Source organism: Roseateles sp. P5_E8 (assembly GCF_054177665.1).
The window spans coordinates 1-51,909 of the sequence record NZ_JBGCUM010000042.1; the positions used below are offsets into that span (position 1 = coordinate 1).

At 67.8% G+C, this 51,909-nt stretch carries 31 protein-coding genes; 16 read left to right on the forward strand and 15 right to left on the reverse strand.

Annotated features, from left to right (window positions below):
- Positions 1–46: 46 nt before the first annotated feature.
- Positions 47–3,610, reverse strand: a complete 3,564-nt coding sequence (locus ACXRVZ_RS20360) for an alpha-1,6-glucosidase domain-containing protein (RefSeq protein ID WP_458232761.1) — start codon at positions 3,608–3,610, stop codon at positions 47–49.
- Between the two features lie 123 nt (positions 3,611–3,733).
- On the opposite strand from ACXRVZ_RS20360, the gene pulA reads away from it, so the two are divergent.
- Entirely contained in the window at positions 3,734–7,318 is a 3,585-nt protein-coding gene (pulA, locus tag ACXRVZ_RS20365) for a pullulanase-type alpha-1,6-glucosidase (RefSeq protein WP_458232762.1), read from the forward strand.
- An 11-nt stretch (positions 7,319–7,329) separates the two neighbouring features.
- Complete coding sequence (locus ACXRVZ_RS20370) at positions 7,330–7,884, forward strand: PEP-CTERM sorting domain-containing protein (protein ID WP_457427437.1); 555 nt, start codon at positions 7,330–7,332, stop codon at positions 7,882–7,884.
- Between the two features lie 71 nt (positions 7,885–7,955).
- Here the strand turns inward: ACXRVZ_RS20370 and ACXRVZ_RS20375 are convergent, their stop codons facing one another.
- Positions 7,956–9,281: a type II toxin-antitoxin system HipA family toxin gene (locus tag ACXRVZ_RS20375; RefSeq protein ID WP_458232763.1), complete on the reverse strand. Its 1,326-nt coding sequence runs from the start codon at positions 9,279–9,281 to the stop codon at positions 7,956–7,958.
- 2 nt (positions 9,282–9,283) lie between these two features.
- Entirely contained in the window at positions 9,284–9,628 is a 345-nt protein-coding gene (locus ACXRVZ_RS20380; RefSeq protein ID WP_457427441.1) for a helix-turn-helix domain-containing protein, read from the reverse strand.
- A gap of 315 nt (positions 9,629–9,943) precedes the next feature.
- Between ACXRVZ_RS20380 and ACXRVZ_RS20385 the strand changes: the two genes are divergently transcribed.
- The gene (locus ACXRVZ_RS20385) at positions 9,944–10,726 is read left to right on the forward strand and encodes a substrate-binding periplasmic protein (RefSeq protein ID WP_457427443.1); all 783 of its coding nucleotides are present in this window, start codon (positions 9,944–9,946) and stop codon (positions 10,724–10,726) included.
- Here the strand turns inward: ACXRVZ_RS20385 and ACXRVZ_RS20390 are convergent, their stop codons facing one another.
- Positions 10,727–13,417 carry an alpha-1,6-glucosidase domain-containing protein gene (locus ACXRVZ_RS20390; protein WP_458232764.1) on the reverse strand — a complete coding sequence of 897 codons (2,691 nt, stop codon included), beginning with the start codon at positions 13,415–13,417 and terminating at the stop codon, positions 10,727–10,729.
- A 209-nt stretch (positions 13,418–13,626) separates the two neighbouring features.
- Here ACXRVZ_RS20390 and ACXRVZ_RS20395 point away from each other — a divergent pair, with 209 nt between their 5' ends.
- Genes ACXRVZ_RS20395 through ACXRVZ_RS20405 form a run of 3 tightly spaced genes read left to right on the forward strand, consistent with a single transcriptional unit; the run spans position 13,627 to position 18,927 of the window.
- Positions 13,627–15,210, forward strand: a complete 1,584-nt coding sequence (locus tag ACXRVZ_RS20395) for an alpha-amylase family glycosyl hydrolase (RefSeq protein ID WP_458232765.1) — start codon at positions 13,627–13,629, stop codon at positions 15,208–15,210.
- A 2-nt stretch (positions 15,211–15,212) separates the two neighbouring features.
- Complete coding sequence (locus ACXRVZ_RS20400; protein ID WP_457427449.1) at positions 15,213–17,087, forward strand: glycoside hydrolase family 13 protein; 1,875 nt, start codon at positions 15,213–15,215, stop codon at positions 17,085–17,087.
- Between the two features lie 10 nt (positions 17,088–17,097).
- Positions 17,098–18,927: a glycoside hydrolase family 13 protein gene (locus ACXRVZ_RS20405; protein ID WP_458232766.1), complete on the forward strand. Its 1,830-nt coding sequence runs from the start codon at positions 17,098–17,100 to the stop codon at positions 18,925–18,927.
- A 48-nt stretch (positions 18,928–18,975) separates the two neighbouring features.
- Here ACXRVZ_RS20405 and ACXRVZ_RS20410 read toward each other — a convergent pair whose 3' ends face one another.
- From ACXRVZ_RS20410 to ACXRVZ_RS20430, 5 genes are all read right to left on the reverse strand, one after another.
- Positions 18,976–19,638: a PEP-CTERM sorting domain-containing protein gene (locus tag ACXRVZ_RS20410; RefSeq protein ID WP_457427453.1), complete on the reverse strand. Its 663-nt coding sequence runs from the start codon at positions 19,636–19,638 to the stop codon at positions 18,976–18,978.
- 108 nt (positions 19,639–19,746) lie between these two features.
- Complete coding sequence (malQ, locus tag ACXRVZ_RS20415; RefSeq protein WP_457427455.1) at positions 19,747–21,255, reverse strand: 4-alpha-glucanotransferase; 1,509 nt, start codon at positions 21,253–21,255, stop codon at positions 19,747–19,749.
- Positions 21,252–23,324: a glycogen debranching protein GlgX gene (gene glgX / locus ACXRVZ_RS20420; RefSeq protein ID WP_457427457.1), complete on the reverse strand. Its 2,073-nt coding sequence runs from the start codon at positions 23,322–23,324 to the stop codon at positions 21,252–21,254. The genes malQ and glgX overlap by 4 nt, the downstream gene beginning before the upstream one ends.
- Before the next feature lie 57 nt (positions 23,325–23,381).
- Positions 23,382–25,559, reverse strand: a complete 2,178-nt coding sequence (gene glgB, locus ACXRVZ_RS20425; RefSeq protein WP_457427459.1) for a 1,4-alpha-glucan branching protein GlgB — start codon at positions 25,557–25,559, stop codon at positions 23,382–23,384.
- Between the two features lie 81 nt (positions 25,560–25,640).
- On the reverse strand, positions 25,641–28,175 hold the full coding sequence (locus tag ACXRVZ_RS20430) for a glycogen/starch/alpha-glucan phosphorylase (RefSeq protein WP_458232767.1): 2,535 nt from the start codon (positions 28,173–28,175) through the stop codon (positions 25,641–25,643).
- 288 nt (positions 28,176–28,463) lie between these two features.
- On the opposite strand from ACXRVZ_RS20430, the gene ACXRVZ_RS20435 reads away from it, so the two are divergent.
- The 8 genes from ACXRVZ_RS20435 (at position 28,464) to ACXRVZ_RS20470 (ending at position 38,749) form a co-directional block, all read left to right on the forward strand.
- Positions 28,464–29,585 (forward strand): ABC transporter ATP-binding protein, encoded by a 1,122-nt coding sequence (locus ACXRVZ_RS20435; protein WP_457428111.1) that lies wholly within the window; start codon positions 28,464–28,466, stop codon positions 29,583–29,585.
- Positions 29,582–30,760, forward strand: a complete 1,179-nt coding sequence (gene malE, locus ACXRVZ_RS20440; RefSeq protein WP_457428113.1) for a maltose/maltodextrin ABC transporter substrate-binding protein MalE — start codon at positions 29,582–29,584, stop codon at positions 30,758–30,760. Before ACXRVZ_RS20435 ends, malE begins: the two co-directional genes overlap by 4 nt.
- On the forward strand, positions 30,757–32,337 hold the full coding sequence (gene malF, locus ACXRVZ_RS20445) for a maltose ABC transporter permease MalF (protein ID WP_458232768.1): 1,581 nt from the start codon (positions 30,757–30,759) through the stop codon (positions 32,335–32,337). The genes malE and malF overlap by 4 nt, the downstream gene beginning before the upstream one ends.
- 284 nt (positions 32,338–32,621) lie before the next feature.
- Positions 32,622–33,512, forward strand: coding sequence for a maltose ABC transporter permease MalG (malG, locus tag ACXRVZ_RS20450; RefSeq protein ID WP_457423208.1), 891 nt, complete (start codon positions 32,622–32,624; stop codon positions 33,510–33,512).
- Positions 33,513–33,520: 8 nt separating this feature from the next.
- The gene (locus ACXRVZ_RS20455; protein ID WP_457423210.1) at positions 33,521–35,890 is read left to right on the forward strand and encodes a glycoside hydrolase family 13 protein; all 2,370 of its coding nucleotides are present in this window, start codon (positions 33,521–33,523) and stop codon (positions 35,888–35,890) included.
- Positions 35,887–36,765 (forward strand): aldo/keto reductase, encoded by an 879-nt coding sequence (locus ACXRVZ_RS20460; RefSeq protein WP_457423212.1) that lies wholly within the window; start codon positions 35,887–35,889, stop codon positions 36,763–36,765. Before ACXRVZ_RS20455 ends, ACXRVZ_RS20460 begins: the two co-directional genes overlap by 4 nt.
- Positions 36,747–37,823, forward strand: a complete 1,077-nt coding sequence (locus ACXRVZ_RS20465; RefSeq protein ID WP_457423213.1) for a hypothetical protein — start codon at positions 36,747–36,749, stop codon at positions 37,821–37,823. The genes ACXRVZ_RS20460 and ACXRVZ_RS20465 overlap by 19 nt, the downstream gene beginning before the upstream one ends.
- A 35-nt stretch (positions 37,824–37,858) precedes the next feature.
- The gene (locus ACXRVZ_RS20470; RefSeq protein ID WP_457423215.1) at positions 37,859–38,749 is read left to right on the forward strand and encodes a hypothetical protein; all 891 of its coding nucleotides are present in this window, start codon (positions 37,859–37,861) and stop codon (positions 38,747–38,749) included.
- Here the strand turns inward: ACXRVZ_RS20470 and ACXRVZ_RS20475 are convergent.
- A complete protein-coding gene (locus tag ACXRVZ_RS20475; protein WP_457423217.1) occupies positions 38,746–39,585 on the reverse strand; it encodes a PA4780 family RIO1-like protein kinase in 840 nt (279 codons plus the stop codon). The two genes, ACXRVZ_RS20470 and ACXRVZ_RS20475, sit on opposite strands and share 4 nt — an antisense overlap.
- Positions 39,586–39,807: 222 nt before the next feature.
- Here ACXRVZ_RS20475 and ACXRVZ_RS20480 point away from each other — a divergent pair, with 222 nt between their 5' ends.
- Both ACXRVZ_RS20480 and ACXRVZ_RS20485 read left to right on the forward strand, forming a co-directional pair.
- Positions 39,808–43,137, forward strand: coding sequence for an MHYT domain-containing protein (locus tag ACXRVZ_RS20480; RefSeq protein ID WP_457423219.1), 3,330 nt, complete (start codon positions 39,808–39,810; stop codon positions 43,135–43,137).
- Entirely contained in the window at positions 43,134–44,138 is a 1,005-nt protein-coding gene (locus tag ACXRVZ_RS20485) for an HD-GYP domain-containing protein (protein WP_458232769.1), read from the forward strand. Before ACXRVZ_RS20480 ends, ACXRVZ_RS20485 begins: the two co-directional genes overlap by 4 nt.
- On the opposite strand, the gene ACXRVZ_RS20490 is transcribed toward ACXRVZ_RS20485, so the two are convergent.
- The 5 genes from ACXRVZ_RS20490 to ACXRVZ_RS20510 form a co-directional block, all read right to left on the reverse strand.
- Entirely contained in the window at positions 44,124–44,870 is a 747-nt protein-coding gene (locus ACXRVZ_RS20490; RefSeq protein ID WP_457423223.1) for a sugar nucleotide-binding protein, read from the reverse strand. The two genes, ACXRVZ_RS20485 and ACXRVZ_RS20490, sit on opposite strands and share 15 nt — an antisense overlap.
- Positions 44,867–46,147: an alpha-amylase family glycosyl hydrolase gene (locus ACXRVZ_RS20495; RefSeq protein WP_457423225.1), complete on the reverse strand. Its 1,281-nt coding sequence runs from the start codon at positions 46,145–46,147 to the stop codon at positions 44,867–44,869. Before ACXRVZ_RS20495 ends, ACXRVZ_RS20490 begins: the two co-directional genes overlap by 4 nt.
- Positions 46,148–46,155: 8 nt before the next feature.
- A complete protein-coding gene (locus tag ACXRVZ_RS20500; RefSeq protein ID WP_457423227.1) occupies positions 46,156–47,661 on the reverse strand; it encodes a tryptophan halogenase family protein in 1,506 nt (501 codons plus the stop codon).
- A 10-nt stretch (positions 47,662–47,671) separates the two neighbouring features.
- Positions 47,672–49,186 carry a tryptophan halogenase family protein gene (locus ACXRVZ_RS20505; protein ID WP_457423229.1) on the reverse strand — a complete coding sequence of 505 codons (1,515 nt, stop codon included), beginning with the start codon at positions 49,184–49,186 and terminating at the stop codon, positions 47,672–47,674.
- A 111-nt stretch (positions 49,187–49,297) separates the two neighbouring features.
- Positions 49,298–51,909: TonB-dependent receptor (locus tag ACXRVZ_RS20510; protein WP_458232770.1), on the reverse strand; the 2,612-nt coding region annotated here is incomplete at its 5' end.

The following is a 51,909-nucleotide window of genomic DNA, read 5'->3' on the forward strand; positions in this document are numbered from 1 at the left end:
TGGCAGGCCCGGCGCTCGGCCCGCGAATGCAGGCCGCCTGGGCAAGTCAGGGCAATACAAAGACGACGGCCGAGCGCGCCGGCAGCGTGAAGCGGCCGGTGGCGGGGTCGAAACTGGCGCCGGTGGCCACGCGCTGGTCGGCGGCACCGGCGGCGCGGTGCACCGGGTGCAGCGCCAGCGCCTGGCCGATTTCGCCGGCCGCCGTCAGCGTCTGCGCGGCCTTGTCGACGTTGATCAGGTAGACGACGCGCTTGAAGCCGGCGCCCGCGTACCCATTGCCGTCCAGCGTGGCGGCCAGCACGACGGGGTTCTGGCCCGAGCCGGTGTTGAGGAACTTCAGCCGCGCCTTGATGTCATCGGCCGTGCGCAGCCGGAATAGCGTGGAGCTGGCGCGGATCTTCAGCAGGTCGCGAAAGGCGTCGCGCATCCAGGCGATGTCGCCCGGCGCCGGCTTGATGGTGGTGTTGATGAGGAAGGGCTTGAGCAGCGCCCAGTCCGCGCCGTTGTCGCCCTGACTGGGCAGGCCGGTGCCGAAGTAGTTGTCCTGCGCGCTCCAGTCGATGCGGTTGAACCAGTCGCCGCTGTCGTAGCTGTTCCTGTCGAGCGACTTGCTGCGCAGCAGGTCGGTGCCGGCATGGAAATAGGCCACGCCCTGGCTGAAGGCGTTGATGGCGTTGGCCAGCAGCTGCACGCGGGTGCGGTCCTCGCGGCTGGTGGCGGTGGGCAGGCGCAGGGCCAGCACGTCAAACAGCGTCAGGTTGTCGTGGTTCTCCACGTAATTGACGACCTCGTCGGGCTGGCTGCTCCAGCCAATGTTGTTGCCCAGGCTCTCGGCCGTAACCGTCGCGTCCCAGTGCGTCGTGAAGGTATAGCTGCGCAGGCTGCCGGCGAGCGAGGCCTTGAGCTGGTCGCCCACCCACATCAGGTCGGTCTTGCTGCGCCCGGCGCCCGAGGCATTGGGGTCGTAGAACAGGCCGCTGACAAAGCCCTGGTTGCTGACGAGGGCGGCTCCTGAGTCGCAGCAGCCACCGCCGCGCACGGCGTCGCGAATGATGGGGTTGAAGCTGCCAATGCCCGAGCCGTTGAGGCTGTAGAGCGTGGCCTGCACGAAGCGGGCGCCGTCCTGCACCTCGCCGAAGTTCCAACCTTCGCCGATCAGCTGCACGTCGCGGCCCAGGGCCGTCTTCAGGCGCGCCTTCATCGCCTCCATGACCGCGCGCGGCTGGTGCCCCATGATGTCGAAGCGGAAGGAGTCGAGCTTGTAGTCGCGCGCCCATTGCAGCACCGAGTCGCTCATGAGTTTGCCCATCATGAGGTGCTCGGTGGCGGTGTTGTCGCAGCAGGTCGAGGTGGTGACCTTGCCGGCCGCGTCCAGGCGGTGGTAGTAGCCCGGCACGATGCGGTCCAGGATGGACTTCTCGTTCTGGCCCGATGCCGTCGTGTGGTTGTACACAACGTCCATGCCCACCCGCAGGCCGGCGTTCTTCAGGCCCAGCACCATCTGACGGAACTCGACGATGCGCTTGGCACCGTCGGCCGCTTCACTCGCGTAACTGCCCTCGGGCGCGTTGTAGTGATACGGGTCATAGCCCCAGTTGAAGCAGTCGCTGCTGGCCGTGGCCGAGACGGCGGCCTGCTGGGTTTCGGCATCGGCCGCACCGAACGGCGTCGGCGTTGTGCAGCCGCTTTCGGGCACCGAGGCGAGGTCGAAGACAGGCAGCAGGTGCACGTCGGTCAGGCCGGCATCGGCCAGCGCCTTCAGGTTCATGCCGTTGGAGCCGCTCTCCGTGAACGCCAGGTACTTGCCCCGGTTGGCTGCGCTGACGGTCGCGTCGTTTGCCGAGAAGTCGCGCACATGCAGCTCGTAGATGGCCATGTCGGTCTGCGCCGCGACCTTGGTGGACGTGGGCGCGCCATCCCAGCCGGCAGGCTTGAGGTTGGCCGCGCCCAGGTCGGCGATGTAGCTGCGCCTGGAGTCGGTCGTCAGGCTGACGGAGTACGGGTCGGTGACGAGGTTGCGCACGATGCCGCTGCCGCGCACGAAGACCTCGACGGCGAAGCGGTAGTACTTGCCGGACAGGTCGCCCGCCTTGGCCGCGCTCCACACGCCGGTGGCGGCGTCGAAGGCCAGCGCGTCTATGGTCCTGGCGTCGCCCGTGCTGCTGTCGTAGGTGAAGACGGTGACCTTCTGGGCCGTGGGCGCCCAGAGCTTGAAGGTGGTCTGGCCGCCGGCGATCTTGACGCCCAGGTCGTTGACGTTGGCGGCCGCCGCGTAGAGCTCGTCCAGCGCGGCGGGGGTCTGGGCGCTGGTGGCGTTCTGCACATTGCCCGAGGCGTCTTCCTGCACCAGCAGCAGTTGCTTCTTGTGCAGCTCGCCGAGCTGGGCGGCGTCGGCATCCTTCACCGTCAGCACGACGCCGCTGGCAATGAACTTGAAGCGCGTGGCGACAGCCGAGGGCAGGCTGCCGGTGAAGCGATCCAGCGTGATGGCCCCGTCCGCGCCGGCCACCTTGCCATCCTTGACGGCGGTGATCTGCGCCGTGGCCGAGTGGTAGAGCTTGAACGTGCCGCCGGCGTCCACCTGCGGCCATTGGATGAGCTGCTTCGTCAGCCAATAGGCCTTGGCGTCCGTCGTCGAGACGCTGCGCGTGTCGGGCGCGGCGGGGTAGACCGTGGCGTCACCCTGCACCAGCCACACCTCGGCGAGCTGGCTCTTGATCGTCAGCGAGCCGAAGTCGACGCGGACGTTGTCGGCGCGGCCATCCTTGTTGTCCTGGTTGGGCGAGACGCCGTGGACGATGAACTCCAGCGACTTGCGCGAGGCGTCGTCCTTGGGGTTGAGCACGGGCAGGTCGAAGACGACTTCACCGGCGTTGACGGCCGCGTAACTGGCCAGCTTGCTGAAGGCCACCGGGTTGGGCCAGTCGCCAACGGTGGTGCCCGAAGGCAGGCGCGCCGCGTCCAGCCCGCTGCCGCCCCACAGGTGCAGACCCCAGGCGGCGAAGTTCCCGTCGAAGCGCTTGTAGTGCACGCGCACGGTGGTGATGTCGGGCGCGGTGCTGCTCAGCGGGTTGGCGGTGTAGGTGGCGTTGTCGCCCTGCACGCGCCAGATCTCGTTGGCGCCGGCCTTGAGCACCCAGGTCTGGTCGGTGCCGCCGTGGTCCTTGTCATCGCCCTTGTGGAAGAGGTAGCCCACGCTGCCGGTCTGCGTGGCCAGCGGCACGTTGTAGACGGCGCCGAAGCTGTCGGTCGCGTCGGCATTGCGGCCCGCGCCCCAGTCCACGGCGGCGGCGGCGTTCCAGTGGTGCAGCTGCCAGCCGGTGTAGTCACTTGCCGTGCGGCGGTAATGGATGGTCAGCGTCGTCGTCGCGCCGCCGGGTGCGCTGGCGGCGGGGCTGGCCGGCTGGGCAGACAAGACCTTCTGGAAGCCGGTCTCGTTGCCGACGTCCAGGCCGGCGGGCGGGATGGGTGAGGGGTCGGGCGCGGGGGTGGTTGAACCCCCGCCGCCTCCTCCGCAGGCCGCCAGGGCCAACGCCAGGAACAGGAAAGCCGCGCCGCTCCTCAGCGCCACAACACACGAAGCAAAACTACATTTGTTGGTAGAAATCATGTCAATTCACGGTCAATATGTGGATTGCCTCACGGTGATTTCGCAAAGTCCACCGGGATTCCACCAACTTGGATATGTAGTTTTACTCCAATAGCATGCACGCAAATTCAAGGAGACACGGGCATGAAGGCATGGGCAGACGGTTTCGCGCGGCAGGCGCGGCGGGTGTTGGGGGCGGCGACGCTCGGCATGTGCGGGCTGCTGGCGGCCTGTGGCGGCGGCACCGCGGAGGTCCCACAACAAGGACCGACGAGCAGCATCGGCACGGCAGCAGCGGCGGATGAAATCGGCGTTGAACTGCTGGCCGGCGTGCCTGCGGTCGCCCTGCCCCGCGCCAGGATCGCCGCCGTAGCCTCGCCCGCCGAGCCGGCCACGTCGCTGCGCGTGCACTACCGCCGCAGCGACGGCAACCATGCCGGCTGGCAGATCCACACCTGGAACGCCGCGCAAAGCCCGAACTGGAACGGCGGCTGGAACGCGGCCGGCAGCGACGACTTCGGCGTCTATTACGACGTGCCACTGGCCTCGGGCAGCGGCTCGGTGGGCTTCCTGCTGCACAACGGCGACAACAAGGACAACGGCGGCGCCGACCAGAGCTATGTGCTGCAGGCCGGTGCCAACGAGATCTGGCGGCTGCAAGGCGACGGCGTCAACTACGCCAGCAACCCGCTGCTGCTGGCCGCACCCGACATCAAGACCGTGCGCGTGCACTACAAGCGCTTCGACGGCGGCTACGCCAACTGGGGCCTGCACCTGTGGAACGGCAGCGGGCTGAACGCACCGGCGCTGCCGACAGGCGTACAGATCGAGAACTGGGGCCAGCCCGTGCCGCTGAGCGCGATGGCCGGCTATGCGGCCGTCGACGGCGAGGTCGTGTTCGACATCCCCGTTCTGAACCCGCAAGGCGATGTGAACCGCAAGGCGCTGGAATTCATCATCCACGGCCTGTCGCCCAACGAGAACGACAAGGACGGCCGCAACGACAACATCCGCGTCGACTTCGCCGCGCTGACCATCCAGAACCAGGTCGGCCAGATCTGGCTGGTGGAGCGCGACGCCACCGTCTACTTCGCGCCGCCCGACCTGCGCAGCGTCTCCAGCACCGACGCGCGCGCCGTGTGGCTGAACAAGACGCTGGTGAAGTGGCCACGCGTCACCGCCTCCGGCGTCGTGCGCCTCTACCACTCGGCCACCGGCCAGATCAGCGTCGCCGCGGACGCGCAAGTGCAAGGCGCCGACGGCTTCATCACGCTGGACCCCTTCACCGGCACCGCGCCGGCCGCCGATGCGCTGCGCTTCAAGTACGTCGGCAACGGCGCCGTGTTCGGCGTGCGCAGCGCTGACATGGCCCGCCTGCCCGCGCTGCACCAGCAGCAGCTCGTGCTCGTGCAGCAGGACGCGGCGGGCAAGGTGCAGAACGCCACCACCGCACAGATTGCCGGCGCGCTGGACGATCTCTACGCCGCGGCCAACAACGTGCCCGACCTGGGCGCCGCCGCCAGCAATGGCAACACCAGCTTCAAGCTGTGGGCGCCGACCGCGCAGACCGTGTCCCTGGTGCTGACGACCGCCCTGGGCAATTCGGGGCTGACCCGCACGACCACTGAGCCGATGACGCGCGACGTCGCCACCGGCGTGTGGAGCCTGACCAAGCAAGGCCATCTGCAGGGCGCCATCTACCGCTACCAGGTGCAGGTCTTCGTGAAGGGCACGGGCCTGGTGAAGAACCTCGTCACCGACCCCTACTCGCTGGGCCTGACGATGGGCGGCCAGCAGAGCGTCGTCATGGACCTGCAGGCACAGGCGACCAAGCCCAATGGCTGGGACCAGAGCGCCCCGCCCGCCACCGTGGCCGCGCCGTCGGACCTGAGCATCTATGAGCTGCACGTGCGCGACTTCTCGATCAACGACGCCACCGTGCCCGCCGCCAAACGCGGCAAGTACCTGGCGTTTGCCGAGAGCGGCTCCAACGGCATGAAGCACCTCACGGCCCTGGCCGCCGCCGGCCTGACCGACGTGCACCTGCTGCCGGTCTTCGACATCGCCAGCGTCAACGAGAAGAGTTGCACGACGCCCTCGCCAAGCGGCACGCCCGACAGCGAATCCCAGCAAGCCACAGTGGCCACCACCGCCGGCACCGACTGCTTCAACTGGGGCTACGACCCGCACCACTTCACGACGCCGGACGGCAGCTATGCCAGCAACGCCAACGACCCGCTCGCCCGCGTCGTCGAGTTCCGCCGCATGGTGCAGTCCCTCAACGCCGCCGGCCTGCGCGTGGGCATGGACGTGGTCTACAACCACACGACCTCGTCCGGCCAGAACGCCACCTCGGTGCTCGACAAGGTCGTGCCCGGCTACTACTTCCGCTACAACGCCACGGGCGGCATCGAGCGTTCGACCTGCTGCGAGAACACCGCGTCAGAGAACCTGATGATGGCCAAGCTGATGATGGACTCGGCCGTCACCTGGACGCGTGACTACCGCATCAGCTCGCTGCGCTTCGACATCATGGGCCACCACCCACGCTCGGTCATCGAGGCGCTGAAGGCCCGCGTCAAGCTCGCCACCGGCCGCGAGGTGCAGATCGTCGGCGAGGGCTGGAACTTCGGCGAAGTGGCCAACGGCGCGCGCTTCGTGCAGGCCGAGATGCTGTCGCTGAACGGCTCCGGCATCGGCAGCTTCAACCCGCTGATCCGCGACGCGGTGCGCGGCGGCGGCTGCTGCGACAGCGGCAACGCCGTCGTCGCCAACCAGGGCTATGTCAACGGCTTCTTCTACGACAGCAACGCCAGCGCCTCCGGCCAGAGCCGCGGCGAGCTGATGTGGTTCGCCGACCGCCTGAAGGCGACACTGGCCGGCTCCATCCGCAGCTTCCAGATGCAGACAAGCTGGGACGCAACGCTGCGCCTGGACCAGATCGACGTCGGCGGCATCCCGGCCGGCTGGGTGCTGGAGCCGGGCGAGGTCGTCAACTACGTGGAGAACCACGACAACTTGACCTTGTTCGACAACAACGCCTTCCGCCTGCCGACAACCACGAGCAAAGAAGACCGCGCCCGCGTGCAGATCCTGGCCAATGCCATCAATGCCTTCAGCCAGGGCGTGGCCTACTTCCATGCCGGCACCGACACGCTGCGCAGCAAGTCGCTCGACAGGAACAGCTACGACAGCGGCGACTGGTTCAACCGGCTGGACTGGAGCTACCAGGACAACGGTTTCGGCGCCGGCCTGCCGCCCTCGCGCGACAACGCCGACAACTGGGCGCTGGCCCGGCCGCTGCTGGCCAATGCGCTGATCAAGCCCCACGCCAACGACATCGCCTGGACGCGCGACGCCTTCCGCGACCTGCTGAAGATCCGCAAGAGCACCACGCTGCTGCGCCTGCGCACGGCCGAGGACATCAAGGCGCGGCTGACCTTCCTGAACACCGGCTCGTCGCAAGAGGCCACGGTGCTCGTCGGCCGCCTGAATGGCGTGGGCTACCCGGGCGCCAACTTCGATGAGCTCGTCTACCTGATCAACGTCGACAAGACCGCCAAGCAGTTGACCCTGCCGACGCTGGCCGGCCACGCACTGGAACTGCACCCGGCGCACACCGCCGACCAGCGCGCTCGCGCAGCCACGTTCGACCGCACGACCGGCGCCTTCAACGTGCCGGCCCGCACGGCCGTCGTCTTCGTCGTCCGCCCTGCCGCATCCAACTGAGAACCCAAGCCATGAACAAGTCACTCCAACGCCTGGCCGCTGCGGCCGCCCTCGCCTTCGCCGGACTCACCGCCAACGCTGCCACAGTTGTCGTGGACGTCAGCGGCGCGAACAGCTTCAACCGGCTGGTCGAAGCTGGCAACACGGGCTGGCTCATCGACATCGGTGCCAACGCCGTGCTGAACTCGCTCGATTGGACGGTGACGCTGAACGCCTTCGCGCCCAGCAGCCTGTCGGAAATGCTGGTCAGCTTCGGCAACTCCAGCGGCGCGGACCTCGTCACGTTTTCCCCCGATGCGCTCGCCGGCTTCAGCGGCAGCGGCAGCTACACCGGCTCGCTGGACCTGACCGGGCTCGGGCTCGCCGCAGGTGCCGATGGCAAGCTGTACATCGTGTTCAGCGAGGACTTCAATGACTTTGCTCCCGGAGTGGCAGAAGGCCAGTGGGTCAGCGGCACCCTGACGTTCGACGTGACGGCTGCGGCGGTGCCGGAGCCGGGCAGCGCGGCGCTGGCGGCGCTGGGTCTGGGTCTCGTGGCCGGCGCACGTCGCCTCCGTCGCGACTGACATCCAGGCTGCACGAAAGACCAAGGGCTTGGCGATTCGCCAAGCCCTTTTGCTTTGGCGCCAGCACGCCCCTAGATCCGGATGTGCCTTGACGCGATATCCGCAGTGATGGCCTCCGGCACCCCTGCCTCCTCCGCATGCTCCTGCCACCCGGCGACCGCGCCGGCAACCTGGGCGATGACGTCCCGCGCCGTGCCTATGCCGAAGCGCTCTGCTTCTGCCATCAGATCGCCGACTGAAAAGCCATCCACCTTGCCGTTCACCGACATCAGGTGGTGCCTGGTCCAGATGCTGCTGGGGTTGTGGGCGAAGGTGACGTCGTAGGCCGGCGCCAGGGCCCAGGGCTGGCCGCGGCGCAGGATGAAGGCGAAGTTCTTGGCATGGTCGTCGCAGTTGCGCGCCATCACATTGAAAGCCATGCGCCGGAACGCCTCTTCAAGCTGCGCATAGGGCAGCGCCAACTGCTTCATGGCCTGGAAGAGCTGCGCGTAGGCGTTCACCCCTCGCAGGTTGAAGTCCAGGTGCGACATGGCGCACAGCGACTGGACGTGGTGCTTGCCGTTGCCGTCGTGGCGGTCGAATCGGCGCGTCATGAAGTGGGCGCGGCCGTTCTCTTCCAGCAGGTCGCAGGCCGTCATGGCGATGCCGGCGGCCAGCGCCATGCGGTGGTAGGCGTACTCGATGCGGCCGTAGTGGCCCGGCGTGCCCAGGGCGTCGTCGCCGCCGATGCCGTCGAACTTCAGCAGCCAGTGCTGGAAGCCCTCTGGCGCCTCGAACTGGCCGGACAGCATCTCGCGCGTCGTCGGGTTCAGCGCGATGACGGCCTTGGCGCGGGCGCCGCCGGCCGACGTGCCCACCTCGATGATGTTGCGCAGCGCCAGGCTGGTTTCTTCATCGCCCTCCAGCTCGCCGTGGACGGCCTGGCGGGCCGTGGTGACCAGCTCGGCCAGGTTGATGGCGGTGGGCTTGCGCGTCGCCAGGCCGCGCGCGGGGCGGAACTCCAGGGCGCCCATGGCCCGGTGGCCCAGGTAGGCCAGGCGGTCCAGCGGCGTCACCGCTGCGACGGGGTAGCCGCGCTCGGCCATGTAGCGGTTCACTAGCGCGTTGCCGAACTTGTCGGGCAGCGCGTCGGCCAGCATGGCCGGCAGGCGGTAGTAGGTGTCGCGGCTCAGGTCGGGGAAAGCGAAGGGCGCCGCGCCGCGGCCGATGGGCATCTGCAGCGGCGCCAGCTCGATGCCGGCGCGCAGCCACGCCGGGTAGTACTGGAAGGCGTAGCAGCCCAGGCGCGGGTCCAGCGCGACGGCCCCGACCTCGTCGCCCCAGCAGTAGACGTCGATGGCGTCGACCGGCCTGAACGGTGCCGACCTCTTCTTCGCGGCTTTCCTGGCGGTGACCATGGTCAGTTGTCGCTCGGGCGCAGGGGCTTGCCGGCCACGGGCGGCTGGCGCTCGCCCGTGGCCCGCTGCCGCTGATGTCCCAGCCGCATGACGTCGATGGGGCTGACGGTGACCTTGGGCGCGAGCGTGGCCAGCCAGCCCTCGCGGCCCAGGACGCGCAGCACGCGCACCAGCGTGCCCAACGTGGCGCCGGCGCCGCTCTCCAGGTTCACCAGGGCCGTGCGCGAGATGCCTGCCTGCTTCGCCAGGTCCAGCTGGGCGACGTTCTTGTCCAGCCGCAAGCGCTTGATGTCTTCACCCAGCGCCGCGATCAGCTCATCGGCTGTCGAGTCAATCAATGTCTTCATAAAAAGCCACCAATATCATTAATTTCCATCAATGATCTTATTTGAACACACTGATACGCGTAATTCTTGATTTGAATTTCTCTATTTCATTGACTTCAAAAGAAGTCATTGATCATGACTTAAAAGGATTTTGTATCTTTATGAAGTCACCATAGAACAATGTTCTCGACACGCGTGCCCTGACGAACATCGCCTAGCTGCACACCCCACGCTCGCGCGCGCTAAGGCCCAGGCTCTTGCTGCGCAGCATGTCCGGTTCGATCACCCACCTGCCTCGCACTTGCAGCGTTAGCGCGACGCTGAGACGATGCTGCGGTGCAATCCACCCGCCGCGCCACCCTCGCCACCCTGCCTGCGCTGATCCTGCCCGGAGTGGCACAGCCGGCAGCCCAGCCCCAGACCCCGCACCTCCCGCTGACGCTGGTCACCAGCGATCTGCCGCCGATGACCATGCCCGGCGAAGCAGGCCAGCGCGGCGTGCTGCTGGACCTGGTGGAGGTAATGCTCAAGCAGGCCGAACTGGCCACCCAGCCGGAGTTCTTCCCCTGGGCTCGCGCCATGCTGTTGGCGGGCGAGAAGCCGCGCACGCTGATCGTGCCGCTCAACCGCACCGCCGACCGCGAGGCGCGCTTCCAGTGGCTGGTGAAGCTCTATGCGCAGCGCTTCAGCTTCATCACGCTGGCAGGCAAGCCGCGCGTGGACAGCATCGAGCAGGCACGCAACCTGCGCATCGCCGGCCTGCGCGCCTCGTCCAACCTCGACCAGCTGCAGAAGCAAGGCGTGCCGCTTGCGCGGGTCTATCAATCCACCAGCGTTGCCGACATGCAGCGCGCGCTGGAGCGCGGCCTTGTCGACGCCCTCTACGGCAGCGAACTGATCCACGCCGACGCCTGGCGGCGCAGCGGCCGCAATGTCGCACTGCTGCAGACGGGGCTGGCGCTGGAGTCTGCCGACGTCTGGCTGGCCGCACAGAGCGGCATCACCGAGGCCGAGAAGGCGCGGCTGCAGCAGGCGCATGACGCGCTGCTGGCGGACGGCAGCGTGGAGCGCCTGTTCAAGCGCTATGGCCTGAAGTTCAGGCCGGAGGATTCGCGCTAGTCAATCCAGCACGAAGACGGCCGCGCTGCGCGCCGGCACCTCGAACCGGCCGGCCTGGAAGCGCGCCTCGCGCTTCACGCGCTCGTCCGCGCCCCGGCGCTGCACCGGGTGCAAGGCCCAGCGCGCCTTGGCCTCATCGGGCAGCACCAGCGCCTGGGCGGTCGGCGCGACGTTGATCAGCGTCAGCACCGCCTTGTGACCACCCATGCCGCGACCGTCTATGCGCGTCGCCACCAGCACGGGGTTCTGGCCCGGGCCGCTGCCAGGGAAGCTCAAGCGCTTCTTGATCTCGGCGGCGCTGCTCAAGCGCAGCAGCGGCGTGCTGGCGCGGATCTGCAGCAGGTCGCGGAAGACGTCGCGGGCCCAGGCGATCTCGGCCGGGCCGGGGGCTATTGAAGGGTCGGCCAGCCGCTCGCGGGCCAGCGCCCAGTCACAGCCGTCCTTGCCAAGGTTGTCCTGCTTGGGCGGCAGGCCGGTGCCGAAGTGGTTGCTCTGGTAGCTCCAGTCCAGCCGGTTGAACCAGTCGCCCGAGTCGTAGCTGTTGCGGTCCAGGCTCTTGCTGCGCAGGATGTCCTGGCCGGCATGGAAGTAGGCGATGCCCTGACTGAAGGCCACCAGCGCCGCGCCCAGCATCTGCACGCGGGCGCGGTCCTCGCGGCTGGTCGCCAGCGGCAGCTTCAGCGTGTTGACGTCGAACAGCGTCTGGTTGTCGTGGTTCTCCACGTAGTTGACGACCTCGCCGGGCTCGGACGCGAAGCCGGCCGGCTGGTCGCCGCCGTAGAGGATGGCATCGAGGCGCTTGGTTTCGCCACGCCAGGTTGTCAGCTCATAGCCGCGCAACGAGCCGGCAAGGCCGACGCGGATCATGTCGGCGGCGGTCAGCAGTTCTTCCGGCTTCGAGTTCGACAAGGCATTGGGCGCGTACACCAGGCCATTCAGCCAGCCCTGGTTGCGCACGCTGTCGTCGCCGCCCTCGCCTGCGTTGCCACCGCGTGCGGCATCCCGGCCGCGGTCGCTGAACGAGCCGATGCCACTGCCGTTCAAGCTCAGCTGCGAGGCCTGCTGGAAGCGCGCACCGTGAGCCACCTCGCCGAAGTTCCAGCCCTCGCCCAGCAGTTGCACCGGGCGGCCGGCTTCGGCGTTCACGCGCTTCTGTAGCTTCTCCATCGCCTCGCGCGGCTGGTGGCCCATCAGGTCAAAGCGCATGGAGTCGATGCGGTACTCGCGCACCCACAGCGCCGCCGAGTCGATCATCAACTTGGCCATCATGCGGTGCTCGGTGGCCGTGTTGTCGCAGCAGGTGGAGCGCTCGATGGCGCCCTTGGCGTTGAGGCGGTGGTAGTAGCCGGGCACGAGCCGGTCCAGCACGGACTTCTGTGCCTGGCCGGCCGCGGCCATGTGGTTGTAGACCATGTCCATGCCCACGCGCAGGCCGGCCTGGTGCAGAGCCATCACCATCGAGCGGAACTCGACAACGCGCTGGAGCGGGTCGGTCGCGAAGCTTCCCTCGGGCGCGTTGAAGTGCCAGGGGTCGTAGCCCCAGTTGAAGCAGTCGTCAGCGGCCAGGGCCATGACGGCGGCCTGCTGTGCCTCGCTGTCGGCGGGCGCGTTCGGCACGGTGGGTGTCTTGCAGCCGCGCTCGGGCACGCTGGCGAGGTCGAAGACGGGCAGCAGGTGCACGTCAGTCATCCCTGCCCTGGCGAGCGCCTTCAGGTGCTTCATGCCGTTGGACGAGCCCTCGGTGAAGGCCAGGTACTTGCCGCGCCAGGCGGGGCGCACCGTCGCGTCGCTGACGGAGAAGTCGCGCACATGCAACTCGTAGATGAGCTGGTCCGTGGCCGCCTTCACGCGCGTCGGGCGCGGCACGGCGTCCCAGCCGCGGGGTTTGAGCGCGGCCGAGGCGAGATCGGCAACGACGCTGCGCTGCGAATCGGCCGTCAGCGCCACTGAGTAGGGGTCGGTGACGAGGTTGCGCACGCGGCCATGCGTGGGCGTGATGACATCGACGAGGTAGCGGTAGGCCTGGCCGCCCAGGTCGCCCGGTAGCGTGGCGCGCCACACGCCGGTGGCGGGGTCGAACTGCATCGCGTCGGCGGCGACGGCGGGCGACTCCGCGCCGCCGTAGCGGCACAGCAGCACACGCTGGGCCGTCGGCGCCCAGACGGCGAAGCCCGTCCGCGCCTGGGTCGGGTTGGCGCCAAGGTCGCTCAGGCCTCCAGCGGCGGCGTAGAGGTCGTCCAGTGCGCCCGGCGTCTGCACGCCGGTGGACGCCATGACGCGGCCGTCCGCCGTCTCGTGCACGAGAAGCAGTTGCTCGCGCAAAAGTGCAGCCACGTCCACGCCGTTCACCGCAAAGCGCGGCCCGTCGCCGATGAAGCGGAAACGCAGCGGCAGCGCGTTGGCGCTCGGTTGCAGTTCGACCGCCCCGTCGCCGCCCGCAACCACCTCATCCGTCACTGCCCGCAGTCCCGCTGCGCGCGCGTGATGCAGGCGCAGCCGCTCGCCCGCCTGCAGCTTCAGCCCCGGCCATTGCAGCGTGCGCGCGTCCAGCCAATAGGCCTCGGCCGAAGCGCTGGCGGCGGGCAGCGGCAGCGGCACCGGCGCGTTGCAGTCGTCGAGATCGCCCGCCCGTGCGGCTGCGGCGATCAGCGTCAGGCCCAGCAGCACTAACAGCTTGGGGCGAGGCGTCATGGCTTGTCTCCTTGTCATTGCCGTGATAGTAGCAAAACTACATTTATCGAAATCCCGCTATCGCTGCACTCTTGCATCTCGGTATGCTCGGCGTCAATCGGATAAGTAGTTTGATTACATCGCCGCCCGCCTCGACCAGATTCGTCGGCCCTCGCCCGCCTCCGCGTCATCGCCGCGCGCCCACACGCATCCGCGCTGAAAGCATGCCCATGCGACTCCTCCTCTCCCTCGCGCTCGCCCTTGCCGGCACCACCGCGCAAGCCCAGATCGACACCCGCCCCGTGCCCGCCCAGCCGCGCGCCAGCACCTTGCCGGCCAACTGGCAGCAAGGCGTCTTCATGGAAGTCTTCGTGCGCGGCTACCAGGACAGCAACGGCGACGGCATCGGCGACCTGCGCGGGCTCACGAGCCGGCTGGACTACCTGAAGAAGCTCGGCGTCAGCGGCCTGTGGCTGATGCCCATCACCGCCAGCTCCGACCACGACCACGGCTACGCGACGACCGATTTCCGCGCCGTCGAACCGCAGTACGGCACGCTGGCCGATTTCGACGAGCTGATCCGCGAGGCGCACAAGCGCGGCATCGGCATCGTCATGGACTACGTCATCAACCATGCGTCCTGGCAGTTCCCGCCCTTCCAGCAGGCCGTGGCCGACCGCAACAGCCCCTGGCGCAGCTGGTTCGTCTGGGACGCCAACCCCGGCCCGGGTTGGGACATCTGGGGCAAATACCCCTGGTACGACGCCGCCACCAAGCCCTGGGACTGGCCCGGCGAGCTGAAGGACCTGCCCCCGCCAAGGCCCGGCGCGCCAGACGTGTTCTTCGGCACCTTCGGCCCGCACATGCCCGACTTCAACATGCGCAACCCAGCGGTGGTGCAGTACCACGAGGACTCGCTGCGCTTCTGGCTCAACCGCGGGCTGGACGGCTACCGGCTGGACGCCGTGCCCCACCTGATCGAGAACAACGCCAAGGACTGGAACGACCAGCCCGAAAGCCGCGTGCTGACCAAGCGCTTCCAGGACCTCATCAAGCGCTACCCCGGCCGCTACGTCGTCTGCGAGGCCACAGCCGAGCCCATTGCCTACGGCAAGCCGGAGCTGTGCGGCGGCGCCTTCGCCTTCAACCAGAACTACGAGCTGATGAAGGCCGCCAAGGGCGATGCCGCAGCCGTGAAGAAGCTGGCCGACTACTACCGTGCCATGTCCCCGACGATGGCGACCTTCCTGCACAACCACGACATCTTCACCGGCCAGCGCGTGTGGGACCAGCTGCACGGCGACGAGGCCCGCTACCGGCTGGCGGCTGCGAGCTACCTGCTGCTGCCCGGCACGCCCTTTGTCTACTACGGCGAGGAGATCGGCCTGGCTGGCATCGACGGCAAGGACGCCAAGGACGATGCGCCGCTGCGCTCGCCGATGAGCTGGACGGCGGCTGGCGGTTTCTCGACGAACCCGCAGCCCTTCCGCCCACTGGCGCTGAACCGCAGCAAGAACAACGCCGAGAGCCAGCAGCGCGACCGGGCCTCGCTGTTCAACTTCTACCGCGAACTGATCGCGCTGCGCCGCATGTCGCCCGCACTGACGCTGGGCCGCTACGAGGCCGACAAGGTCGACGGCCACCTTTGGACCTTCCAGCGCGTGCACGGCAAGGAGCGCCTGCTGGTGGCCATCAACTACGGCGACGCGTCAGCCACGCTGGACCTGCCGGCCCGCGCTCGCGCCATCTACCCCAAGGCCGGCGCCCGCGCCGCGCTGCCGCCGCTCTCCGTGCGCGTCTACTCGCTGAACTGAACATGAACCGACACCTCACCCGCAGCCTGCTCGCCGCGCTACTGATCTGTTCCGCCCCCGCCTGGGCCGCCGACGTCGAGCGCATCGAGCCGCCGCACTGGTGGGTCGGCATGCGCGACACCCAGCTTGAACTGATGGTGCATGCGCCCGGCATTGCCAAGGCCAAGGCCAGGCTGCACGCACCAGTGCCTGGCGTGCGCCTCAAAGGCAGCACCCGCCTGGACAGCGACAACTACCTGTTCGTCGCGCTGGACATTGCGAACAGCGCCAAGCCCGGCACGCTGACTCTCGACTTCATCGCCGCCGACGGCAAGACCGTGGTCGCCAGCCAGGCCTACCCGCTGCGCGCCCGCGCACCCGGTTCGGCCCAGCGCCAGGGCTTCGACGGCCGCGACGCGATCTACCTCGTCGTGCCCGACCGCTTCGCCAACGGCGACCCGGCCAACGACAACGCCGGCAAGCTCGGCGACCCGGTCAACCGCATCAACGCCGACGGCCGCCACGGTGGCGACATCCAGGGCATCGCCGACAAGCTCGACTACATCGCCGGCCTGGGCTTCACGCAGCTCTGGCCCACGCCGTTGGTGGAGAACCGCCAGCCCGAGTACAGCTATCACGGCTACTCGCCGACCGACCTCTACAAGATCGACCCGCGCTTCGGCACGAACGACGACTACCGCGCGCTGGTCGCCAAGGCCCGCGCCAAGGGCCTGGGCACCATCCACGACATCGTGCCCAACCACATCGGCTCGGGTCACTGGTGGATGGCCGACCTGCCCTCGCGCGACTGGGTCAACCAGCATGCGCAGTACACGGAGACCAATCACCGCCACGTCACGCAGATCGACCCCTACACGGCGCCCAGCGACCTCGAGCGCTTTGCCGGCGGCTGGTTCGTGCCGACGATGCCCGACCTCAACGGCCGCCAGCCCAAGATGGAGCGCTACCTGATCCAGAACGCGATCTGGTGGGTGGAGGACGCTGGCCTCAGCGGCCTGCGCGTGGACACCTATCCGTACTCCGACAAGGCCTTCCTGGCGCGCTGGTCCGGCGCCGTCATGCGCGAGTACCCCAGGCTCACGCTGGTGGGCGAGGAGATGACCGCCAACCCGCTGCAGGTGAACTACTGGCTGGCCGGCAAACCCAAGCACGACGGCTATGTGTCGCACATGCCCAGCATGATGGACTTCCCGCTGCACTACTGGCTGCGCGAGGCGCTGATGGAGCCCGACAACAAGGGCTACGGCACCGGCTGGGGCAAGCTCTACGAGGCCATGGCCAACGACGCCCTCTACCCCGAGCCGACGCGCATGGTGCTGTTCGAGGGCAACCACGACACCAACCGCATCTTCTCGGCCGTGGGCGAGGACGCCGGCCTGAACCGCATTGCCATCACCTTCATCGCCACGACGGCGCGCACGCCGCAGTTCTTCTACGGCAGCGAGATCCTGATGAAGAGCCCCATCGAGCGATCGGACGGCCTCGTGCGCTCGGACTTCCCCGGCGGCTGGGCCGGCGACACGGTCGACGCCGTCTCGGGCCGTGGCCTCACCGATGCGCAGCGCGACGCCCAGAGCTATCTGCGCAAGCTGCTCACCTGGCGCAAGTCCGCACCGGCCATCCACCACGGCAAGCTGATGCACTACAACCCGCTGGACGGCGTCTACGTCTACTTCCGCACCACGGACAAGCAGAAGGTGATGGTGGTGCTGAACAAGAACACCGCCACGACCGAGATCGACACCCGGCGCTTTGCCGAGCAGCTGACGGCGCGCTCCGCTGGCCGCGACGTCATCAGCGGCGAGCGCCACGAGCTGGGCCGAACGTTGAGCCTGGCGCCGCGCTCCGCCCTCGTGCTGGACGTCACCGAACGCTGAAAGGCGTCCCATGAAAGCCCTCATCACCCTCGCCACCTCCCTGCTGATGACTCTGCCCGCTATGGCCGCCGAGACGGCCCACCGTGTCGAACCGCCCAACTGGTGGGTCGGCATGCGCGACACATCCCTGCAACTGATGCTGCACGCGCCCGGCATCGCCGACGCCCAGCCCACGCTCACGCCCTACCCCGGCGTGACGCTCAAGGCCAGCCACCGCGTCACCAGCGCCAACTACCTCTTCGTCGACCTCGACATCGGCCCGAATACCAAGCCCGGTGAACTGGTGCTGTCCGTGGCCGGCAAGCCGCTGCGCTACACGCTGATGGCTCGCGCACCGGGTTCGGCGGAGCGCCAGGGCTTCGGCCCGAAGGACGCGATCTACCTGGTCGTGCCCGACCGCTTTGCCCAGGGTGGCAGCGGCAGGCAGACCGACATGAAGGAAGGCGTCGACCGCAAGGACCATGGCGGCCGCCACGGCGGCGACCTGGCCGGCCTGCGCCAGCACCTGGGCTACATCGCCGGCCTGGGCTTCACGCAGGTGTGGCCAACGCCGCTGGTCGAGAACAACAGCGCCAAGTACAGCTATCACGGCTATGCAGCGACCGACTTCTATCGCATCGACCCACGCTTCGGCACGAACGACGACTTCGGCGCCTTCGTGGCCGAGGCGCGCTCAAAAGGCGTGGGCGTCATCCAGGACATCGTGCTGAATCACATCGGCGCCGGCCACTGGTGGATGAAGGACCTGCCCGCGCCCGACTGGGTCAACGCCTGGCCGCAGTACACCGAGACGCACCATGCGCGCATGACGCTGCAGGACCCGTACGCGTCGGCGAACGACCGCAAGCGCTTCACCGACGGCTGGTTCGTGCCTGCCATGCCCGACCTGAACCAGCGCCGCCCCGAGCTGGCGACCTATCTGACGCAGATGACGCTGTGGTGGATAGAGAGCTACGGCCTGTCCGGGCTGCGCACCGACACCTACTCGTACAGCGACCGTGAGTTCCTGAGCCGCTGGTCGGCCCGCGTCATGCAGGAGTACCCACGCCTGAACATCGTCGGTGAGGAGTGGAGCCCGCATCCCGCCGTCGTGTCCTACTGGCAGCGCGGCAAGAAGAACCACGACGGCTATGTGTCCCACGCGCCCAGCATGATGGACTTCCCCATGCAGGCCAACCTGCTCGCGGCGCTGCTGGAGGACGACGGCGCCCACACCGGCCTGACCAAGCTCTACGAGGGACTGGCGCACGACTTCGTCTACCCCGACCCGGCCAACCTCGTCCTCTTCGATGRCAACCACGACACGCCTCGCCTGTTCTCGCTGCTGAAGAACGACGTCGGCCTGACCAGGATCGCGCTGGCCTACCTGGCCACGACACGCCGCATYCCGCAGCTCTTCTACGGCAGCGAACTGCTCATGCAAAGCCCCACCGAACGCGACGACGGCCGCGTGCGCGCCGACATGCCGGGGGGCTGGAAGGGCGACACGGTCGACGCGTTCACCGGAGCCGGGCTGACAGCCGAGCAGCGCGACATGCAGGACTGGGTGAGCCGCCTCTTCACCTGGCGCAAGGGCGCGACCGTCATCCACGACGGCGCGCTGATGCAGTTCGCGCCGCTGGAGGGCGTCTATGTGTTCTTCCGCTATGACGCAGGCCGCACCGTCATGGTCGCGCTGAACAAGACCGGCAAGGCGGTTGACCTGCCCACCGCGCGCTTCGCCGAACGTCTGGCGGTGGGCTACCGCGCACGTGACGTGCTGGGCGGCGATTCATTCACCATTGGCACGACGATCCGTGTGCCGGCGCGCAGCCCGCTGATCCTGGAACTTTCGCGCTGAAAAGAACAAGGGCCCCGAGGGGCCCTTTTCAATTGGCGCGAGGCGCGATCAACGCTGGCGGCGGCGGGCCAGGAAGCCCACGATGCCCAGACCGGCGAGCAGCAGTGCGTAGCTCTCGGGCTCAGGCACCGGCGCAGCCTCGAACGCGAAGCTCAGCTTGTTCTGCGGCTGGCCGCTGATGCCCGCGAAGCTGCCGGCGCTGGCGGTCAACGTGATCCAGGCGTCCTTAACTTCAATGCTCGTGACCCCGGTCAGAGCCTGGCTGCTGGTGCCCGAGAAGTACCCGAAAGGCGCGACCGTGGGGGTCTTGCCCAGAGGCGCGGTCGGCAGGACGAAATCCACACCATTCACGCTCAAGGTTGCATTGGCGGTGAGGCCGGTCGAACCGGCGAACTCGGCGTAGACCAGATTGCCGAGGGTACTCACCAACGTGCCGCCCAGCGCATAGCCGGAGTTCGCGGTCAGCGTGAAGCTGGGCAACGCAAACGACACCGACACCGCGGAACCGCCGGCATTGCTGACGGAAACAAGATTGGTCACCGACCATTCGAAACCGAAGACGTTGCCACTGCTGGACCAGCTGCTGAAGGAGTTGAAGGCCGCCGTTTCGTCGTAGGTGACCGTGTAGGCACCCGCGTTGTAGACGGTGGTGGCAGAGGCCAGGCCGGAAGCCAGCAGGGCTACGGCGGCGGCGAGAGTCTTCAATTGCATATCTGTCCCTTTTGTGGTCGGGGCAGAGGCCCCGTTCAAACGTGCGCGATGCTAAAGGGATAGGCCTGACAGGGGTTCCCCCGATTCACGGGGAGCTTCATCGCTGAATCAAGGCAGCTGCAACAACTCGAACGGCCCGCGCCCCGAGGCCGCCGTGATGAGCCCCAGCACCCGCGTCGGCTCGTTGCCTATCCAGTCCCAGTGGAAGCGCCAACCCCAGTTGCCGCCCAGCACGCCGGGCACGTTCATGCGGTGGCTGCCGTTCAGGCCCAGCACGTCTTGCAGTGGATAGACGGCGATGTTGGCCACCGAGTTGGCGCAGGCGCGGATCATGGCCCAGTGGATGTCGTGGTCGCCGCAGGCCAGGTACGAGCCGGCGAACTGGCGCTCGCGGGGCTTGGCCTGCTCCCACCAGCCGCGCACGGTGTCGTTGTCGTGCGTGCCGGTGTAGGCCACCGAGGCGGTGGGCCACATATGCGGCAGGAACTCGTGGTCGCCCTCGGCGCCGAAGGCGAATTGCAGGATCTTCATGCCGGGGAAGCCGCAGCCGTCGCGCAGTTCGTGCACGTCATCGGTGATGAAGCCCAGGTCCTCGGCCACGATGGGCAGCGGGCCGAGCGCCTTTTTGATGGCATCGAACAGCGCCATGCCGGGGCCGGTCAGCCACTGGCCCTGCTTGGCGTCGGGGCTGCTGGCGGGGATCTCGTAGTAGCCGGCAAAGCCGCGGAAATGGTCGATGCGAAAGACGTCAGCCTGACTCAGCGCACGCTGGATGCGCGCCGTCCACCAGGCGTAGTTCTCCTCGGCCATCTTGTCCCAGCGGTAGAGCGGATTGCCCCAGCGCTGGCCGAGCGGACCAAGGTCATCGGGCGGCACGCCGGCCACCACGGTGGTCTGGAAGTTCTCGTCCAGCTCGTAGAGGTCGGGGCGCGACCAGCAGTCGGCGCTGTCGTGGGCGACGAAGATGGGCAGGTCGCCCATCAGGTGCACGCCGCGCTCGTTGGCGTAGGCCTTGAGCGCGCCGCCCTGCACGTCGAACTGCCATTGCACGAACTGCCAGAAGGCGATTTCGTCGGCGTAGTCCTTGCGGGCCTTGGCAATCGCCTTGGGCTCGCGCTTCTTGAGGCCTTCGCTCCATTCCCACCACGGCTGGCCGTTCAGCGGCGAGCGGATGGCCATGAAGAGCACGTAGTCGTCCAGCCAGCTCTGCGCCTCCAGGCACCACTTGGCGAAGGCGATGCGGTCGGCATCTGCCGCGTTGGCGAAGAAGCCCGCAGCCGCAGCGCGCAGCTGCTGCTCGCGCCAGGGCGTGACGACGCCGTAGTCGACACGCTCGCCGTGGAAGTGCGGCACTTCGGGTTGGGTCAACCAGCCCTTGGCGACCAGCGGCTCCAGCGCCACCATCCACTGGCTGCCGGCAAAGGCCGACACGCCCTGGTAGGGGCTGTCGCCGGGGCCGATGGGCGTCGTCGGCAGCAGCTGCCAGATGGATTGGCCCGCAGACTCCAGCCAGTCAACGAAGCGATAGGCGTCAGGGCCGAAGTCGCCCATGCCATGCGGGCCGGGCAGCGAGGTGATGTGCAGCAGCACACCGGAGGAGCGTTGATTGAGATTCATACGTGACGCAGAACGACGAGTGAGCGGGCCGGCACGCTGAGCGGCTGGCCGGGAAGAACGAGCGGCGCGGCCGATTCGCCGCTGCTGTCGAGCACGAGCTGCCAGGGCCCGTTGCAGAGCAGGAAGGGCAGCGGCGCCGGGTCGGGGTTGAAGACGATCATCAGCCGCGGCGTAGCGGCGTCAGCCTCACGCAGCTGGGCGCCAAAGGCACGCTGGCCGGCGTCGTGCCATTCATGCGGCGTCATCTCGTGGCCGCTGGGGGCGTACCAGGCGATGCTGGCTTCGCCGGGGCCGCTGGCGAACCAGCGCGGGTGGCGCAGCAGCGGCTCGGTGGCGCGCAGGGCCAGCAGTTCGGCGACAAGTTCGGTTGTCCGGAAGTCGGCCTGGTCCCAGTTCAACCACGTCGTCGCGTTGTCCTGGCAGTAGGCGTTGTTGTTGCCGCCCTGGCTGTTGGCGATCTCGTCGCCGGCGCAGAGCATGGGCGTGCCCTGGGCCAGCAGGGTGGTCGCCAGCAGCGCGCGGCGCACGCGCTCGCGAAGCGCGTTGATGGCGGCGTCAGCCGTCGGGCCTTCCGCGCCGAAGTTGGCCGCCAGCTCGCCGTCACGGCCGTCGCGGTTGTCCTCGCCGTTGGCGTGGTTGTGCTTGGTGGAATAACTCGTCAGGTCGGCCAGCGTGAAGCCGTCGTGCACGGCGACGAAGTTGACCGAGGCCGTCGGCAGGCGCCGGCCGTGGTGGAAGACGTCGCTGGAGGCCATGAAGCGGCGCGCGAACTCGCCGCGGCCCGTGCCCACACCCAGCCAGTAGCCGCGCACGGCGTCGCGGAACTTGTCGTTCCATTCCAGGAAGCGGCCCGGGAAGCGGCCGACCTGATAGCCGTCGTAGGCCGCGTCCCAGGGCTCGGCGATCAGGTGCACGCCGGCCAGCACCGGGTCCTGGCGCAGCGCGGTGAAGAAGGCGGCGCCTGCGTCGTAGCCCTGGCGCGTACGGCCGAGCACGGGGGCGAGGTCGAAGCGGAAGCCGTCGACGCCCATCTCGGCCACCCAATGGCGCAGCGAGTCCAGCACGAACTGGGTCACGCGGGGCTGGGAGCAGCGCACGGTGTTGCCGCAGCCGGTGAGGTTCTCGTAGCGGCTCTTGTCGTCGGCAGCGAGCCGGTACCAGGTGATGTTGTCGAGCCCGCGGAAAGACAGCGTCGGGCCGAACTCGTTGCCCTCGGGCGTGTGGTTGTAGACGACGTCGAGCACGACCTCCAGGCCAGCGTCGTGCAGCGCGTTCACCATCTGGCGGAACTCGGCCGTCACGGCGGTCGGGTCCTGGCGATGCTCGGCCTTCGCCCAGCGCGGGTCGGGGCAGAAGAAGCCCAGCGTGTTGTAGCCCCAGTAGTTGTGCAGGCCGCGCTCGGCGAGGTGGGGCTCGTCGATGCAGTACTGCACCGGCAGCAGCGACAGCGTCGTCACGCCCAGGCGCTTGAAATGAGCGATGGATGCGGGGTGGGCCAGGCCGGCGTAGGTGCCGCGCAGCTCTTCCGGCACACCGGGCAGCAGTTTGGAGAAACCCTTGACGTGGACCTCGTAGAGCACGACTTCGGCCGGCGCGCGGCGCGGCTTGTGGGCGCGGGCGTGGGCGACCGGCGGCGGCGGCACGCGCGCCTTCAGCGCTTGGGTGGCGTTGTCGCGTGTGTCCAGCGAGCGCGGGCCGTCCGGGTGGCCCAGCTCGTAGCCATGGTGCTCGGCGCGCCAGCCGAAGTGGCCGACGATCTCGCGCGCCCAGGGGTCCAGCAGCAGCTTGTGCGGGTTGAAGCGGTGGCCCAGCTCCGGCGCGTAGGGGCCGTGGGCACGAATGCCGTAGACGAGGCCGGGGCCGACGCCGGGCAGGAAGCCGTGGAAGACACCGTCATGCGGGCCGTCCAGCGTGTAGCGGCGCAGCTCGCGCTGGCCTTCGCCGTCGAAGACGCAGAGCTCGATGCGCGTCGCGTGCTCGCTGGCAACAGCGAAGTTGACGCCGCCGTCGCGGGCGAGGGAACCCAGGGGCTCATGCCAGCCGGGTTGGAGGTCGGGTAGGTGTGCCATCACAGACCAGCTAGCAAACACGATGCCCGCGGAACGGCGTTGTTGAGCATGGGCAGGTCAGATCGGAACAAAAAACACCGTCGCCAGCGGCGGCAGGTTGATCGCGATGGACAGGCGCTTGCCATGCGCCGGCCGGGCCTGCACGGGCAGGCCGGCCGCAGCCATGCCGTTGCCCATGTTGCTGCCGCCGTAATAGGCCGAGTCGGTATTGAGCGCCTCGCGCCAGGCGGTCACGCCGTCCGGCACGCCCAGCGAGTAGCCCTCGCGCGGCACCGGCGTCATGTTGCTGACGACGATGCACATGCGGCCTGTGCCGTCGCGGCGCACCCAGGCGTAGATGGAGTGCTCGGCGTCGTGGGCGCTGATCCACTCGAAGCCGCCGGCCTCGCAGTCCAGCCGATGCAGGGCGGAGTGCTCGCGGTAGAGCTTGTTCAGGTCGCGCACCAGGCGCTGCACGCCAGCGTGGCGGTCGTCCTCCAGCAGGCCCCAGGGCAGGCCTTCGGCGTGGTTCCACTCCTGGCGCTGGGCGAACTCCTGGCCCATGAAGAGCAGCTTCTTGCCGGGGTGGCCCCACATGAAGCCGTAGTAGGCGCGCAGGTTGGCGAATTTCTGCCAGTCGTCGCCCGGCATCTTGCTGAGCATGGAGCCCTTGCCGTGCACGACCTCGTCGTGCGAGATGGGCAGCATGAAGTTCTCGCTGAACGCATAGATCAGGCCGAAGGTCATCTTGTCGTGATGCCAGCGGCGGTTGATCGGGTCCTCGGCGATGTAGCGCAAGGTGTCGTTCATCCAGCCCATATTCCACTTGTAGTGGAAGCCCAGGCCGCCCGTGTACGTGGGCGCCGAAACGCCGGGGAAGCTGGTGCTTTCCTCGGCCACGGTGATGGCGCCTTCGACCTCGCCGACATGCTCGTTCATCTCGCGCAGCATCGAGATGGCTTCGAGGTTCTCGCGGCCGCCGCGGATGTTCGGAATCCACTCGCCCGCCGGCCGCGAGTAGTCGCGGTAGAGCATGCTGGCCACGGCGTCCACGCGCAGGCCGTCCACGCCCCAGCGCTCGATCCAGTAGAGCGCGCTGCCGACCAGGAACTGGCGCACCTCGGTGCGGCCGAAGTTGTAGATCAGCGTGTTCCAGTCGCGGTGGAAGCCTTCTTTCGGGTCGGCGTATTCGTAGATGCGCGTGCCGTCGAACTCGGCCATGCCGTGCGGGTCAGCCGGGAAGTGCGCCGGCACCCAGTCCAGCAGCAGGCCCAGGCCCGCGTCGTGGCAGGCCTTGACGAAGCGGGCGAAACCCTCGGGCGGGCCGAAGCGGGCGCTGGGCGCGTACAGGCCCAGCGTCTGGTAGCCCCAGGAGCCGTCGAAGGGGTACTCCGTGACGGGCATCAGCTGCAAGTGCGTGAAGCCCATATCGGCGGCGTAGGCGGGCAGCTGCTCGGCGAGTTCGTCCCAGGTGGGGAACTCGGCGGACAGGCCACGGCGCCACGACGCGGCGTGCACCTCGTAGACGCTGATCGGCGACTCGCGCCGGTTGGCGCGCTCGCGCTGGCGCGGCAGCGGCGTGATGTCGGGCAGCGGCGCCACGACGCTGGCCGTGTCGGGCCGCAGCTGGGCGCGGCGGGCATAGGGGTCGGCCTTCAGCGGCAGCAACGTGCCGTTGCCACTGACGATCTCGAACTTATAGAGGTCGCCCTCGGCCGCATGCGGCACGAAGATCTCCCACACGCCGGCCTGGTGGCGCAGCCGCATCGGGTGGCGGCGGCCGTCCCAGTTGTTGAAGCCGCCGACGACGCTGACGCGCCGTGCGTTGGGCGCCCAGACGGCGAAGCGCACGCCGGCCACGTCGCCGTACTGCACAAGGTGCGCGCCCAGGCTCAGGTAGGGCCTTGAGTTGCGGCCCTCGGCCAGCGCCTTCAGCTCGTCGTCGCTGAGCTGGGGGTAGAAGTTGTAGGGGTCGGCATAGACACCCTCACTGCCGCCCGCCCAGCGCACCGCCAGGCGGTAGTCGAAGCGGTGCTTGCGCCGTGGCACCTGGGCCTCGAAGAAGCCGGCGCGGCGGCGCTCCAGCTCGACGATGCGCTTGCCGCTGCCGGCGTCCAGCAGCGCCACCTCATCGGCATCGGGCAGCAGCACCCGCACCCAGAGCCGTCCGCTGTCATCCGCATGCAGGCCGAGCCGGCCGAAGGGATCGGCGTGGCGGCCCGCCAGCAGGGAGTCAACGTCGGCGTCTGTGAGCATCAGTGCGCGCCCGGCCGTCCGAAGGGCACTGACGCCCCCTTGGGGGGCAGCGAGCGAAGGGAGCGTGGGGGCATCATTTCGTCAGGTGTTGAGACTTTTAACGGACCAGACACGGTCCACGTATTCGGCGATCGTGCGATCGGACGAGAACGGGCCCATGCCGGCGATATTGCGCAGCGCGCGTTCAGCCCAGGCGGCGCGGTCGGCGAACAGCGTGTCGACCTTGGCCTGGGTGGCGACGTATTCGGCGAAATCGGCCATCAGCAGGTAGACATCACGGTGCAGCAGGCTGTCGACCAAGCTGCGGTAACGCTCGGTGTCGCCATTGCTGAAGACGCCGGCCGAGATGGCGTCGATGACGCGCTTGAGCTGGCGATTCTCTTCGACGTACAGGCGCGGGTCGTAGCCCAGCTGCTTGATCTTGGCGACGGCGTCGGCGCGCAGGCCGAACACGAACATGTTCTCCACGCCCATGGCCTCGGCCATCTCGATGTTGGCGCCGTCCCAGGTGCCGATGGTGACCGCGCCGTTCATGCCGAACTTCATGTTGCCGGTGCCCGAGGCCTCGGTGCCGGCCGTCGAGATCTGCTCCGACAGGTCGGCCGCCGGGATGATGCTTTCGGCCAGCGTGACGCTGTAGTTGGGCAGGAAGACGAGCTTGAGCTTGTCGCCCACGCGCGGGTCGCTGTTGATGACGCGGGCCACGTCGTGCGCCAGGCGCACGATGCTCTTGGCCATCTGGTAGGCCGAGGCCGCCTTGCCGGCAATGATCACCGTGCGCGGCACCCAGTTGGCGTCGGGGTTGTCGCGGATGGCCTGGTAGCGGCTGATGACATGCAGCAGGTTGAGCAGCTGGCGCTTGTACTCGTGGATGCGCTTGATCTGGATGTCGAACAGGCTGTCGACGTTGACGTTCAGCCCCAGCTCACGGCGGATGACGGCGGCCAGGCGCTCCTTGTTGGCGCGCTTGACCGCCAGGAATTCCTCGCCAAGCTCGCGGTTGGCGGCCAGTGGCGCCAGCTCGCCCAACTCAGCCAGGTTCTTGCGCCAGCCTTCACCGATGCGGCTGTCCAGCAGAGTGGACAGCAGCGGGTTGGCCTGCTCCAGCCAGCGGCGCGGCGTGACGCCGTTGGTGACGTTGTGGAAGCGCTCCGGCCAGACGCGCGCGTAGTCGGCAAAGATGGTCTGCACCATCAATTCGGAGTGCAGCGCCGCCACACCGTTGACGCGGTGCGAGGCGACCAGCGCGACGGAGGCCATGCGCACGCGGCGCTCGCTGCCGTGGCTGCCTTCGTCGATGAGGGACACGCGCGAGGCGAAGGCGTGGTCGCCGGGGAAGCGCTCTTCCAGTTCGGCCAGGAAACGGTGGTTGATCTCGTAGATGATTTCCAGATGACGCGGCAGCAGGGCCTCGAACATCCGCACCGGCCAGGTCTCCAGCGCCTCGGGCATCAGCGTGTGGTTGGTGTAGGCCACGGCCTGGCGCGTGATCTTCCAGGCCTCGTCCCAACCCAGGCCTTGCTCGTCCAGCAGCAGGCGCATCAGCTCTGCCGGGGCGAGCGCCGGGTGGGTGTCATTCAGGTGGATGGCGTTGCTCTTGCCGAGGTTGTGCAGCGAGCCGAACTCGCGCAGATGGCGCGCCACCAGGTCTTGCAGCGAGGCGCTGACGAGGAAGGCCTCCTGCTTCAGGCGCAGCTCACGGCCGGCCTCCGTGGAGTCGTCGGGGTAGAGCACCCAGTTGATGGAATCGGCCAGCACCTGGTGGCGGGCCGCGCCGACATAGTCGCCCTCGCAGAAGGGCTTGAAGGCGATGGGCGAGGCCGTCGCCTGCCATTGGCGCAGCGTGGAGACGCGCTCGCTGTGGTGGGCGGGCACGATGAAGTCGTAGGCCTGGGCCTCGATCTCGTAGCCCGGCTGCCAGCGACGCACGCCGGTGGCATCGGCCTCCACGCGGCCGCCGAAGCCGACGTGGAAGCGCAGGTCGTGGCGGGGCAGCTCCCAGGCGGGTGTGTCACGGGTCCAGTCGTCGGGCTGCTCCAGCTGGCGGCCCTGGCTGATGATTTGCGCGAAGGTGCCGTAGTGATAGCGCAGGCCGTAGCCGAAGGACGGCAGCTCCAGCTCGGCGAACGAGTCCAGGAAGCAGGCAGCCAGGCGGCCCAGGCCGCCGTTGCCCAAAGCGGCATCGGGCTCACGCTCCAGCACGTCGCCCAGGGTCATGCCCTGCTCGGCCAGCTTGGCCTCCAGCGGCTCGGTCAGCTTCAGGGCCGCGAGCGCGTTGGACAGCGCGCGGCCCATCAGGAATTCCATCGACAGGTAGTGCACGCGGCGCACCGGCGCCTTGTCGCCACGCTTGGCGTCAGCGGCTTGCGTGGTGGCCCAGCGGCGGGCAAGCGTCTCGCGGCAGGCGATGGCCGCGGCATGCAGCGCGGCCTGGGGCGTGGCGCCGTGGCTGGACTGCGAGACCTCGCGGTCGTAGGCGGTCTCGAAGGCCGTGCGCAGGGCCTGGGTCTGGGGAGAAACAGCCGCAGAGGCGGTGGAGGCAGACAGCTTCATCGCGGTGGCCTTGGAAGTGCGTTCAACGGTCAGCGGGGTGCTGAGGCGGGTTCGGGTGTTCATCAGTGCCAGCCCTCGGGGACGAGGGAAGAATGCTACCGGAGCGGGAGCGATGTCCGAAGTATCGGACAGCTCCGGGGCGTTGTGTAGTTTGACTACATCGGGGAAACCACCTACGGACCGCAAATCGTTGATCCGCAAGGGTTTACTGAAGAATTCAGCGGGTAGACGCCGTTGTTTCAGCCGGACATGACATGTATATTGTCTACAAACGTGGTTAAAAGAGCGAAATTTGACCCCGAATGACGAGACAAGCCGGCACCCTGATGCCGAGCAGAAGAAAGGTTAGAAGTGGCAGACGTTCGACTCACCGGCGTTGAAAAAGCCTATGGCGACATCCGCATCCTGCATGGCATCGACCTGGAGATCCGCGACGGCGAATTCATGGTCTTCGTCGGGCCGTCGGGCTGCGGCAAGTCCACGCTCCTGCGCACGATTGCCGGCCTGGAGGAGATCACCAGCGGCGAGCTGACCATCGGCGGGCGCGTCGTCAACGACGTGCCGCCCAGCGAGCGCGGCATCGCCATGGTGTTCCAGTCGTATGCGCTCTACCCGCATATGAATCTGTTCGACAACATGGCGTTTGGGCTGAAGCTGGCCAAGGTTCCCAAGGCGGAGATCGAGACGGCGGTGCGGACTGCGGCCAAGATCCTTCATATCGAGCATCTGCTGGACCGCAAGCCCAAAGACCTGTCCGGCGGCCAACGCCAGCGCGTCGCCATCGGCCGCGCCATCGTGCGCAAGCCCGAGGTGTTCCTTTTCGACGAGCCGCTGTCCAACCTCGATGCAGCCCTGCGCGTGCGCATGCGCTACGAGTTCGCCAAGCTGCACGAGGACCTCAAGACCACGATGATCTACGTGACCCACGACCAGGTGGAGGCCATGACGTTGGCCGACCGCATCGTCGTGCTGAGCGCCGGCAAGATCGAGCAGGTCGGCTCGCCGCTGGAGTTGTACGAGCACCCGCGCAATCTCTTCGTGGCCGGCTTCATCGGCAGCCCGAAGATGAACTTCATCGAGGGCGAGCTGGTCGCCATCGAGGCGGGCCACGTCGACGTGAAGCTGAACGGCGGCAGCGTCGTGCTGCACGCCAAGGTGGACGGCAGCGCCGCCAAGCTGGGCGACAAGGTGACCCTGGGCGTACGGCCCGAACACATCCGCCAAGGTGGCGAAGGCAACCTGCTGCACAGCACCGTCGCCTTTGTCGAGTCGCTGGGCGGCATCACCTTCGCCTACTGCCCCTACCCCGGCCTGGAAGAGCCGCTTACCTGCCAGTTCGAAGGCCGCAACGGCTGCGACCGCCTGCGCAATGGGCAGGCACTGGACCTGCACCTGCCGGCCGAGGCGCTGTATGTGTTCGACGCCAATGGCATCGCCCTGCGTCGCCTGGCCGCGCCGGAGCTGTACGCATGAGGCTCAAGGCAATGCTTGCTGCGGCCCTGGTCGCCACTGTGGCACCGGCGCTGGCCGAGGCGCCCAAGCTCCTGGTCTGGATCAACGGCGACAAGGCCTACAACGGCTTGCAGAAAGTGGGCGACGCGTTCGAGAAGGTCTCGGGCGTCAAGGTCGTCGTCGAGCATCCGGTCGACCCGACCGACAAGTTCCAGCAGGCCGCCGGCGCCGGCAAGGGCCCGGACATCTTCTGCTGGCCGCACGACCGCGTCGGCGAATGGGCCAAGGCCGGGCTGCTGACGCCGCTGCGGCCGTCGGCCCGACTCAAGGCCGAGTCCGAGGAGACGGCCTGGCAGGCCCTCAGCTACCGCGGCCGCATCTGGGGCTACCCCATCGCCATCGAGACGACGGGCCTCATCTACAACAAGGCGCTGATCAAGCAGCCGCCGGCCACCTGGGACGAGGTCATGGCGCTGGACAAGCAGCTCCAGACGCAAGGCAAGCACGCCATCCTCTGGCACTACACCAAGAGCTTCTTCACCTGGCCGATGCTGGCGGGCGCCGGCGGCGTCATCTTCGGCCGTGATGCCCTCGGCGACTTCGACGCCAGCAAGGTGGACGTCAACAACGCCGGCGCGCTGCGCGCCGCGCAGACGCTGGACAGCCTCATCAAGAACGGCCACATGCCCAAGGGCGCCAACTACGCCGAGATGGAATCGGCCTTCGCGCGCGGTGACGTGGCCATGATGATCTCCGGCCCCTGGGCCTGGGACAACGCCAAGCGGGCCAAAATCGATATCGGCGTGGCGGGCATCCCAGCCGTCGTCGCCGGCAAGCCGAGCCAGAGCTTCGTCGGCGTGCTGGGCTGCATGATCTCGGCGCCCAGCAAGAACAAGGACATCGCCAAGGAGTTCATCGAGAACCACCTGATGCGGCCCGAAGCGCTGAAGGTGCTGGACGCCGACGTGCCCATCGGCGTGCCGGCCAACAAGGCCTTCTACGCCGAGCTGTCGGTCAACCCGCTGATCAGCGCGAGCATGACCAACGCCCGCAACGGCGCGCCCATTCCCAACATCCCCGAGGTCGGCCGCTTCTGGACCGCGATGGACGCGGCGCTGGAAGCCATCACCAACGGACTGCAATCACCGAAGGACGCGCTCGACGGCGCTGCCGCACGGATGCTGCTGAACAAATGAACGCGCTGTCTTCATCTCTGGGCCAGGGCGCCTACTCGACGCTGCCGCCCACGCTGACCGAGAAGTTGTCCAAGGGGCTGTACTGGCCGCTGGCCGTGGCCGCCATGGTCGCCGCGCTCTACTTCGTCTTCGTCGTCTACACGACCGGTCAGGCGGCCTGGGCCGTGGGCCTGCTCGTGCTGTTCACGGCCGGCTTCTACGTCTACCTGACCAGCGGCGGCTTTGCCTGGCGCTACCTCTTCCCCGGCATTGCCGGCATGCTGTTGTTCATCGCGTTCCCGCTGGTCTACACGGCGCAGATTGGCTTCACCAACTACTCCAGCACCCACCTGCTCAACGAGAGCCGCGTGCGCGAGTACCTGCTGGAGCAGCGTGACGCGGTGGAAGACCAGGTGCTGGCCTACAGCCTGCATGCCAGCGGCACCGAGTACCGCCTCGCGCTGCGTGCCGACGGCGAACAAGCACCACGCTGGGTGTCGCCGCCGCTGGCGCTGCGCGCCGGCAAGGAGTTGCGAATCGACCTGGCGGCGGCTGAGGCTGCCACCACGCCACCGGACGCCGCCCTACCCTTGCCAGAGCTGATCAAGCATCGCGAGGCACTGGCCAAGCTCGTGCTCGTGCAGCCCGACAAGACGGAGTTGCACTACCTCGGTCTGCGTGAGTTCGGCCCCGTCAAGCCGCAGTGGACGGCCAATGCCGACGACAGCCTGACCCGCAACGCCGACGGCGCCGTCTTCAAGGCCAACCGCGAGACCGGCTTCTTCGCCTCCGCCAGCGGCGAAGTCCTGCAACCCGGATTCAAGGCCTTCATCGGCGTGGGCAACTACACCCGCATGCTGTTCGACGCCGAGTTCCGCGGCCCCTTCCTGTCCATCTTCTCGTGGACGGTCGTGTTCTCGGCGCTGACCGTCATCTTCGCCACGGCCATCGGCATGCTGTTCGCCGTGATGCTGAACTGGGAGGGCATGAAGTACCGCACCACCTACCGCACGCTGCTGTTCCTGCCGTATGCAGTGCCGGGCTTCATCTCCATCCTCGTCTTCAAGGGCTTGTTCAACCAGAACTTCGGCGAGATCAACGCCATCCTGAATGCGCTCTTCGGCGTCAAGCCGGCCTGGTTTGCCGACCCGTTCCTGGCCAAGACGATGCTGGTCATCGTCAACGTCTGGCTGGGCTATCCCTACGTGATGATCCTGTGCTCAGGCCTGCTGAAGTCCATCCCGGCTGACCTCTACGAAGCCTCGGCCCTGGCCGGCGCCAGCCCCGCGACCAACTTCTTCAAGATCACCGCGCCGCTGATCATCAAGCCGCTGGCGCCGCTGCTGGTGAGCGCCTTCGCGTTCAACTTCAACAACTTCGTGCTGATCGCGCTGCTGACCGACGGCCGGCCGGACTTCCTATCCACCAAGCTGCCGGCGGGGCAGACCGACATCCTCGTCAGCTACACCTACCGCATCGCCTTCAAGGACTCGGGCTCCGACTTCGGCCTCGCGGCGGCGATCTCGACGCTGATCTTCTTCCTGGTCGCGGCGCTGTCGTTGATCAATCTGCGCATGTCGGCGAGGGCGCAGAAATGATGGCGCCGTTTGATCGGATAGGTTGCCAAGCGCGGCAGACGAGGGACTACGTGTCCCCCGGCCGCTACGCGACCTCCTCCTTTACCTTCGTCCCTCGCCCACCGCACTCGGCAACCTCCACCACTTGTTTTCTTCGACGAGTAAAGCCGCTGGTGTTGGATCGGGCCGGGTGGGCGGGCTGCGCAGGTAAAGGAGGAGACCGCGTAGCGGGCGGGGGACACGGAGCAGAACGTCCACCCGGGCCGATCCCGACCTACCCTGACAGAAATTCGGAGTCCTGACCCATGGCCATCGTTCTCGGCAAACAAGCCCGCTGGCGCACCTTCGCCGCGCACGCGGTGATGTGGGTCTTCATCGCCATCACCCTCTTCCCGCTACTCGCCGTCGTGTCCATCTCGCTGCGCCCCGGCAACTTCGCCACTGGCAGCCTGATCCCGACCGAGATCAGCCTGGAGCACTGGAAGCTGGCCCTCGGCATTCCCTACCAGGCCGCCGACGGCAGCCTCGTGCAGCCGCCCTTCCCTGTGCTCACCTGGCTGTGGAACTCCATCAAGATCGCCACGGCCTCGGCCTTCCTCATCGTCGCCATCTCCACCAGCGCGGCTTATGCGTTCGCGCGCATGAAGTTCCGCTTCGACAAGCCCGTGCTCAACGGCATGCTGCTGTTGCAGATGTTCCCGCCGGTGCTGGCGCTGGTGGCGATCTTTGCCATCTTCGAGACCATCGGCAACTACGTGCCCGCGCTGGGCGTCGAGACACATGCCGGCCTCGTGCTCGCCTACCTCGGCGGCATCGCCACGCATGTGTGGACGATCAAGGGCTACTTCGAGACCATCCCCGTCGAGATCGAGGAGAACGCCAAGGTCGACGGCGCCACGCACTGGCAGGCCTTCTCACGCGTGCTGCTGCCGATGGCCATTCCCATCCTGATGGTGGTGTTCGTACTGGCCTTCATCGGCACCATCATCGAGTACCCGGTGGCGAGCATCCTGCTGCGTGAAGAAGGCAACCTCACGCTCGCCGTCGGCTCCAAATACTTCCTGCACGACCAGCGCTTCCTGTGGGGCGACTTCGCGGCGGCAGCCGTGCTATCGGGCCTGCCGATCACGCTGGTCTTCCTGCTCGCCCAGCGCTGGATCGTTTCCGGCCTGACGGCGGGCGGCGTCAAAGGCTGAGGTTTCCCATGTTGAAGTCAATCGCGCTGTGCGCAGCGCTGCTTTCGCTCGCCTCCATCTCAAACGCGGCCTGCACCAAGCCACCCCTTGGCGACGCCACCCTCTACCTGCGCGGCGGCCTGAACAACTGGGCGACGCAGGACGAGCAGGCCTTCGAGTACCGCTGCGATGCCTACTACCTGAACCTCAGCGCCAAGGGCAGGCAGGAGTTCAAGCTCGCCGATGAGGACTGGACGGCCAGCCTGACCATAGGCGGCGACGCCAAGGGCCAGCCCGCCCGGGGCGGCCCCGGCAACATCAAGCGCGACTTCAGCGGCGAGCACACGCTGCGCCTGAGCTTCGCCGCCGATGGCGCGCCGCAGCTGGACATCGGCCCCCAGACCTTCAAGCCCACGCCGCCCCAGCCCATCGCCGACAAGGCCGCGCTGACGACGCACTTCGACTCCCGCAATGCCGAATCCAAAGCGCCCTTCGGCGCCCAGCCAACCGGCAGCGAGGTCCGCTTCAATATCGGCAACGATGTGCCCGGCCTGAAGCGCGCCACCCTCGTCATCGAGCGCCGCCAGATGAGCGGCAACCAGGAACAGCTCGCCTACAAACCCGTGGCCCGCATCGCCATGACGCCGCATTCGCACGGACTGGGCACAGGCTTCTCGGCCAGCCATCGCTTCGACGCCACCGGCATCTACGGCTACTGGTTCGAGATCGAGACGGCCCAGGGCAGGTACGCGCTGCAGAACAACAAGGACACCATCTACTGGACCCGCGAAAAGGGCTCCATGGGCCCGGCCTCGGTCGAGCGCCTGCCGAGCAACCTGAACCGCATCCGCCGCTACCGCCAGACCGTTTACGCGCCCGACTTCAAGGTGCCGGACTGGGCCCGGGACATCGTCTATTACTACGTCTTCCCCGAGCGCTTTCGCAACGGCGACAAGGCCAACGACCCGCGCCCCGGCGGCGGCCGGCCGCAGGACCGCTACCAGGACCGCGACGTCGAACGCCATGCCACCTGGAACGAGAAGCCGTTCAAACCCGGCACGGGTGATGGCTCCGACAAGCTGTTCAACAACGACTTCTTCGGTGGCGACCTGGCCGGCGTCATCGAAAAACTCGACTACATCAAGAGCCTGGGCGCCAACGCCCTCTACCTGACGCCGGTGTTCCGCGCGCCCAGCAACCACAAGTACGACGCGGCCGACTACAAGCAGATCGACCCGGCCTTCGGCACGAACGAGGACTTCGTGCGCCTGTGCGCCGAGGCGGCCAAGCGCGGCATCCGCGTCATCCCCGACACCTCGCTGAACCACGTCGGCAGCGACTCGCCCTACTTCAACCGCTTCAACAACTTCCCCGCAGGCGGCGCCTTCGATGGCGGCAAGATCAACCCCGCCTCGCCCTATGCGAGCTGGTTCAAGTTCAAGCCCCAGGAGACCGACCCGGACAAGCAGTTCCAGGGCTGGGTGGGCGTGAAGGACCTGCCTGAGCTGAACAAGGACGACCCGTCCTGGCGCGCCTACGCCTACCGCGACACCGACTCGGTGACGAACTACTGGCTGGACCGCGGCGCGGCCGGCTGGCGCATGGACGTGGCGCCCTGGGTGCCCGACGATTTCTGGCGCGAATGGCGCCAGGCCGTGAAGACCAAGAAGCCCGACGCGCTGACGGTGGCCGAGACCTGGTTCGATTCGAGCAAGTACCTCCTGGGTGACATGTTCGACTCGACGATGAACTACATCTTCCGCAACGCCGTGCTGGACTACGCCGCCGGCAAGCCGGCCCGGCTGATGACGGCCAACCTGGAACTGATGCGCGAGGCCTATCCGCCCCAGTCCTTCTCGGCACTGATGAACCTGCTGTCCACGCACGACCAGCCGCGCGCGCTGCACCACTTCGGCGAAGACAGCGACCGCGCCCTCGCCAAGCAGCGCCTGCGCCTGGCCGTGTTCTTCCAGATGACCTACCCCGGCTCGCCCACCATCTACTACGGCGACGAAGTAGGCCTGGGCGGTGGCGAAGACCCCTTCAACCGCGCGCCCTACCCCTGGGCCGACGAAGGCGGCCAGCCGGACGTTGCGCTGCTGGCCGACTTCAAGCGGCTCACACGAATGCGCCACGACCTGCCCGTGCTGCGCCATGGCTCCTTAAGCGCGCCGCTGTTCGTGGATGACCATGTCGTCGTGCTGGCTCGCCAGGACGGCAAAACCTGGGCCCTCACCGCCACCAACAACAGCACCGCGCCGCGCACCGTCACCGTCCGCCTACCCTTCGCTGCGACCTCGCTGAAAGACGCCCTCGGCGGCGAAGCTGTTCCCGTCACAAACGGCGCTATCCAACTGACCGTGCCGCCGCTGTTCGGCCGCGTCCTCATCAATCAATGATTCTGAACAACCTCGGCCACACCGGCCTCAAAGTCTCCGCGCTCGGCTTCGGCGCCATGCACATCAACGACGAGCGCACCAGCGAGCTTGAGGCCGGCGCACTGCTCAACCATGTGCTCGACGAAGGCATCACCCTCATCGACACCGCACGCGGCTACGGCTTGAGCGAGGAGCGCATCGGCCGCCACATCGCCCACCGGCGCGCAGAGTTCGCGCTGTCCACCAAGGTCGGCTACGGCGTCGAGGGCGTGCCTGACTGGAACTATGACTGCATCGTCGCTGGCGTGGAGCGCGCGCTCAAACTGATGAAGACGGACTGGCTGGACATCGTCCACTTGCACTCCTGCCCGCTGCATGTGCTGGAGCAGGGCGACGTCATCCGCGCGCTGGCCGACTGCCGGCAGCAGGGCAAGCTGCGTGTGCCGGCCTACTCGGGCGACAACGCCGAGATTGACTTCGCCATCGGTTGCGGCGCCTTCGGCAGCGTGCAGACCTCCATCAGCGTCTGCGACCAAGCCCACCTCGCGCAGCGCGCCGCGCTGGCCGACCATGCCGGCGTCGGCGTCATCGCCAAGCGCCCGCTGGCCGGTGCCGTCTGGCGCCATGCCGAGCGGCCCGGCGACTTTGCCGAAGGTCAGTACTGGGACCGCTTCCAGGCCATGGCGATGGCGCCCGTCGACGACTGGGCGGACATCGCCCTGCGCTTCGCCGCCTTCCACACCGGCGCGGCCAGCGCCATCGTCGGCACGGCCAAGCCGGCCAACCTGCGCCGCAACCTCGACGCGATCGCACGCGGCCCCCTCTCGCCCGCCATGGCCCGCACGCTGCGGGACGCCTTTGCCCCCCACGACAACGAATGGCCGGGCCTGATCTGACACTGGACCAGGTCCGCCAGCAGGCCAACCTGGCCTTCATCGCCAATGGCGCGGAGTTCGCCTTCGGCCATCGAGCCGCCCTGCCCTTGTCCGTGGCGCAGTTGAAAGCGCTGAGCGCAAGCAGCCCTGGCGTCGAGGCAGTTCACGACGGCGGGCTGACCGCCGAGGTGCTGTGCCTGGGCCACGCCGGCCGGCGCTGGGCCGTCAAGCGCGCCCGCGCCGAATGCCGGGTGCGCAACGAAGACGGCCGCACCTCCTTCTTGAACGAATTGCAGCGCCACGCCGAACTGGCCGGTCTTGCATTGCCATGCGTCATCGCGCCGGTCTACGGCTCCCTGCGCGCCGGGCTCGTCGTGTCGCCATGGATAGCCGGCCGTCATCCCGGCGTGCTGGACGAGCGCCAGGCCCGCACGCTGCTGCAGGCCGCCTGCGCGTTGGCGGAACACGGCTTCTTCGAGTGGGACTACAGCGGCGGCAACCTGCTGGACGACGGCGAACGCGTCTGGCTCTACGACTTCGGCTACTGCTACCGCTTCGATGCGCTGACGCAGTTCAACAGCGCCGGCAACGGCACCGCACACCCGCGCCACCACCCGGTCGAGCGCATCGAGGGCCGCCATCTGTTCGGCGCGCTGCTGGACGCCGGCAGCGATGCCGACGCCCTGCCCCACTTCGTCGCCTTCAAGCGCCTGGCCGTCGACGCTTACGAGACCCTGGCCGAACGCCTCGCCACGCGCGGCGCCACGCCGGCGGTACTGGCCCACTACCGCGGCCTGGCCGCGCGCTGGCGCCAAGCTCTGGCGCAAGACCCGGCCCGCCTCTACCTGGCAGATGCCTGGCAGGCCCACGCCAGCGACCTGGCCGACGACCTGCACGGCCGCTCCTGCACGCCGCGCACGCTCAGGCGCGCCCAGTGGCTGGAGCGCGCCGTGCGCGAGCACGCCGCCACCTTGCGCAGCACCGGCACGCTGGCCGCCGAAGACGCCGCCCTCAGCGACGCCGCGCTGCTGCAGCGCTACCTCGACCGCGAAACCGAGGCCAGCAATTACCAGCTCTGACGGGGCTCGGCCTGCTTGAAGCATGATGCGGGCCGATGCACCCGCCGCCAACGCCCCTGCGCCGCCGCCCCCTGCTGGCCCTGCCCCTGCTGCTCGCCGGCCGGCCGCTGCAGGCCCAGGCCGCAGAAGGCGTGCGCATTCCGCGCCACATCAGCATGCCCGACCCGCAGCTGCTCTATGTGCGCCGCATCGTCGAGCTGGCGCTGAGCCGCGCCGGCAGCAAGCTGGAGGTTCGCACCGTCGACCTCGACATGACCCAGGGCCGCACCCTGATCGAACTGGCCACCGGCCACAGCCCCATCGACCTGATGTGGACCATGACCGACCGCTCGCGCGAGTCATCCGGCCTGCTGCCCGTGCGCATCCCCATCGACCGCGGCCTGCTCGGCTGGCGGCTGCTGCTGGTGCGCCGCAGCGAGCTGGCGCAATGGTCAAGCGTGCGCAGCCTCAAGGACCTGAGTGGCCGCCTGGCCGGCCAGGGGCATGACTGGCCCGACACCACCGTCCTGCGCGCCAACGGCCTGCAGGTGGGCACGAGCAGCGTCTACGAGGCCCTCTTCCGCATGCTGGCCGCCGGCCGCATCGACTACTTCCCGCGCTCCATCCTGGAGATCGACGCCGAACTGGCCGGCGGCCGCTACCCCGAGCTGGCCATCGCGCCCGACCTGATGCTGCACTACCCCGCGGCGGCCTATCTCTTCGTCAGCCCGAGCCGGCCCGAGCTGGCCGCCGAGCTGAAGGCGGGGCTGGAGGCGGCGGTGGCCGACGGCAGCTTCCAGCGCCTGCACCGTGAGCAGTACGGCAGCGTGATCAAGGCCCACCCGGTCTCGCCCGGGCGCGTGCTGAAGCTGAGCAACCCGCTGCTGCCGCCCGAGACACCCACGCGGCGCCGCGAGCTGTGGCTGCAGCCGGGCGAAACCATCTAGCTCATGCGCATCACGCGCTCCGCCTCTTCCAGCCGCGCATCCTCGATCTCGCGCAGCACGCTGGACAAATCCACCTCGCCCGGCTTGCGCTCGTAGCGGCCAGTCAGCGGCATGCCGGGCGCGAGCTGGCCGGCGGCGTAGATCGCCCAGATCTCCGGGCCGTACTGCGTGCCCAGCAGGGCCGGCGCGTACTGGCCGAAGAAGTTGCGCAGGTTGTTCACGTCGCGGATCAGCATGCGCGGCGCATGGTTGTTGCCGGCTGCGTCCACGGCCTGCGGCAGGTCGATGATGACCGGCCCGTCGGCGGCCAGCAGCACGTTGAACTCCGACAGATCGCCGTGGATGACGCCTGCGCACAGCATGCGCACCACCTCATCGATCAGCGTGGCGTGGTGCTGGCGCGCGTCGGCCTCGCTGAAGCTCAGGTCGTTCAGCCGCGGCGCGGCGTCGCCGTGTTCGTCGGCCACAAGTTCCATCAGCAGCACGCCGTCGTGGAAGTTGCCCGGCTGCGGCACGCGCACGCCGGCCGCGGCCAGGCGGTAGAGCGCGTCGACCTCGGCGCTCTGCCAAGCCGCCTCCTGCTGCTGGCGGCCATAAGTCGTGCGCTTGGTCATCGCGCGCGCCTGGCGGCTGTTGCGCACCTTGCGGTTCTCCGTGTAATCCACCGCCTGGCGGAAGCCCCGCTTGTTGGCCTCCTTGTAGACCTTGGCGGCGCAGGTGTCGTCGCCACAGCGCACCACGTAGACGTCGGCTTCCTTGCCACTCTTGAGCTGCCGCACGACGCTGTCGATCAGGCCCTCTTCAATCAATGCCTGCAGGCGCGGGGGTGCTTTCATGGGCGGATTCTCGGGCCTCGGCGGGCGGCGTCTGCCCAGGCAGCCGGCCGATCCTCCTACCCGCGTGAGTCAGCGGGGTGCAAACGCGACGGCCCGCTTCGTTAAAAAGCTGCAATTTCGCCGCTTCAGTCAAGCAACGAAATGCGGGATAAAGGCGCCAATGACGGCAACATAACGCTATATCCCCTTTTGGGTCGCATTCCTCGTGCTGCGGCTTTGCATGTGCAGTTCCTCGCCCAGTACTTTCTGATTCGCGACGGCAGCCCGACGGCGCTGCTGCTAGCCCACTACCAGCCCTGGCTGGTCGTCCTGTCGCTGGTGGTGGCCTCGCTGACCTCGGCGCTGGCCCTGCAACTGGCTGGCATGGCGCGCACGGTCGATGCGGGCCGGCCACGGCAGCTCACGCTGCTCAGCGGTTCGCTGGCGATGGGCGGCGGCATCTGGGCGATGCATTTCATCGGCATGCTGGCCTTCAGCCTGTGCACGCAGATCGCGTTCGACGCCGGCATCACGCTCGCCTCGATGCTCCCGGCCGTGCTGGCTTCCTGGGTCGCACTGAACCTGATCTCGCGCGGCACGCTGGGCCGCACGCAGTGGGTGCTGGGCGGCGTGCTGGTGGGCGCCGGCATCGGCGCGATGCACTACACGGGCATGGCAGCGATGGAGCTGACCGCCCAGTTGCGCTACGACCCGCTATGGTTCGGCGCCTCCATCGTCGTCGCCGTGTTGCTGGCGATGCTGGCGCTGTGGGTGCGCTTCGGGCTGGAGCACCGGGTGTCGAGGCTGACAGCCGTGCTGCTGGGCGGCCTCGTCATGGGCTGCGCGATCGCCGGCATGCACTACACGGCCATGGGTGCCGCGCGCTTCGTCGGCGCGCCGGACGAACTCTGCGTGGGCAGCGTCGACCGCAACGGCTTCATGGCGCTGGCCATCACCGTCGTGACGCTGACGATCAGCCTGCTGACCGCCGGCGCCAACGGCCTGCTGCGCTACCGTGCGCTGAACCGCCAACTGGGTCTGGAGCAGGAGCGCGCGCAGGCGCTACTGGACACGGCCGTAGATGGCATCGTCACGATCGACAACGACGGCGTGATTCGCTCGTTCAACGGCGCGGCGGAGCGCCTGTTCGGCTGGCCGGCTGGCGAGGCGCTGGGGCAGAAGGTGAGCGTGCTGCTGCCGGAGCCCGGCGCCGAGGGCCGCGAGGCGCAGGTCGCCCGCTACCTCAACATCGGCCATCGCGGCAGCGCGGCGGCGGAAGCCGGTGCCAGCGGTGACCGCGAAGTCATGGCCCGCCATCGCGACGGCCATCTGATGCCGATCCGCCTAGCCGTCGGTCGCATCGAGCACCACGGCGACCGTCACTACATCGCCTTCATCACCGACATCGCCGACCGCAAGCAGATGGAACAGGCGCTGCGCGACAGCGAGGAGCAGTACCGCAGCCTGATCGCCAACAGCCCCGGCGTGACCTTCCGCTGCCGGATCGACGAGCGCTGGAGCCTGCTGCTGGTCAGCGACGCGATGGAGACGCTGTCGGGCTGGCCCGCCGCGGACTTCCTGGCCGGGAGCATCCATTGCGGCGACCTGGTCCACGCCGACGACCGCGAGCGCGTCAACGCCACCATCCACGCAGCCCTGGCCGCCGATGAGTCCTACGCGGTCGAATACCGCCTGATGCGCCGCGACGGCGGCGAGCGCTGGGTCTCCGAGACCGGCCGTGGTGCGCGCGACGCCAAGGGCCAGGCGCGGTGGATCGACGGCGTGATCATTGACATCAGCGAAGCGAAGCGCCTGCAGCAGGAACTGACGCGGGCCAAGGAAAGTGCCGAAGCGGCGGTGGCGGCCAAGGGCGCCTTCCTGGCCAACATGAGCCACGAGATCCGCACGCCGATGAACGCCATCCTCGGCTTCACCGAACTGCTGCTGGACACCACGCTCGGCGAGCTGCAGCGCAAGCACCTGACAACCGTGCGCGGCGCGGCGCGCTCGCTGCTCGGCCTGCTCAACGACATCCTCGACACGGCCAAGCTCGAGAAGGGCGCAGTCGAATTGGAGCAACTCGACTTCTCGCTGCACGCCGTCTGCGAGCAGACCTTCAATTCGCTGCGCCTGGGCGCGCAGCGCAAGGGCTTGACGCTGCAGCTGGACTATCCGGACGCCGAGCCGCGCTTCTTCAAGGGCGACCCGCTGCGCATCCAGCAGGTGCTGGTCAACATGGTCGGCAACGCGATCAAGTTCACCGAGCGCGGCGTCGTGACACTGGCCATGCGGGTCGAGCAGGAGCAGGTCCATCTGCGCGTGATCGACACCGGCATGGGCATCGCGCCGGACCGGCTGGAGCGCATCTTCGACGCCTTCGCTCAGGCGGATGCGTCGACGACGCGCCGCTTTGGCGGCACGGGCCTGGGCACGACGATCTCGCGCCAGCTGGTGGAGCGCATGGGTGGCCGCATCACCGTCGAAAGCACGGAGGGCGTCGGCAGCTGCTTCCACATCTGGCTGCCGCTGCCCGCGGGCGAGGCGGTGGCGAACGCCGAGGAAGGCGCGCAGATGGTGCTGCCACCGCTGCGCGTGCTGGTCGCCGACGACGTGGCGCAGAACGGCGAGCTGTTGCAGTTGATGCTGGGCCGCGACGGCCACACGGTCCGCCTGGCCACCAACGGGCTTGAAGCCTTGCAGGCCTTCAGCGACCAGGACTTCGACGTCGTGCTGATGGACGTGCACATGCCCGAGCTGGACGGCCTGGGCGCCACCCGCCGCATCCGCCAGTTCGAACTCAGCCACAGCCGGCCGCGCACGCCGGTGGTCGCACTGACCGCCAGCGTGCTGGAGGAAGACCGCCAGGCTGCATTGGCCGCCGGCATGGACGGCTTCGCGACCAAGCCTATCGAGTCGGCCCTGCTGCGCGCCGAGATCGCCCGCGTGCTGGGCCTGGCGACGAGCATCGCTGCGCCGGCGCGCGCGGCCGGTGCCGACGAATACGCGGAGGCCGCTCTGGACTGCGCGCACGGCGTGCGTCTGTGGGGCAACGCGAGCGCCTGGCGGCGTGCGCTGCGGCGCTTCGCGCAAGAGCAGGTCCAGGGCGGGCCGCGCCTGATGGCCCTGCTGCGCAGCGGCGAATGGCTGGAGGCTCGCGGCCTGGTCCATCGCTGGCGCGGTGTGGCCGGCAGCCTGGCGATGCCGCTGTTGCTCCAGGCGACCAAGCCGGTCGAGGATCTGCTTCGCCGGGATCGGCATGACGAGGCCCTGGTGGCCGGCGAAGCGCTGGTGGCCGCGCTGGCCGATGTATTGGAGGCGATCACCGAGCTTTCGCAGGCGGCCAACACTTCATCGGCTCCGCTCATGGACGAACCGGCAAAGGAAGCGGGCAAGGCTGTGCCACCGGCTCTGCTGGCGCGCATGGACAAGGCGCTGCGGCACGGCGAGCTGGACGAATCGGCACTGGCCGAGCTGGTCCGGCATCAGGGTGCCGCGCGCTGCACCCCCTTGACCGACGCGCTCGACCAGTTCGACTTCGACGCGGCGCTGAGGGCGCTGCAGGCCTTGCGATGAACACGCCCGACAAACCCGACAAACGCCCCAAGCTGCTGCTCGTCGACGACGAGCCGGTCAACCTGCAGGTGCTGCGCCAGGTCTTGCAGGATGACTACCGGCTGCTCTACGCCCGCGACGGCCACAAGGCCCTGGAGCTGGCCCGCGCGGAATCGCCGCAGCTGATCCTGCTGGACGTGATGATGCCCGGCCTGTCGGGCCTGGACGTCTGCCGCACCTTGAAGGCCCAGCAAGCCACGGCCGCCATTCCGGTGATCTTCGTCACCGCCCTGTCGGACGCGCAGGACGAGGCCCAGGGCTTCGAGGCCGGCGCGGTGGACTACATCGGCAAGCCGATCAGCCCGGCGACCGTGCGGGCCCGCGTGCGCACCCACCTGCAACTGGTGCGCGCCGAGACGCTGCTCGAAACCCGGCTGCAGATCGTGCTGTGCTTGGGGCGGGCGGCCGAGTACAAGGACAACGAGACCGGCTGGCATGTGCTGAGGATGAGCCACTACTCGCGCATCCTGGCGCTGGCCGCCGGCTTCGACGAGGCCGATGCCGAGGACTTGATGCACGCCGCGCCCATGCACGACGTCGGCAAGATCGGCATCCCCGACGCGGTACTGCAAAAGCCCGGCCCGCTCGACGAGCGCGAGTGGGAAATCATGCGCCGCCACCCGCTGATCGGCGCCGAGATCCTTGGTGCACACCACAGCGGTCTGCTCTCCACCGCGAGCCGCATCGCGCAGGCCCATCATGAGAAATGGGACGGCAGTGGCTACCCGCATGGCCTCGCCGGCGACGACATCCCGCTGGAGGCCCGCATCGTCGCCATCGCCGATGTGTTCGACGCGCTCACCAGCGTGCGGCCCTACAAGAAGGCCTGGACCATCGAGCAGGCCTCGGAGCACCTGCGCGCGCAGGCGGGCAAGCATTTCGACCCGCAGCTGGTCGAGCTGTTCCTAGCCAGCCTGCCGGCCATCCTCGAGGTGCGCGAGCGCTTTCTAGAGGCGGGATAGATCGGGCAAACGAGCCGACAGCGGCGGCAGCCCGCTCGGCCCACCCACCAGGCGCTGGTCGTGCCGGTAGTCCTGATGCGGTTCGACCCGCCAGTCGCGCCCGAACTTGGCCGCCAGCGCGCGGGCGATCTCGTCGAAGCGCCACGCCTCGTCGGCATTGCTGTCCAGGTGGTGCACGCCGGGCAGCGGGCGTTCGATGAGGCCGAGCAACGCGGCGGCCGTGTCCGCCATGAAAGAGCAGGCCGGTGTCCAGGCGCTGCTGGCCTTCACGCAGCCATCGCGCTGCTGCCACTCGTCCAGCGTCAGCAGCATGTTGTTGCCCGGCCGGGTCTCGTCGATTTGCCAGCCGATGCGGGCGATGACGGGCCGCTGGTTGGCCAGCAGCACGGCGTCTTCGCATTCGGCCTTGTAGCGGCCGTAGTCGTTGCTGGAATTGCGTGCGCCGTCCACGTCGTGCGGGCCGTCAGGTATTGGGTCGAACACCATGACGGTGCTGGTGAACAGGAAGTTCGGGCAGCGCGAAGCCAGCCAGCCGGCAAAGCGCGCCGAGGCCATGCCGAGGTGGGCAATGGCGTCTACGGACTGCGCGGACAGCCAGGCGGCCGACAGGGCTTCGTTCTCGATGTCCACCGCGTTGCGGTCCCAGCCGATGACTTCGTGGCCCGCCGCGCGTGCGGCCTCGGCCAGGCGCGGGGCCAGCGTTCCGTTCAGGCCGGTGATGAGGATCTTCATGACAGCTTCCAGCCCCAGGGCTTGAGTTTGTGACCTTGCCAAGTCTGATCGGTCCTGGACAGGTTGACGGCCACACGAACGACGTCGCTGCCCAGCTTGCGCTCGAAGGCCATCACATCGCCTTGCGACGCCAGCAGCGTCACCGGCGCACCGTATTGCCCCGCCGCCAGCGCCGGATGCTTGTGCTTGAGCGCAATGAGCTGCTGGTAGAAGCCCGTCAACTCATAACTCTTCCATGCGATGACGTCCTTCTCGAAGAACTCCAGCTTCTTGGTCAGCCGCGACTCCTGGCCGTTGTAGATCAGCGGCATGCCGGGCAGCGTGAAGGTCAGCACGGCGAGCGCCTGGTAGGCATCGCCGTAGAGATCGGCATCGGTGCCGTGCCAGGAGTTGAAGTCGTGGTTGCTGGTGAAGCGCATGCGGTAGGCGTGGGCGGGATAGCCGGCCGGCTCCTTGGCCAGCCAGGCCTTGAGCAACGGCGCACCGGCCTCGCCCTTGCCGATCTTCTTGAACACCTGGTCCGCCAGGTCCCACGAGTAGGTCATGTCGAAGGCGCCGCTGGCGTGCAGGTCGACCGCGTCGGACTCGGCCAGCATGAACATCGGCTTCACCGCGTCAAGCTCCTTGCGCGCGCGCACCCAGAAGTCGGTCGGCACCAGGCTGGCCACGTCGCAGCGGAAACCGTCGAGGTCGACCTCGCGCACCCAGAACTTCATCGCCTCGACCATCGCGCTGCGCAGGCCCTCGCTCTTGTAGTTCAGCGCGATGACGTCGTCCCAATGCTCCTCGCTGGGCTGGCCTTCGTTGAAGGTGACGGGGTAGACCTCGCCCTTGGCGTTGAGCTTGAACCAGTCCTTGTGCGCCGTGGCCCAGACATGGTCCCAAGCGGTGTGGTTGGCCACCCAGTCGAGGATGACCTTCAGCCCGAGCTTGTGCGCCTGGGCCACGAAAGCCTTGGCATCTGCCAGCGTGCCGAACTCGGGGTTAACCGCCGTGTAGTCGCTGATCGAGTAATAGCTGCCCAGCGTGCCCTTGCGGTTGAGCTTGCCGATGGGCTGCACGGGCATCAGCCAGAGGATGTCGACGCCTAGCTCTTTAAGGCGCGGCAGGTCGGCCTGCACGGCCTGGAACGTGCCGGCCTGCGAGTACTGGCGCACGTTGACCTGGTAGATGACGGCCTGGCGCGTCCAGGGCAGATGGGGCATGTCGATGGGAGCGCTCATGGCAGGCAATGCGAGGGAAGAAGCGGCGGTCAGCACGGTGCGGCGGGTGGGCATGGGAGTCCTCATCGGGACGCCGCGCAATGGCGGGCGATGTAGTCGGCGTGGTCCGGCATCAACTGCACGCTGCCATGCACCGCGCGGTGCACGGCCTCCAGGTAGGCGTGCACGCGGTCGTCGGGCTGCAGCGCGGCGAAGGGGTGGAAGGTGTCGGGCAGCAGGTTCTGCCCGGCCATGACCTGCAGCCAGGCACTCTCGGCGAAGAGTTCGCTGTTGAAGCGTGTGACGCGGCCGTGGGCTTTGTAGAGATCGATCTTCTGCCGCAGCGACTCAGGCACGGCCATGTGGGCGCAGTCGCGCCAGAAGCCCGAGTCGTCACGTTGGTTGACGTGATAGTGCAGCACGATGAAGTCACGGATGCGCTCCCAGTGGAAGCGGCTCTGCGCGTTGAACTCGTCGATGTCTGCTGCGCTGAAGCCCCGATCGGGGAAGAAGTCGATCAGCAGCTGTATGGTCTGCTGCACGAGGTGGATGCTGGTGGACTCCAGCGGCTCCACGAAGCCACCCGCCAGGCCGATGGCGACGACGTTGCGATGCCAGGCCTTGCGGCGCACGCCGGCGGTGAAGCGGAGCGGTCGTGGGTCGGCCAGCGGCTTGCCGTCGAGATTGGCCAGCAGCGTGGCCGTGGCCTCGTCGTCGCTGATGTGGGCGCTGCAATAGACGTGGCCGTTGCCGATGCGGTGCTGCAGCGGGATGCGCCATTGCCAGCCGGCGCGGTGGGCCGTGGCGCGGGTGTAGGGCGTCAGCGGAGCCACAGACTCACACGGCACGGCCAGCGCGCGGTCGCAGGGCAGCCAGTGGCTCCAGTCGTCGAAGCCGGTCTTGAGCGTCTCCTCGATGAGCAGCGCGCGGAAGCCGGAGCAGTCGACGAACAACTCGCCTTCGATGCGCTCGCCGCCTTGCAGCACCACGGCATCGATGTCGCCCGACTCGGCGCGCGTCGCATGCGTGATGCGGCCCTCGGTACGCTGCACGCCGCGCGCTTCGGCGAGCTTGCGCAGGTAGCGCGCGTAGCGGCCGGCGTCGAAGTGGTAGGCATAGGCGATGTCGGCCAGCGGTGAGTTGGCCGGCTCCGGCCGCGCCGGCATGAAGCGGTTGGCCCGGGCCGCCATCTGCGTGATGGCGTAGTCGCCCAGCGGCCGCGCACGACCGGCCACGCGCATGCGGTGCCAGTACTGCTCGAAGCCGACGGTCCAGAGGTCCTGCCCGACGCGGCCGAAGCCGTGCATGTAGCGGTCGCCCATGCGGCCCCAGTTGACGAACTCGATGGCCAGCTTGAAGGTACCGCCGGTCTCGCGCAGGAACTCGTTCTCGTCTATGCCGACGATGCGGTTGAAGCGCTGGATCAGCGGGATCGTCGCCTCGCCGACGCCCACGGTGCCGATCTCGTCGGACTCCACCAGGCGGATGCGGTAGCGGTCGCCCACCACCGCTGCCAGGCCCAGGGCCGTCATCCAGCCGGCCGTGCCGCCGCCGACGATGACGATGTCTTGGATCAGCGCGGTCGGCATGCTCACATGCTCACATGCGCCTGGCCGCGCAGTGCTGGGCGATGTAGGCGGCGTGGTCGGGCATCACCTCCACGCACTTGGCGATGACCTCCCGCACGCCTTCCAGGTAGTCGTGCGTGTCTTGCTCGCTTTGCAGGTCGGCCAGCGGGTGGTGGCGCTGCGGCGTCAGGTTCTGGCCCTCCATGACCTGGATCCAGCCGACCTCGGCAAACAGCTCGTTGTCACGGCGCACGACACGGCCGTGGCTGCGGTAGAGGTCCAGCTTCTCCTGCAAGGCGTCCGGCACGGACATGTGGGCGCAGGCCTGCCAGAACGCTGAGTCGTCGCGCTGGTTCAGGTGGTAGTGCAGGATGACGAAGTCGCGGATGCGCTCGTAGTGGAAGCGGCTGTGGCGGTTGAACTCGGCGATGTCATTGGCGCTGAAGCCGCGGTCCGGGAAGAAGTCGATCAGCTGCTGGATGGCCGTCTGGATCAAATGGATGGACGTGGATTCCAGCGGCTCCAGGAAGCCGCTGGACAGGCCGACGGCGACGACGTTCTCCTTCCAGGCAAGCTTACGCATGCCGGTCTGGAAGCGGATGAGGCGCGGGTCGGCCAGCGGCTTGCCGTCCAGGTTGGCCAGCAGCGTGGCGGCGGCCTCGTCATCGCTGATGTGCTGGCTGCTGTAGACGTGGCCATTGCCGATGCGGTGCTGCAGCGGGATACGCCATTGCCAGCCGGCGCGGTGGGCCGTGGAGCGGGTGTAGGGCGTCAGCGGCGAGACGGACTCGCACGGCACGGCCAGCGCGCGGTCGCAGGGCAGCCAGTGCGTCCAGTCCTCGAAGCCGGTCTGCAGCGTCTGCTCGATCAGCAGGGCCCGGAAGCCCGAGCAGTCGATGAAGAGGTCGCCCGCGATGCGCTCGCCGCTTTCCAGCACGACGGCATCCACATGCCCCGGGTGTGCGCCCTCGCCTCGCCGCGTGGCGTGGGTGATCTTGCCCTCGATGCGCAGCACGCCGCGTTGCTCACTGAGCTTGCGCAGGTAGCGCGCGTAGAGGCTGGCGTCGAAGTGGTAGGCGTAGGCAATCTCGGCCAGCGGCGAGTTGCCGAGGTCAGTGCGTGGCGGCATGAACTTGTTGGCCAGCGCGGCCATGCGCGAGATGCTGTACTGCTCCAGCGGCTGCGCCCGGCCCGCGGAGCGCATGCGGTGCCAGTACTGCTCGAACTGCACGGTCCACAGGTCCTGCCCCAGCCGCCCGAAGCCGTGCATGTAGCGGTCACCCAGCTTGCCCCAGTTCACGAACTCGATGCCCAGCTTGAAGCTGCCGTTGGTCTCGCGCACGAACTCGTTCTCGTCGATGCCGACGACACGGTTGAAGCGCTGGATCATGGGGATGGTCGCCTCGCCCACGCCGACCGTGCCGATCTCGTCGGACTCGACGACACGGATGCGGTAGCGACCGCGCAGCACGGTGGACAAGGCAGCGGCAGTCATCCAGCCGGCGGTGCCGCCGCCAACGATGACGATGTCTTCGATCAGGGGCATGGAAGAGACGATGAATGAGAGCGGTCGCGATGTTGGCACGCCCGCGCGATGTAAAAAACCCTTGCCGGATCGCTCCGGCAAGGGTTGTGACGCTAGCAGCCGATCAGGAGATCAGAACTTGTAGTTCACACCCATCAGGTAGGTCTTGCCATAACGGGTGTACTGCTTGGTCTGCGTCGGGTCGTTGTTGTAGTACTCGACGTAGGGCTCGTTGCCCAGGTTGTTGACCTGGAACACGACCGACAGGCCCTTGGCGGCGCCGCTCTGGAACTCGTAGCCGAGCTGCAGGTCGGTGACCTTTTCCTTCTTGACGTACTCATACGTGCGGTCGGCGCCGAAGCCTGTCACCTCACCCATGAAGCCGTCACGGATACGCGTGCTGATCCGCGCCGAGAAGCCCGACTTCTCGTAGTAGGCCGTCAGGTTGTAGGTGTTGGGCGACAGGCCCGGCAGCGGGCGCGAGTCGCCAGGGCCGAACGGGCTGATCTTGCTGTCGACATAGGCGTAGCTGAGCTGCACGCCGAAGCCGTCGAGCACGTTGGACACCAGTTGCAGCGGCAGCGACACGGCCAGCTCCACGCCTTGCAGCGAACCGCCCGTGCCGTTGGCCTGGGTGGAGTACTCGCCGATGGTGGTAGGCGGAATGACGGTACCCGGGGGCACCAGCGTGCCGAAGCGCTCCTTGAAGTCGATGCTGAGCTTCTGGCTGTAGATGTAGGTCTTCAGGTCCTTGTAGTACGCGGCCAGGGACACGTAACCCTTGTTGCCGAAGTAGTACTCATAGGACAGGTCGACCGCATCGGCCTTCCAGGGCTTCAACTCGGGGTTGCCACCGTCGCCGGTCCACATGCCCGGCTTTGTCGGGTCTTGGCCCGGTTGCAAGCGCGTGTTGTCCACGCTGTAGGCCTGCGTGGCGCGCAGGTCGTCCATGCGCGGGCGGGTGATCTGGCGGGCCAGGCCGAAGCGCAGGTTCTGGTTGCCGGCCACCTGCCAGGTCAGGTTCAGGCTGGGCAGCACGTCGGTGTAGCTGGTGCCGCGCGTGATCGGTGCCTTGGCCAGGGTGGCCGCCTGCACGCTGAAGGCCGTCGAGCTCTGCTTGGCATTGATCGCCTGCACGCCCAGGTTGCCGCGCAGCGGCATGCCCAGGAACTCGGTGTCGATGTCGGCCTTGGCGAAGACGGTGGAGATGTCTTCCTTGACGGTCCAGTCCTTGTTGATGATGTCCTTGTGAACGTTGCCACGCAGCGTGTAGAACTGCTCGGCGGCGGCGCGGGCGTCATACGAGATGAAGTTGCCCAGGCCGGCGTAGGCCATGCTGTTGGGGTCGGACAGCAGGCCGGCCGGGATGGTTGTCGGCGAGGTCTTCAGGTCCATGAACCATTCGGGCACGACGCGCGACTTCTCACGCTGCGTGAAGTTCAGGCCAATCTCGCTGCCGCTAAAGAAGGCGAAGTCCTGTGAGAAGCGCGCAACCACCCGGGCCGCCTTGATCTCGTCCTTGACCTCGGGCTTCTTGATGTAGCCCGCCTGGCCCCAGCCGCCGGCGTCCACCAGCTTGATCAGCGCCGGGTCGGCGTAGTTCAAGCCGGCCGTGATGCTGGGGAGGCCACCGCCCTGAGGCATGACGACCTTGAACGTGTCCAAAGCACCCGAGCCGCCAGGGCCGGTGCCGGCATACATCTCCATGATGGATTCGTTGCGCTCGGCCTTGGACCAGCTCAGGTCACCCACCAGCGTGACCGCCGGGTTCAGCACCAGCTTGCTGTTCCAGCCGATGGCGTTGATGGTGTCCTTGCGGTCGTTGACGTCGTGGCGCAGCACGGGCTTGACGCCAACGTAGTCGCCCTGGGTCAGCACGCCACCGGTGATGGTGTTGCCAGACGTCACAGCACCTTCGACGACCGGGTTGTTCAGCCCCTGCGCACCCCAGGCCAGACCGGCTTCGAAGCCACGCTGCAAGGCGTTGCGCTCATAAGTCGTGTGGTAGACGTCGACAAGCGTCTCGAAATCCTTGGAGGGCTTCCACTGCAGCACGCCCATCAAGCCATTGCGCACCTGCGAGGCCGACTCGTTGCGCAGCTGCACGCCGCCCGGCAGGCGCACGTCGATGTAGGTTTTGCCGTTGATGACTGTCGGATTCTGAGTGTCGTTCCCGGTGGTCGGGTAGCCCCAGCTGCGGTAGTAGTTGTTCTGGTTCGGCGAATCCAGGCGCGCATAGCCCAACGCGATGCCGACAGTGCGGTCGGCGGACTGGTCGATGTAGGAGAAGCTGAAACGGCTGCCCGTGTCCTTGGCGGCACCCGGGTTCAGGCGGCCCAGCGAGTTCTTCTCGCCGCGCAGGTTCACGGCCATCGTGCGGCCCGCGAAGTTCAGCGGGCGCACGGTCTGCAGGTCGATGGTGGCGGACAGGCCCTGGCCGATCAGCGCGCCGTCCGGCGTCTTGTAGATGGTCACGCCGCTGAGCAGCTCGGACGGGTACTGATCGAACTCGGCAGAGCGGTTGTCGCCGGTGCTGACCTGCTCGCGGCCGTTCAGCAGCGTGGTGGCGAACTGACCGGGCAGGCCGCGAACTTGCACTTCCTGGGCGCGACCGTTGAYGCGCTGGGCAGCCAGGCCGGGCAGGCGGCCGATGGACTCGGCGATGGACGAGTCGGGCAGTTTGCCGATGTCTTCGGCCGAAATGGCTTCGACGATGGAGTCGTTGTTGCGCTTGACCGAGATGG

Bases quoted from the DNA above. Each gene is read 5' to 3' on its own strand.
- glgX (WP_457427457.1), bottom strand. From the start codon at position 23,324: ATGGCACACCTACCCGACCTCCAACCCGGCTGGCATGAGCCCCTGGGT.
- ACXRVZ_RS20465 (WP_457423213.1), top strand. From the start codon at position 36,747: ATGGCCGGGCCTGATCTGACACTGGACCAGGTCCGCCAGCAGGCCAAC.
- ACXRVZ_RS20490 (WP_457423223.1), bottom strand. From the start codon at position 44,870: ATGAAGATCCTCATCACCGGCCTGAACGGAACGCTGGCCCCGCGCCTG.
- ACXRVZ_RS20430 (WP_458232767.1), bottom strand. From the start codon at position 28,175: ATGAACACCCGAACCCGCCTCAGCACCCCGCTGACCGTTGAACGCACT.
- ACXRVZ_RS20485 (WP_458232769.1), top strand. From the start codon at position 43,134: ATGAACACGCCCGACAAACCCGACAAACGCCCCAAGCTGCTGCTCGTC.
- ACXRVZ_RS20370 (WP_457427437.1), top strand. From the start codon at position 7,330: ATGAACAAGTCACTCCAACGCCTGGCCGCTGCGGCCGCCCTCGCCTTC.
- ACXRVZ_RS20500 (WP_457423227.1), bottom strand. From the start codon at position 47,661: ATGCCGACCGCGCTGATCCAAGACATCGTCATCGTCGGCGGCGGCACG.
- pulA (WP_458232762.1), top strand. From the start codon at position 3,734: ATGAAGGCATGGGCAGACGGTTTCGCGCGGCAGGCGCGGCGGGTGTTG.
- glgB (WP_457427459.1), bottom strand. From the start codon at position 25,559: ATGCTCACAGACGCCGACGTTGACTCCCTGCTGGCGGGCCGCCACGCC.
- ACXRVZ_RS20360 (WP_458232761.1), bottom strand. From the start codon at position 3,610: ATGATTTCTACCAACAAATGTAGTTTTGCTTCGTGTGTTGTGGCGCTG.
- ACXRVZ_RS20495 (WP_457423225.1), bottom strand. From the start codon at position 46,147: ATGCCCACCCGCCGCACCGTGCTGACCGCCGCTTCTTCCCTCGCATTG.
- ACXRVZ_RS20505 (WP_457423229.1), bottom strand. From the start codon at position 49,186: ATGCCCCTGATCGAAGACATCGTCATCGTTGGCGGCGGCACCGCCGGC.
- ACXRVZ_RS20475 (WP_457423217.1), bottom strand. From the start codon at position 39,585: ATGAAAGCACCCCCGCGCCTGCAGGCATTGATTGAAGAGGGCCTGATC.
- malF (WP_458232768.1), top strand. From the start codon at position 30,757: ATGAACGCGCTGTCTTCATCTCTGGGCCAGGGCGCCTACTCGACGCTG.
- ACXRVZ_RS20470 (WP_457423215.1), top strand. From the start codon at position 37,859: ATGCACCCGCCGCCAACGCCCCTGCGCCGCCGCCCCCTGCTGGCCCTG.
- ACXRVZ_RS20375 (WP_458232763.1), bottom strand. From the start codon at position 9,281: ATGGTCACCGCCAGGAAAGCCGCGAAGAAGAGGTCGGCACCGTTCAGG.
- ACXRVZ_RS20460 (WP_457423212.1), top strand. From the start codon at position 35,887: ATGATTCTGAACAACCTCGGCCACACCGGCCTCAAAGTCTCCGCGCTC.
- ACXRVZ_RS20410 (WP_457427453.1), bottom strand. From the start codon at position 19,638: ATGCAATTGAAGACTCTCGCCGCCGCCGTAGCCCTGCTGGCTTCCGGC.
- ACXRVZ_RS20380 (WP_457427441.1), bottom strand. From the start codon at position 9,628: ATGAAGACATTGATTGACTCGACAGCCGATGAGCTGATCGCGGCGCTG.
- ACXRVZ_RS20400 (WP_457427449.1), top strand. From the start codon at position 15,213: ATGAACCGACACCTCACCCGCAGCCTGCTCGCCGCGCTACTGATCTGT.
- ACXRVZ_RS20395 (WP_458232765.1), top strand. From the start codon at position 13,627: ATGCGACTCCTCCTCTCCCTCGCGCTCGCCCTTGCCGGCACCACCGCG.
- malE (WP_457428113.1), top strand. From the start codon at position 29,582: ATGAGGCTCAAGGCAATGCTTGCTGCGGCCCTGGTCGCCACTGTGGCA.
- malQ (WP_457427455.1), bottom strand. From the start codon at position 21,255: ATGAATCTCAATCAACGCTCCTCCGGTGTGCTGCTGCACATCACCTCG.
- ACXRVZ_RS20455 (WP_457423210.1), top strand. From the start codon at position 33,521: ATGTTGAAGTCAATCGCGCTGTGCGCAGCGCTGCTTTCGCTCGCCTCC.
- ACXRVZ_RS20390 (WP_458232764.1), bottom strand. From the start codon at position 13,417: ATGACGCCTCGCCCCAAGCTGTTAGTGCTGCTGGGCCTGACGCTGATC.
- malG (WP_457423208.1), top strand. From the start codon at position 32,622: ATGGCCATCGTTCTCGGCAAACAAGCCCGCTGGCGCACCTTCGCCGCG.